Source organism: Micromonospora sp. NPDC092111, assembly GCF_044755745.1.
Lineage (GTDB): Bacteria > Actinomycetota > Actinomycetes > Mycobacteriales > Micromonosporaceae > Micromonospora.
On sequence record NZ_JBIVRQ010000017.1, the window covers coordinates 49,869 to 107,539 of the forward strand.

Sequence of the window (57,671 nt, forward strand, 5' to 3'; positions counted from 1 at the left end):
GGTGTCCCCGCCCCCCACCCTGGCGGGCCCCCCCGGGGGGGGGGGGGGGCCCCCGGGGCGCCGGGGGGGGGGGGGGGGGGCCGCCCCCCCCCCCCCCGACGTGCGTACCCGCCCGGGTTGTCGCAGGGGCGGGGCAGAATCGGGCTCGTGGCGGTGGTGGCGGTGGTGGCGGGGGAGCGGGGCGGCGGGACGCTCCAGGCGCTCGACGCCGCCGGCCGGCCGGTGGGGCTGGCCGAGCCGGTCGGTGACCTGGCGGCGGCCGTCGCCGCCAGGGAGGCCGTCGACCGGCCACGCTGGGTGTGGGCGTCCGGGGCGGCGAGCTACCCGACGCTGCTGCGCGCCGGGGTGCGGCTGGAGCGCTGCCACGACGTCGAGCTGACCGAGGCGCTGTTGCTCGGGCACGCCGGCCGCTGGGGCGAGCCCCGCTCGCTCGCCGCCGGTTACGCCCGGCTCACCGGTGCCGCCGTCCCGCCCGACCCGCCGCCCCGGCCGCCCGCGCCGCCCGGCGACGGCCAGGGCGCCCTCTTCGAGACCCTCCCGGGGCCGCCGGGCCCCGGCCCCGACGCCCTGGCCCGGGTGTACGCCGACCAGCTCGCCCGGATCGCCGCCACCGACCACCCCGGCCGGTTCCGGCTGCTGGTGGCCGCCGAGTCGGCCGGCGCGCTGGTCGCGGTGGAGATGGCCGCCGCCGGGCTGCCCTGGCGGGCCGACGTGCACGACGCGATCCTCGCCGAGCTGCTCGGCGAGGCGTCCCCGGTCGGCGGGCCGCCGCGCCGGCTGGCCGAGCTGGCCGCCCGGATCGCCGACGCGTTCGGCGTCCGCCAGGTGCACGCCGACTCCCCGGCGGAGCTGCTGCGCGCCTTCGCCCGGGCCGGGGTCGAGCTGCCCAACACCCGGGCCTGGGTGCTGCGCGGCGTCGACCACCCGGCGGTGCCGCTGGTCCTGGAATACAAGGAGCTCTACCGGATCTGGACGGCGCACGGCCGGGCCTGGCGGGACGCCTGGGTCCGCGACGGCCGCTTCCAGCCGGAGTACGTCCCCGGCGGGGTGGTCTCCGGCCGGTGGGCCACCCGGGGCGGTGGCGCGTTGCAGATCCCCAAGGTGATCCGGCGGGCGGTGGTGGCCGATCCGGGCTGGCGGCTGGTCGTCGCCGACGCCGGGCAGTTGGAGCCCCGGGTGCTCGCCGCGGTCTCCGGCGACGCCCGGCTCGCCACCGCGGGCGCGGCCGGTGACCTCTACGCCGCGCTGGCCCAGGACGCCTTCGGCGGTGACCGGGCCCGGGCCAAGCTCGCCCTGCTCGGCGCGATGTACGGGCAGACCGGCGGGTCGGCCCTGCCCGCCCTGACGGTGCTCAGGCGCAGCTATCCGACCGCCTTCGGGTACGTCGAGGCGGCGGCCCGTACCGGCGAGGCGGGCGGTCTGGTCCGGTCCTGGCTGGGCCGTACCTGCCCGCCCGGGACGGCAGGTTTCACCGACGGCGACGACGTCCCGCCGGACCCGGACGCCGGGGCCGACCCGCGGTCGCCTCGGGCCCGGGCGGCCCGGTCCCGGGGCCGGTTCACCCGCAACTTCGTCATCCAGGCCACCGCCGCCGAGTGGGCCTCGACGCTGCTCGCCACGCTCCGGGGCGAGCTGGCCGGCATCGGCGGTGAGCTGGTCTTCTTCCAGCACGACGAGGTGATCGTGCACTGTCCGGCAGGCCGGGCGGACGCGGTGGCCGAGGCGGTCACCCGGGCCGGGGAGCGGGCCTCGACGCTGCTGTTCGGGGACACTCCGGTCCGCTTCCCGCTGGACCTGTCCATCGTCGACTGCTATGCCGACGCGGCCTGACCGCGCCGCGCGAAGTCGTCCGGAGCATGTGAAATATCCGATTCGCCCCGACACTCATCCTCCGGGCGCTCGTTGCACCCGGTGTGCGTATCGCAGGAATGATCATCGCGGCGGGCGGGGGACGCCGGCTCGGTGGTCCCGAGGCATTGCTGCGCCGGGGCGACGAGCCACTGGTCAGCCGGATGATCGACACGATGATCGAGGCGGGCTGCGGGCAGATCGTGGTGGTGCTCGGCGCCGCCGCCGACGAGGTCCGGGCGGCGGCCGACCTGACCCGGGCCACCGTGGTGGTCAACCGGGCCTGGGGGACCGGGGTCGGCTCGTCGATCCGGGCCGGCCTGGCCGCGCTGGCCGACGAGCAGGTCGAGGCGGTGGTGGTGGTGCCGGTGGACATGCCGGGCCTGACCCCGGCGGCGGTCCGGCGGGTGGCCGCCCTGCCGTACCCGGACGTGCTGGCCTGCGCCACCTACGACGGGCTGCGCGGCTACCCGATGCTCTTCGGCCGTCGGCACTGGGCCGGCATCGCGACCCTGGCCAGCGCCGACGTCGGCGCCCGGCCGTACCTGCTGGCCCACAAGGACCAGATCGTCGACATCGCCTGCGACTCGGTCGCCGACGGCAGCCGGGTGGACACCCCGGAGCTGATGGCGCTCTACGGCCTCACCGTGCCACCGCAGCGGGTCGGGGTCTGAGGGACCACCCCGGTGGTCCGGGCGGCCCGGATCGCGGGGTGGCCGGTCACCCCTCGATGTTGAACCGGTGCAGCACCGAGGGAGCCACCAGCCCGACCGTCGCGAGCACGGAGAGCACGGTGAGCACGGTGCGCAGCACCACCACCTCGGCCTTGCTGCCGGTGCGCAGCGCGATGCTGTTGGGCAGGCCGACCATCATCCACATCCGGCGCTTGATCGGGATCGGCCAGAGGATCGGCACCCCGGCCTTGGTGATCATGTCGCCGAGGATGTGCACGAAACAACCCACCCCGACCGCCAGCCCGATCATCGGGTAGCCCCGGTCGCCGGGCAGGTTGGCGAAGGTGAACCAGGCGGCGGCGGCCGAGGCGAGGGTGACGATCACCCAGCCGGCCCGCTCCGCCCACTTGTCGAAGAGCCCGCGCAGCGCCAGGCCGATCATGAAGAACAGGATGCCCACCACCGCCCACTTGCCGTACGCCGTGCACAGCGCCGTGGTGCCCCAGCCCACCAGGACGGTGAACGGGATGGTGTGGGTCAGCGTCCGGTGGCCGTTGTTGCGGCGCGGGTCGCGGCTCAGCTTCGTCGCGTAGTAGACCCCGAGCGAGACCTTCTCCATCACCTCGGCGACGAAGAGCGAGAAGACCCCGAAGGTGCGGGCCACCGTCGCGCCGCCCTGGTTGCGGGTCACCTTGCCGGAGAGGTCGAGGTCGGGGAAGAGCGCGCCACCGGCGCAGACCGCGGTGCCGACGGCCAGCGCCAGGGGCGACTGGTGGTAGTCGGCGAACTGCTCCAGCGCCCATGACCCGGTCAGCCACACCGCCGCGCCGGACAGCGCGTGGGACGGTCCCATCATGTCGCTTCGCCCCTCCCCAGGTTCCTTGATCGACAACGCTACGCCACTGTGTCAGAGCCACCGCCGCAAGGGCAATCACCCGGACGGTCCACAGGGGAGGGAAGTCAGGCGGCGGGCCGGAAGCTCTGCCGGATCATCAGGAAGTATGTCGCGTTGACCTGCCAGTCGAACTCGTCTGTCAGCCATGAGACGGTGTACGCCCGCTCCGGCGTGACCCGCACCAGCAGCCGGGCGGTGTGCAGCCGGTTGCCGGCGGCGTTGGTCCACCCGCACTCCCAGAGCGCCCCGCCCCGGAACATGTCCAGCGCCGAGATCTCCACCCGGCGGTAGCCGGCGAGTCGCCCGTCGTCGGTGAGCCGCCGCTCCTCGGCCTTCCAGTGGGCGACCGGGTCGGCCGGGGCGTCACCGGGCGCCACGCTCAGCACCCGGGGGCCACCCGGCTCCCGCAGGCAGGTCACCGCGCCGTCGCGGTAGCGCAGCCAGCCGGCCGGGGCGGCGATCCGGAACCCCGCCGGGTCCGCGTACCAGGTCCAGCCGGCGACCAGGCCGTACCGTTCGCCCGGTGGCGCGGGCGCGGACCGGACCGGGGTGGCGGTGGCCGGGGGCGGTGCCGCGCACGGGAACGCCGCCGGCCGGGCCATCGGGCTGCCGGCGCCACCACCCGGCGCGTGCGGGCGTGGCTCGGCACCGCCCTGGACGGCCAACACCGCCCCGGCCCCGGCGAGCAGCACTCCGGCGCCGGCCAGCGCGACCAGCGCGGTCCGGCGGTGGCGTCGACCGCCCGGGGCGCGAGCCGACGGGCCGGCCCCGGTGGTGGCCCCGGGGTCACCCGGGTCGACCGGCGGCCGGTCCGGTGCCACCGAAACGGACGGGCCCGTCCCGGCCGGCTCCGCCGTCGCGGCCGTGTCGAGCGCCGCGCGCAGCAGCGGCTCCGCCTCGTCGGCGGTGATCCGCCGGGCCGGGTCACGGCGCAGCAGGCCCGCCAGCACCGGACGCAGCGGCCCGGCCCGACGCACCGGGTCGGGCGGCTCGGTGGCCAGCGCGCTGAGCGTCGCCATCGCGCTCGTCCGGGCGTACGGCGACTGCCCCTCGACGGCGGCGTAGAGCGTGGCGCCCAGCGACCACAGGTCGGTACGCGGGTCGGAGACGCCGTCGCGGGCCCGCTCCGGGGCGACGAACTGCGGCGAGCCGAGCACCATGCCGGGCCCGGTCATCGACCCGTCGCCGCCGTCGAAGGTGGCCAGCCCGAAGTCGGTCAGCACCACCCGCCCGTCGTCGGCGACCAGCACGTTGTGCGGCTTGACGTCGCGGTGCAGCACCCCGGCGGCGTGCGCGGCGCGCAGCGCGGCCAGCACCGCCAGCCCGATCCCGGCCACCCGGTGCGGGGGCAGCGGTCCGTCGGCGCTCAGGAGCTGCTGCACCGACCGGGACGGGACGTACTCCATCACGATCCACGGGCTGTCCCCGTCGTGCACCACGTCGTAGAGGCGCACCACGTTCGGATGGTTGAGCCGGGCCGCCGTACGCGCCTCGCGCAGCGTCCGTAGACGTAGCTCCTCGCGTTCGGACTCGGCGAGCCAGCTCGGTGGCACGACCTCCTTGACCGCGACGTCGCGGTGCAGCATCTCGTCGCGGGCCAGCCAGACCCGGCCCATCCCGCCGGTGCCGACCAGGTCGAGCAGCCGGTAGCGCCCGGCGATCACCCGCTGCTGCACCACGTTCTCCCTCGGCTACCCCGCGTACAGGATATCCACCGAGCTGGGCTTTCTCATCCGTAGCGGGGCCGCCACCAGCACAGGTCAGGTGGGCGACACCAGCTCGGTCGACCGTGGCCGGAAGCTCTCCCGGACCACCGCGAGCTGGTCGCGCGCGGCGGCCCAGTCCTCGTCCGCCGTGGACCAACTCAGGACGAAGCCGGCCAGGTCGCGGCCGGGCAGCAGCCGCAGCCCGTGCTCCCGGCCGCCGAACGGGGTGTCCCAGCGGCACTCCCACCGCGCGCCGGCGCCGTTCGTCGCGGCCAGGGCGATCTGGTCGTACCCGGGCAGGGCGCCGGCGGCGAGCTGCTCGCGTTCGTCGGCGCGCAGCCGGTCGACCGGGTCGGTGCCGTCGGCGGCCACCGGTTCGACGCTGAGCGTCCGCCGGCTGGCCGGGTCGCGGAAGCAGACCACCACGCCCTCCTGTGAGCGCAGCCAGCCGACCGGTACGGCGACCCGGTAGCCGGCACCGTCGAACCAGGTCCAGCCGGTCGGCGGCCGGAAGCCGTCGTCCACGGTGGCCGGCCGGCCGGTGACCGCCGCGCCGACCGGCTCCGGGCGCAGGCACGGAAACGGCGGCGGGGCGATCCCGGGTCCGCCGGGACGCGGCCCGGGGCCGCCCGGGTTCGGCCCGGCCGGGGGATTCGGGTGCTCCCACGGTTCGCCACTGGTCAGCACGTCCGCCCGGTCCGGTGTGGTCCCGTCACCGAAGCGGTCGAGCGCCAGCGCGGTGCCCACCCCGACCGTCACCGCCACGGCCAGGGTCACCCCGGCCAGCGCCCACCGGTGTGCCCCGCCGGGCAGCCGGGCCAGCAGCGCGCCCGCCCCCGCCACGGGCCGCCGGGTCCGATCCGGCGCGGCCCCACCGGCCCGCTGGGCCGAACCGGGCGCCGAACTCCCGGGGTGGCCGGGCCGGCGGGTCGCGCCACACTCCGGTCCGGCTCCGCCCGCTCGGGTGTCGCCCGGCCCCGCGCCGTACCCGGATCCCGGCGGGCCGTACGACGTGGGCGGCCGGCGGGCCGGGTCGGGCTGCCCACCCGCGCCGAGCGGGCCCGGCGGGCGTCGACCGGGCGGTCCCCAGTCCCGTTCGGCGTCGGCGTCGGCTCCGGCGGATGGTGACCGGGTGGTCGGGCGTTCGCCCGCGCCGCCGGCCTCCGTCGGCCCGGTGCCGGGTCGGGCAGCGGAGCCGTGGCCCGCCCCGGTGCTCCCGCGCGGCGTGGACCCGGGCACCTCGCCGGCACCCGGCCAGGGCGGCGGCGGGGCGTAGTTCGCCGCCGAGCGGGCGACCGGCAGGATGACCGTGGGCGGTTCCACGGTGGGCACCGGCCGGGTCACCATCTCCAGCCGGCGACCCGCCTCGTCGTGGCCGATCCGTTTTCGGGGGTCGCGGCGGAGCAGCCCCTCCAGCACCGGACGCAGCGGACCGGCGTGCGGGGCCGGGTCCGGCGGGGCGGTGGCCAACGCGGCCAGGGTGGCCATCGCGGTGCTCCGGGCGTACGGGGAACGCCCCTCCACGGCGGCGTGCAGGGTGGCGCCGAGCGACCACAGGTCGGCCTCCACGCTGGACACCCCCTCGGCGGCGCGTTCCGGGGCGACGAACTGCGGCGAGCCGAGCACCATCCCGGGCCGGGTCGTCAGGCCGTCGCCGCCGTCGAAGGTGGCCAGGCCGAAGTCGGTGAGCATCACCCGCCCGTCGTCGGCGACCAGGACGTTCTGCGGCTTCACGTCCCGGTGCAGCACGCCGGCGTGGTGCGCGGCGCGCAGCGCGGCCAGCAGCGCCATCCCGACGTCGGCGGCCCGGACCGGGTCGACCGGGCCGGTGGTGTCCAGCACCGTCTGCAACGACAGCGAGGGGACGTACTCCATCACGATCCACGGCCGGTCCTCGACCTGCACCACGTCGTAGATCCGGACCACGTTCGGGTGGTTGAGCCGGGCCGCGGTGCGCGCCTCGCGCAGCGTCCGCAGCCGCAACTCGTCCCGCTCGGCGTCGGCCAGCCAGCCGGGCGGGACCACCTCCTTGACCGCGACCTCGCGGTGCAGCACCTCGTCGCGGGCCAGCCAGACCCGACCCATCCCGCCCCGGCCCACCAACTCCAACAGGCGGTACCGGCCGGCGATCACTACCTGCTGCACCGTTCTCCTCACCATCGGCCGACGTACACCGTAGCCAATGGATCGGGGCAGACCTATCGGTTGTCGGGTCCCGGTCCGCTCAGCAGGCCGCGCCGTCCAGCGCCAGCAGGTTTCCCTCCGGGATGACGATCCGGTTACGGCCGCCGGTCAGCAGGGTGGCCGCCCGGCGGGCCTGGAAACCACCGTGTTCCCGGCGGGCGGCGGCGTAGCTGCCCGCGGTGCGCGCGGCGATGGCCGGCCAGCCGTACCGCTCGGCGACCATGGTGCGGGCCCGGCGGGCCACCCGGCGGGCGAAGACCTCGTCGCCGATGAGCTGGTCGACCGCCCCGGCCAGGGCGTCCGGGTCGCTGTGCGGGAAGGTCACCCCGGTCACGCCCGGCTCGACGATCTCGGCCAGCCCGCCGGTGCTCGCCACCGCGAGCGGCGCCCCGGCGGCGGCGGCCTCCAGGGCGATCATGCCGAACGGCTCGTAGAGGCTGGGGACGACGGTCGCGTCGGTGGCGGCGAGCACCGCCGGGAGCTGGGTGGAGTCCATGAAGCCGGCGAACCGGACGGTGTCCGCGACATGCAGCCGGCGCGCCCGGTCGACCAGTTCCTCCCGGTACGGGCCGTCCCCGGCGATCACCACCCGCAGCCCCCGGTGCCGGTCCCGCAGGTACGGCACCGCGTCCACCAGGTGCTGGACGCCCTTCTCGTAGACCAGTCGGCCGGCGTACCCGATCAGCGGCCCGTCCGCGGCGAACCGGGCCCGGGCCGAGGCGACCGCCCGGGGGCGGGCGTGCCAGGCCCGCTCGTCCACCCCGTTGGGCACCACGTCGACCCGGGCGGCCGGTACGTCGAACAGCCGACTCACCTGCTCGCGCATGTAGCCGGAGCAGGCGATCACCCGGGCCGAGGCGTTGCTGATCCAGTGTTCGACGCCGTGGATGGTGCGGTTCATCTCCTCGGGCAGCCAGCCCTGGTGCCGGCCGGCCTCGGTGGCGTGGATGGTGGTGACCAGCGGCAGGTCGAGGTGCTCGGCCAGGGTGACCGCGGTGTGCCCGACCAGCCAGTCGTGGGCGTGGATCACGTCGTAGCGGCCGGTGTCGACGGCCCGCAGGGCGGTCCGGGTGAGGGTGTGGTTGAACGCCATCGTCCAGGCCAGCAGGGACCCGGTGGCCAGCGGGAAGGTCACCGGGTCCTCGGGCGCGCGTAGCACCCGGACGCCGTCGGCGTACTCCTCCAGCGGCGCGCCCTCGGCGTGCCTTGTGACCACGGTGACCTCGTGCCCGGCGGCGGCCAGGGCCGTCGACAGCGCGTGCACGTGCCGGCCGAGGCCGCCCACCAGCACCGGCGGGTACTCCCAGGAGAGCATCAGCACCCGCTGGTGCCGGGCGGGGTGGATGTCGATCACGTCGGCGTCAGGTGACATGCGGCCCCCTTCGGGTGGTGTCCTGGGCGCGCGCCGGTGGGACACCGTCAGGGTGCCTTCGTCGTGCCCGGGGTCGGGGCCCATCCTGCCCAGCGGTGGCTAACCGGCGGAGACGTCGTCGTTGCCGGTGTGTAACGCGTGCCTAGCGGAGCCGGTGGGCGCGCAGCAGCTCGGCCACCGACCACGCCTGGAACGGGCAGCCGGTGGCGGCGTGCGGCGCGGCCCCGTCCGCCGTCTCACTCACCGATCCCAGGCCGTACTCCCGCAGATGGCCGGTGAGGCCGACCAGAAGATCGTCCGTGGGTAGGCCGGCCTTCCGGTACGCCTCGACGAACGGGCCGACCAGCCACGGCCAGACCGTGCCCTGGTGGTACGCGCCGTCCCGTTCCGCCGGGCCGCCCCGGTGCCGGGGCGCGAACTCCGGCGAGTCGGGGGCGAGACTGCGCGGGCCCAGCGGGGTGAGCAGCCCGGCGGCCAGCCGGCGCAGCGCCGCCGGGTCCGGCTCCAGCGGGGCGAACGGCAGCGACCAGGCCAGTAGCTGGTTCGGCCGGAGCAGGTCGTCGTCGTGCTGCGCCGCCCCGCCCAGCGGGTACGCCGGGGCCGGTGCGTCCACCACGTCGTGCAGCCAACCCGTCGGGGTGGGGAACCGTGCGCGGAACGACTCCCGGGCCCGGTCGTGCAGCCGCCACAGCTCGTCCGCCCGCTGACCGGCCAGCTCGGTCAACTCGGCCAGCCCGGCCAGGCCGTTGATCCAGAGCGCGTTGACCTCCACCGGCTTGCCGGTGCGCGGGGTCACCGGCACCCCGTACACCCGGGCGTCCATCCAGGTCAGCGCGGTGCCCGGGGTGCCGCCCTGGGTGACCAGCCCGTCGGCCGGGTCGACCACGATGCCGTACCGGGTGCCGGCCAGGTGCGCCTCGACCACCCGGTGCAGCGCGGGCAGCAGCTCGTCGCCCAGGTCGGTGTCGCCGGTGACGGTGACGTGCCGGCTCACCGCGTGCAGGAACCACAGCGTCGCGTCGACCGTGTTGTACTCCACCCGGCCGGTGTCGGCGGTGTTCGCCAGCATCCCCTCCGACAGCGTCGCCGCGTACGACCGCAGCAGCTCCCGCCCCTCGTCGGCCCGACCGGTGCAGAGGAACAACCCCTCGTACGAGGTCATCGTGTCCCGTGACCAGGCGCCGAACCACGGGTAGCCGGCCACCACGTCCGGCCCCGTGGCGGTCCGCACCACGAACGCGTCCGCGGCCAGGGCCAGGGTCGCCGCCACCGGGTCGGCCGGCTTCGCCGCCGCCACCACCGCCCGATGCCGCCGTCGGGCCGCCGCCACCACCTGGGGTGCCGGCGGCGGCTCCTCGGCCAGGTCGCCGGCCCAGGCCAGCACGGAGACGGTGTCCCCGGGCCGGTCCAGCGCCCCGGAGAACCGCCCGGCGTACCAGAGGTCGTCCTCCGGGTACAGCCCGCGTGCGGCCTCCTCCCGGTGGTGCACGCCCAGCCACCACTGCCCCTCCGGCGTCCAGTCCGGGCCGGCGAGCCGGAACGCGCCCTCGACCACCGCGCCGCCGTCCACCGGCTCCACCCGGGGCACCGGGCCGTCGGCCCGCCGCTCGCCGTGCGCGTCCCGCCAGGTGCAGGCGGCCGACAGGTCCAGCCGGACCGGGCCGCCGGCCACCAGCCGGTGCACCACGGCCACGGCGCTGCGGCCGTACGTCATGGCCAGCTCCCGCTCGACCACCACGTCGCCGATCCGCCACCGCCAGCGCGGCAGCCCGTCGACCAGGTCGAAGCGCTCCAGCAGCTCGTAGCCGCGCGGGTCGACCACCCCCGAGGACCACTCGTGCGCGCCGAGGCGGACCCGGGCCCCCGAGGGCAGGATCACCGCCGGGTCCAGGCTGACCAGTCCCACCCGGCGGGACGCCGGAGTCTCCCCGGCGACCACCAGCAGCCCGTGGTAGCGGCGGGTCCGCAGCCCGCTGACCGTGCCCGTGGCGTACCCGCCGAGCCCGTCGGTGACCAGCCACTCCCGGGTCGCCCCGTCGGCCGGTTCGCCACAGACCCGGGGGCCGAAACCGATGTCGATCAACTAGTTTCCTCCTGTGGCGGCGAGGTGTAACACGCCACGACGACAATGGCCGCTGTGGTGAAGTACCCAGGCGGCGTCGAAGATGTTCGTGTGTTCACCGACAGTTCGCCCTCCGACGCACCGTCCCCCGACGCCGAGCGGCTCCGGCTCGCCCAGGCAGACGCCGGGGAGCAGGACTGGCGCGCATGGGGTCCCTATCTGTCCGAGCGGGCGTGGGGGACGGTGCGGGAGGACTACAGCGAGCACGGTACGGCCTGGGACTACTTCCCCCACGACCACGCGCGGTCCAGAGCCTACCGGTGGAACGAGGACGGCATGGCGGGCGTCTGCGACGACCGGCAGACGTTCTGCTTCGCCCTGGCGTTGTGGAACGGCGTGGACCCGATCCTCAAGGAGCGGATGTTCGGCCTCGGCGGTGACGGCGGCAACCACGGTGAGGACGTCAAGGAGTACTGGTGGTACGAGGACTCCACCCCCACCCACTCCTGGATGCGCTGGCGCTACCACTACCCCCAGGCCCCCTTCCCGTACGACGAACTGGTCGCCGTGAACGCCCTGCGCGGTCGGGACGAGACCGAGTACGAGCTGGTCGACACCGGCATCTTCGACGACGACCGGTACTGGGCGGTGACCGTCGACTACGCCAAGGCGTCCCCGTCCGACCTGTGCGTCGTGGTCACCGTCGCCAACCGGGGCGACGAGGCGGCCACCCTGCACGTGCTACCCACCCTGTGGTTCCGCAACACCTGGGCCTGGGGGCTGCCCGGCGCCGACCGGGTGCCCCGGCTGGTGGGGGAGGACGCCCGGCTGGTCGGCGAGCACTGGGTGCTCGGGCAGATCCGGCTGGAGGGCGACGGTGAGCCGACCCCGCTGCTGTGCGACAACGACACCAACGCCGAGCGGCTCTGGGGGCTGCCGGGCCGGTCGCCGTACCCGAAGGACGGCATCAACGACCACGTGGTGGCCGGCGCGGACACCGTCAACCCGGCGGGCGAGGGGACCAAGGGCGCGCTGCACTACGTCCTGGACGTGCCGGCCGGCGGGCAGCGGCAGATCCGGCTGCGGTTGACCGGGACCGCCCCGCCGCCCGGCGGGACCACCCCACCGCCGGCGGACCTCGGCGACGGCTTCGACGCGGTGGTCTGGGCCCGGCGGGCCGAGGCGAACCGCTTCTTCGCCGGGGTGATCCCCGGTGCGGCCAGCGCCGACGAGGCCCTGGTGGCCCGCCAGGCCATCGCCGGGCTGATGTGGGGCAAGCAGTTCTACCACTTCGACGTCAAGCGGTGGCTGGACGGCGATCCGGGCTCCACCCCGCCCCCGGCCGGTCGCCGGCACGGGCGCAACAGCGCCTGGTGGCACATGAACAGCTTCGACGTGATCTCCATGCCGGACCCCTGGGAGTACCCCTGGTACGCGGCCTGGGACCTGGCCTTCCACTGCGTCACCATCGCCCGGGTCGATCCGGGCTTCGCCAAGGACCAGCTCCTGCTCCTGCTCCGCGAGTGGTACCTGCATCCCAACGGGCAGATCCCCGCGTACGAGTGGGCGTTCGGGGACGTGAACCCGCCGGTGCACGCCTGGGCGGCGTTGAAGGTGTTCGAGATCGACGGCGGCCGGGACCACGAGTTCCTGGCCCGGGTGATGCACAAGCTGCTGCTCAACTTCACCTGGTGGGTCAACCGGAAGGACACCGGCGGCAACAACGTGTTCGAGGGCGGCTTCCTCGGGCTGGACAACGTCGGCCCGTTCGACCGTTCGGCCGCGTTGCCGGTGGCCGGGACGCTGGAGCAGTCCGACGGCACCGGCTGGATGGCGATGTACGCGCTCAACCTGCTGGACATGGCGATCGTGCTGGCCGAGCACGACCGGGCGTACGTCGACACCGCCACGAAGTTCTTCGAACACTTCGCGTACATCGCCGCCGCCGGATACTCCCAGGGCCTCTGGGACGAGGAGGACGCCTTCTTCTACGACGTGCTGCGGCTGGCCGACGGCAGTCAGGTGCCGCTGAAGGTGCGTTCGGTGGTCGGGCTGCTGCCGTTGGCCGCCACCACCCGGCTCACCGCGCGGACCCTGCAACGCCTGCCCGAGCTGGGCGCCCGGCTGCGCTGGTTCCTCACCCACCGCCCCGAGTACGCCGACGTGATCGGCGCCCGCCGGCTCGGCCCGGACGGCCGCCAGCAGCGGCTGCTGTCCATGGTCGGCCCCGAGCAGGTGGTCCGGCTGCTCGCCCGGATGCTCGACCCCGACGAGTTCCTCTCCGACTACGGCCTGCGTACGCTGAGCCGCGCCCACCTGGACAAGCCGTTCGCGGTGACCCTCGGCGGGCAGGAGTTCTGCGTCGGCTACGAGCCGGCCGAGTCCACCAGTGGGCTGTTCGGCGGCAACTCCAACTGGCGTGGCCCGATCTGGATGCCGACGAACTTCCTGCTGATCAGCGCGCTACGGGACTACGCCGCGTTCTTCGGCGACGACCTCCAGGTGGAGTACCCGACCCGCTCGGGACGCAAGTGCACCCTGGACGAGATCGCCGACGACCTGTCCGCCCGGCTGATCGCGCTGTTCACCCGGGACGACTGGGGCCGCCGGCCGATCTACGGGGCCTGCCAGCTCTTCCAGACCCATCCCGACTGGCGGGACCTGATCGCCTTCCCCGAGTACTTCCACGGCGACAACGGCGCCGGGCTCGGGGCCTGGCACCAGACCGGCTGGACGGCCCTGGTGGCCGACCTGATCCTCACCCTGCGCCGGGAAAACCCGGATGTGCCGGGCGGGTCGGGGCAGTAGCGTGTCCGGGGCTGCCGCCCGCCGGGCGGCCGACCGGGGAGGGAACCGATGGCACCGGCCGGGACCGCGACGACGCTCGTCTTCGACGCCGACGACACGCTCTGGGAGAACAACTTCCTCTTCGAGCGGGTGATCGACGACTTCCTCGACTGGCTCGACCACCCGACGCTCGACCGGGTCCAGATCCGGGCCGTCCTGGACGACATCGAGCGGGCCAACGCGGTGTCGCACGGCTACGGCAGCAAGGTCTTCCTGCGCAGCCTCGGCGAGTGCCTGGAGCGGCTGCGCGAGCGGCCGGTCACCGAGCGGGAGCGGGTGGAGATCGACGAGCTGGCGGCGGCGCTGCTGGGCCACCAGGTCGAGCTGATGCCCGGGGTCGCCGACACCCTGGACGCCCTGGCCGGCCGGTACGACCTGCTGCTGCTGACCAAGGGCGACCGCGAGGAGCAGCAGCGCAAGCTGGACGTCTGTGGCCTGCTGCACCACTTCGACGCCGCGCACATCGTGGCCGAGAAGGACGTCACGACCTACCGCTGGCTGGCCCGGGAGCACGGCTTCGCCCCGGCCGACGCCTGGATGATCGGCAACTCCCCGAAGTCGGACATCCTGCCCGCCCGGGCGGCCGGGATGCGGGCGGTGTTCATCCCCAACGAGAACACCTGGGTCCTGGAGGAGGACGACCTCGACCCGACCGACGCCGGGGTGGTCCGGCTGGCCGCCTTCCCCGACCTGCTTCAGCACTTCTGAGCTGCGCGGAGCCGGTAACGTCCGGTTGGTGCCGCTGACGTTCCCCTCCCACCTGGCGCCGGTGCTGCCGCTGAAGCTGTGGCGGCCGAACTGGTTCGACGGGGTCGCGCTCTGCACCGGCGCGGTGGCGCCGGACGTCGCCTACCTGCTCACCGGCAGCCGGTTCGAGTTGGGTGCGCGGGTGCACACCCTGGGCGGGGTGCTCTGGTGGTGCCTGCCGGTGGCGCTGGTCTACGCCTGGGTCGTCCGGCGGGTGGTGGCCGGGATCGCCGTGCACCTGCCCGGCCGGCGGCTCTTCGGCTGGCCCGACCACGCGGCGCTGGGCGCCGTCCGGCACCCCTGGCAGGTCACCGTCTGCTCGGCGCTGATCGGCGCGGTCAGCCACGTCGTGCTGGACCGGGTGACCCACACCGACCGGTGGCTCCGCGCCCTGGGGGTGGACTTCCAGGCCGCCACCGGGATGTACTGGTGGTTCTTCGCCGACGTGGTGAGCAGCGCGGTCGGCGGTGCCGTCGTGTGCGGCCTGGCGGTCCGGGCCGCGCGCCGTGGGCTGATCTTCACCGGCGTACGGCCACCCGCGCCGCCGGCCCGCCCGACGGTGTTCTGGGTGGTGGCCGTGTCGGCCACCGCGCTGGGGTTGCCGGTGCTGCCGGTGCTGCCCGCCGCGACGGTGCCCGGGGCGGCCGGGGTGCGGCTGCTGCACCTGGCGGCGCTGGCGCTGATCGCCGGCGCGTGGGTGGCCGGGACGCTGCCCGCCGGGCGTCCCGTCGCGCCCCCGAGCCCGCACCTCGACGAGAAACAGCGTCAGCCCCACTGACCGCGTTACGCGGGCATGCCGCACTTCCATCCTGGTGTGAATCACATTTCCGGAAGCGTCGCCATGCTTGCCCGGCAACGCCGGGAATGCCTAACGTTGGCGCGCGTTCTCGGCCCTTCGGGGTGGGCGGGAACGCGCCGAAGTCCGGTGCTGGGCACCGTGGAGCTGAGTGCAGGCGGGCTGGTTCGCCGTGTCGAGCCCGGCGTGGGCGGTGTGCCACGACCGCCGTGCTCGTGCCGGCGGACACCGCTGCCAGGCCGGACGGCTGGCGGTCAGGGCCGGGGAGTTGCGGACCCGGTCCTGACCCGGCTCCGGGCCCGGCCGGCACGCCGACGGCACCGCCGAGTAGCGTCCGGCGCAATTCCGTCGGCCCCTCGGCAATTCGCCGCGTCCACCGGTCGGTTTCTGTCACACCGGCCACTGAACACATCGCAGGCTGCCTGTTCGCGCACATTTTCGGGGCGACTCCCGAGCCGTGGTCCGGGCCCTGGAACTGGGGGTGTCCCGGTGGAGTGCCGGGGCGCGATCGTCCCGCGAATGGCCGCGACCGTCGCGGGCCCGGAACCGCACCGCTCAGGACACCCCGCCGCGGACGATCGCCACCGCCACCCGGCAGAACTCGTCCATGTCGGGCTGGAAACCGGCGGCGATGTCCGGGTGCAGCCCGGAGCGGGTCTCGTCGAGCAGCCGCTGGCAGACCTGTTCGATCGGCTCGCCCGCGTAGCTGGCGCGGATCCGGTCGGTGGCCGCCTGTAGGGCCGAGGTCAGCTGATCCTCCAGTGGGCCGCGCAGCTTCTGCTGCACCGGATCCAGCCCCCTCGGGTCGAGCGTGACATGTGGCTCCGACATCGGCGCTCCCTTCGTCGGCGTCCGCGGTACCCCACCACGGACGTCGGTCAAACCACGGCCGGCACGGCGGCCACCCGGACCTGGTACGAGAAGTCCTCCGCCGGTTCCTCCAGGTACGACAGCCGGCGGATCTGCCGGTCGTCGGTGAAGAGCGCGACATCCACCAGGACACCGAGGTGGGCGAGCCCGATGTTGGCCACCCGCTTCTTGTCCTGGAGCACCGCGCACACCCCGCCGAGCAGGGTGCTGGCGTCCGACGTGCGGTGCCCGGGTGGACATCGCAGGGTCAGGTCGACCTCGATCGGCCCGCCCAACGGCGTCCAGCCGGTGCGTTGGGCGGCGACGCAGGCCGCCTGTAGCAGGGCGCGGACCCTCGTCGCCTGCCGATGGCCGGCGGCGAAGATGGACAGCGCCTCGGTCTTGACCGGTGGCAGGCCGCTCACCTCGAACGTCAGGGCGAGAGCGCGGGTGTCCTGCACCACGGAGCACCTCCTCGTTAGGGACGATCCTGCCCAACCGGTGGACCGGCAGAGGGGAGTTCCCGCGAGAACCAACCGATCGGGCGGGCTGATGTCGGCCGGAGGCGTATCGACTACGACGGCGACGCGCTGGCTGGGGAAGCGCCTCAAACGCTAGTGCACGCGGCGGACCCTGGATAGCCCGCCGCGTCCACTGGCTGGGACGACCGCCGTCAGCCCACGGGACGTGGGGCGAAGGCGCAGAACTCGTTGCCCTCCGGGTCGGCCAGCACCCACCAGCCGATGTCGGCGTCAGGCTCACGCAGCAGGGTCGCCCCGGCGGAGATCAACGCGGTGGCGTCCGGACCGGTCAGGTCGACGTCCCAGTGCACCCGGTTCTTCACCCGCTTGCGCTCCGGCACCGGGTCGAAGATCCAGTCGTCCCAGGGGAAACCGGCGGCACCGACCACCGAGGCGTGGCCCTCGTCGGACGTCTCGACGGTGCCGCCGACCACCCCGGCCCACCAGCGAGCCTGGGCCAGCGGGTCGGCGCTGTCGACCACCAGTTCGAACGGGCCCGGACGGGTGCCCTCGCCGGGCGCGAAGACGCAGAACTGGTTGCCCTCCGGGTCGGCCAGCACCCACCAGTCGACCTCCGCGTCCGGCTCCCGGACCAGCCGCGCCCCGGCGGCCAGCAGCGCCGTCGGCTCGTCGTCGGCCAGCCGCAGGTCGAGGTGGACCCGGGTCTTGCCGACCCGAGGCTCAGGCACCTGGTTGACCCAGATCGACTCCGGCCCGGCCCCGCCCGGCCCCCGGTCGACCCGCCGGTCCTCGGCCCCGGCGTCGGCCACCGATCCGTCGAGGACGTGGGCCCAGAAACCGGCCAGCGAGCGGGGGTCGGCGGCGTCCATGCAGAGATCCTTGAAGCGCGCGATCATCCGGCCATCATGCCGTCCGGCCCCGACACCCGCCGACCCGAACCCCGCCCGCTCCGCTGCGGGCGTGGGTCAGCGGCGTCCGCGCTTGACCTCGTGGAAGCTCGGCATCCGCAGCAGCGGCAGCAGCGAGTCCCAGATGGTGAGGGCGTCGTCGAGGCCGGGCACCTCGGTCAGGATCGGCCCGTGGACGCCGCGCTCGGCGTCCGGCACCATCAGCACCGGTGCGCCGATGTCCGGGCCCGCCGAGGCGTACGCCAGCGCGTGCGACTCGCGTACCGCCTCGTCCCAGCGGTCGTCGTCCAGCGCCGACGCCGCGTCACGGACACCGGCCGCCGCGACGGCGGCGTCCACCAGCTCGTCCGACAGCGGGTTGCCGGCGTCGTGGGTGCGCGCGCCCAACTCGGTGTAGAACCGGCCGGCGTCCTCGCCGCGGCCCTGCGCGCGCAGCGCCTCGACCAGCCGCAACGCCCGGCCGGAGGCGGCCATCGCCGCGGCGAACTCCGGTGGGACCCGGCCCTCGTTGAGGATCCCCAGGCTGAACGCCCGCCACTCGACGGTCAGCTTGCGGGCCTCGGCCACCGTCACCAGCCAGCGCGACGCGCGCCAGGTCCACGGGCAGGCGGGATCGAAGAAGAAGGTGGCGTCCACCGATCGAGCGTACGCCGGCACCGGGCCGGGCGCCCGACCGAGGCCGGACAGTGCTCCGCCGCAGGCCGCACCGGCTGGCCGAACAGCGCTCCACCGGCCTGGCCGCCGGCATCATCGGTGACCCCGCCACACGCCGGCCTTGGCCATGAGCTACCCCGGATCGTGGCTCCTTGCCCGGGTTATGGCTCTTGTTGAGGGATTGTGGCTCCGTGCCCCGGGTCGTGGCTCCACACCGAGTCGCCCACTCGGGACAGCCCCTCGATGCGAATATGCCGGTCAGGCATATTGGTATCCCGGCGTGACGGCGAAGGGCGAGCAGTTTCGGTGAGGAGGCCGGGCGGGTCGGTCCGCAGTAGCACCACAACGAAGAAGACCCCTCAGCGTCGCGCAGGGGGCCTTCTTGGTCAGGTTCAGTGCTGCTTGGCGTAACCGACGAACGCCTTCCAGGTCTTCGGTCCGAAGGACAGAACCGGTCCGGTCGGGTCCTTGCTGTCGCGGACGGCCACCACACCAGGCAGGTTGTCTGCCACCTCGACGCAGTCGCCGCCACCGGTCCCGCTGCGGGTGGATTTCCTCCACTTGGCGCTACTGAGGTCCATGTTCGCTCTCGACTTTCTTCATCAGGTCGATGGACTGCTGGCGGGGCAGCGCCTCGTTGCGGACGCTTTCCCACCTCGCCAGAAGCGTAGCCACATCATCCTGCGCATCGATGACAGCCCCGCCAAGCTGATTCTCAAGATGGCCCACCCAGCCACCATCGGCACCCATGGCCAACGCCAGCGGACCGGACAGTCCCACATGCATGCCAGCGCCGGTCGGGATGATGAGGACGTGCACGTTGGGCAGTTCGGCCGCCTTCAAGAGGTGCGCGAGCTGTTCCCGCATGATCGGGTGACGGTGACGCAGGACGACTTCGTCGATCACGACGATCATCTGCGGCGGGCTGTCCGCGGTGAGGATCGCTTGCCGTTCGAGGCGGGACTGCGCCTGCCGTTCCACCTCATCCTCCGATCGGAGGTCATCGAACCGGAACACCCGTCGGGCATAGGCTGAGGTCTGGAGCAAGCCGGGAACCAGGGTCGGGTTGTAGTACCGGAGTTGCCGAGCGTTGCGCTCGGCTTCCAACCACGGCAGGAACCAGGTGGGCTGGCCTTCCTTCTCCATCATCCTGAGCAGGGCGACCAGCAGGCCGCCGGAGTCGAGCACTTCGTCGGCTCGGGCGAGGAAGTGCCGGTCGAACGGGCGGCTACCGGTCTCCACGCTGGACACCATCGACGCCGAGTAATGCATCTGCTTGCCGAAATCCTCCTGGTTCAGCCCGGCGGACAGGCGCAGCCGGCGAAGCTGAGCCCGGATCAGGTCAGCGGTTTGCTCCTCCACAGTCCCTCCACAATTGCCCTACGAGACTTACTCGGGATTTCAGCCACCGTGGGGCAGCTTCGAGGGTGCGCCACGACCAGGCTGGATGCCTTCCGACAGTAGCGATCTACTCACAAGACTGTCACCTAGGCGGAGCCGCTCCACACCGAGGAGGGCTGGGGAGGACTCCGCCCACGGGTCGCTCCTGTTCCCCTGCCCCTTGCAGGAGCGGCCCCTTCCAGTCTCTGAGGAGGTCGATGTGTTGAGCCCGATCAAGTGGTGGAGAACCCCCAGGACCCCGCCATACCGGGCGGTCGGGACCGCTCCTGCACCCTGGGCTCGGCAGCCGACGACCCTGTACGAGACGGTGGATCGGTGGGACTGCGAGGAGTGCGGCAAGCCCTGGCCCTGCCCGACCTTCCAGGAGATCCCGCCGCCGGGCCTCCAGACGGCCACGCTGATCCACCTCCTGCTGCTCATGGCCGGCGCAGCGATCCGCGACCTGGCGGCGCGACCGGACAGCCCACCCCCGTACGTCGTGCTGAAGCGCTTCGCCTGGTTCATGGACCTGGACGACCGGCACGCGCAGCACGCGTCGCGGTGGCTGTGATGGTGGTTCGACCGCCTGTCCCGCACGTCGCCATGCGCCCGTTGTGGCGGTGCCGGAGCTGCGGCAGGGAGTGGCCCTGCCAGCCGGCCAAGCTCTCCCTGCTTACCGAGTACCGGGAGAACCGGACGGCCCTGCTCATCTACCTCGGCACCCTGATGAACGAGGCGATGCACCAGCTCACGCAGCTCCACCCTGATCACCCGCCGGCCCGGATGACCGAGCGCTTCCTCTCCTGGGCGAAGGCGCGGGGATGACCTCACCCACACCCGAGCGAGGAGGGCTCCGGCGCCGGTGGCGGCAACCACCGGTGCCGGGGTCCTCCTCACCCACCCGGATGCCGGTGCTGACCCAGAGCGCGGCTGCCTCGCTCCGCCTCGATGGAGATCGACGACCCGGGCGGGTGATTCCGCCCACGCCCCGACGTGGTGTGGGCCGAATGGCAGTCAGGTTTCGAGACTTCGCAGGTCGGGCAGTGTAGCCGCACGAAACGTCCGGGCGGGCGGATTTCCGCATTTCACCAGCCCGGAGTCGTCTCGTCGTGCACCGGGGCACGGGTGCCCTCCCCGGTTTCGCCGAAGAGAGGGGGAGGGCGATGACGGACCCCGGAACGGCCCGACACCGGCGGCGGCCGGCTGTCCGGGTCGGGGCGGCGGTCGCCGCGCTGGCGCTGGTCGCGCCGCTGGCCGCCTGCGGCTCCGACGACGGTGGTGGCGGCCCGCCGACGATCAACCTGTACTACCCGCCGGAGCAGAACCTGCAGAAGGTGGTCGAAGACTGCAACGCCCGGGCCCAGGGCCGGTACGAGATCGCCTACCGGATCCTGCCCCGGCAGGCCGACGACCAGCGGGTGCAGTTGGTCCGCCGGCTGGCCGCCGAGGACAGCGGGATGGACGTGCTCGGCCTCGACGTCACCTGGACCCAGGAGTTCGCCAGCGCGGACTGGATCCGCGAGTGGACCGGCCAGGACCGGACCGACACCGAACAGGGCACCCTCGCCGGCCCGCTGGACACCGCCCGGTACGAGGGCAAGCTCTACGCGGCGCCGAAGAACACCAACGTCCAACTGCTCTGGTACCGCAACGACCTGGTGCCGAAGGCCCCGGCGAGCTGGGACGACATGATCTCGGTGGCCCGGGACCTGAAGGCGCAGGGCAAGCCGTACCAGGTGCTCACCATGGGAGCGCAGTACGAGGGCCTGGTCGTCCTCTACAACACCCTCGCCGAGAGCGCCGGCGGCAGGATCCTCAGCGACGACGGCAAGAAGGCCGTGATGGACGACGGCACCGTGAAGGCCCTCGACCAGCTCAAGCGCTTCGCCACGTCGGGCGTGACGTCACCGTCGTTCAGCAACGCCACCGAGGATCCGGTACGCCTGGACTTCCAGTCCGGCAACGGCGCGTTCCAGGTCAACTGGCCCTTCGTCTACCCGGCGTTGCAGGAGGCCGACCCGGAGCTGGCCAAGAAGGTCACCTGGGCCCGGGTGCCCGGAATCGACGCGAACACCCCCAGCAAGGTCACCATCGGTGGGGTCAACCTGGCGGTCAGCGCCTACTCCACGCACCCGACCGAGTCGTTCGAGGCGGCGAAGTGCCTCCGCGACGCCAAGAACCAGAAGTTCTCCGCGATCAACGACGGGGTGCCGCCGACCATCGAGGCGGTCTACGACGACCCGGAGATGGACGAGGCGTACCCGATGAAGGAGACCATCCTGGAGGAGCTGAAGGAGCCGGCGGTGCGTCCACTGACCCCGGCGTACCAGAGCATCTCCACGGTGATGTCGGCGATCCTGTCGCCGCCGTCGGCGATCCGGCCGGAGCAGACCGCGAACGAGCTGCGCGACGCGATCTCCGACGCCCTCCAGTCGAAGGGGGTCCTGCCGTGAGCCGGCGCAGCCCGTTGAGCGAGAACAAGAAGGCCGAACGGCGGCTCGGGTGGCTGCTCTGCGCCCCGGCCGCGCTGGTCATGGTGCTGGTCACCGCGTACCCGATCGGCTATTCGGTCTGGTTGTCGTTGCAGCGCTTCGACCTGCGCTTTCCCGACGAGCGGAAGTTCATCGGGCTGGAGAACTACGTCACCGTGCTGAGCAACGAGTTCTGGTGGACCGCGTTCGGGGTGACCATGCTGATCACGGTGGTCACCGTCGCGGTGGAGCTGGTGCTCGGCATGGGGCTGGCCCTGGTCATGCACCGCACGCTGGTCGGCCGGGGCATCGTCCGGACCGCCGCGCTGATCCCGTACGGCATCGTCACGGTGGTCGCCGCCTTCTCCTGGCGGTACGCCTGGACGCCCGGCACCGGCTACCTGGCCAACCTCTTCGACGGCAGCGCGCCGCTGACCGAGCGGGCCAGCTCGCTGGCGATCATCATGCTGGCCGAGATCTGGAAGACCACCCCGTTCATGGCGTTGCTGCTGATGGCCGGGCTGGCGCTGGTCCCCGAGGACCTGCTCAAGGCGGCCTCCACCGACGGGGCGACGGCGTGGCAGCGGTTCACCAAGGTGATGCTGCCGGTGATGAAGCCGGCGATCCTGGTCGCGCTGCTGTTCCGCACCCTGGACGCGTTCCGGGTCTTCGACAACATCTTCGTGCTCACCAACGGCGGCAACGAGACCTCGTCGGTGTCGATGCTCGCCTACAACAACCTGATCCGGGGGCTCAACCTCGGCATCGGCTCCACGATGTCCGTGCTGATCTTCATCACGGTGGCGATCATCGCGTTCGTCTTCGTGAAGCTGTTCGGCACCGCTGCCCCGGGCAGCGACGACGGGGAGAGGCGCTGACATGGCCGAGACCACCACCCGGGCGAAGCTGCGCTGGGGCCTGATCGACGTCATCGTCGTCGTCGTCGCCCTGGTCCCGGTCCTCTGGATCGCCTCGCTGTCGTTCAAGACCCCGGCCACCCTCACCGACGGCAGGTTCTGGCCGAGGGAGTGGACGCTGGACAACTACCGGACGATCTTCGACACCGACCAGTTCGTCCGGGCCCTGGTCAACTCGATCGGCATCGCCCTGATCGCCACGCTGATCGCGGTGGTGCTCGGTGCGATGGCCGCGTACGCGATCTCCCGGCTGGACTTCCCCGGCAAGCGGCTGCTGGTCGGGGTGTCCCTGCTGATCGCGATGTTCCCGCAGGTGTCGCTGGTGTCCCCGCTGTTCGAGATCGAGCGGCAGCTCGGCCTCTTCGACACCTGGCCGGGGCTGATCCTGCCGTACATCACCTTCGCGCTGCCGCTGGCGATCTACACGCTGTCGGCCTTCTTCAAGCAGATCCCGTGGGACCTGGAGAAGGCGGCGAAGATGGACGGCGCGACCCAGGGCCAGGCGTTCCGGCGGGTCATCGCCCCGCTGGCCGCGCCGGGGCTGTTCACCACGGCGATCCTGGTCTTCATCTTCTGCTGGAACGACTTCCTGTTCGCCATCACGCTCACCTCCACCGAGCGGGCCCGCACGGTGCCGGTGGCGCTGTCGTTCTTCACCGGCGAGTCGCAGTTCGAGGATCCCACCGGGGCGATCTGCGCCGCCGCCGTGGTGATCACCATTCCGATCATCCTGTTCGTGCTCTTCTTCCAGCGCCGCATCGTCTCCGGTCTGACCTCCGGCGCAGTCAAGGGATAGGTGGTGTAGTCATGGCCGACATCGTGCTGGACAAGGTGAGCAAGCGGTTCCCGGACGGGACCGTGGCGGTGCAGGACGTCGACCTGGAGATCGCCGACGGCGAGTTCGTCATCCTGGTCGGCCCGTCGGGCTGCGGGAAGTCCACCACCCTCAACATGATCGCCGGGTTGGAGGACATCAGCTCCGGCGAGCTGCGCATCGCCGGGCAGCGGGTCAACGACAAGGCCCCGCGCGACCGGGACATCGCGATGGTGTTCCAGTCGTACGCGCTCTACCCGAACATGACCGTCCGGGAGAACATGGCGTTCCCGCTGCGGCTGGCCAAGCTCGACAAGGAGACGATCAACGCCAAGGTCGACGAGGCGGCCAAGGTGCTGGAGCTGACCCCGCTGCTGGACCGCAGGCCGGCCAACCTCTCCGGCGGCCAGCGGCAGCGGGTGGCGATGGGCCGGGCCATCGTCCGGCAGCCGAAGGCGTTCCTGATGGACGAGCCGCTGTCCAACCTGGACGCCAAGCTGCGGGTGCAGATGCGGACGGTGGTGTCCCGGTTGCAGAAGCAGCTCGGCACCACGACGGTGTACGTGACCCACGACCAGACCGAGGCGATGACCCTCGGTGACCGGGTGGTGATCATGCGGGGCGGCGCGGTGCAGCAGGTCGGCCCGCCCCAGGAGCTGTACGACCACCCGCGTAACCTCTTCGTCGCCGGGTTCATCGGCTCGCCGTCGATGAACTTCCTGCCCGCCGCCGTGGAGGACGGGAAGCTGCGGACCGCGCTGGGCGACGTGCCGATCGGCGAGCGGATCCGCCGCGAGCTGAACGGGGCCGACGCGCCGCGCGAGCTGATCCTCGGCATCCGCCCGGAGCACTTCGAGGACGCCGAGCTGATCGACGACGAGACCCGCCGGCGGGGCCTGGAGTTCGCCGCACCGGTCGAGATCGTCGAGTCGATGGGCTCCGACAAGTACGTCTACTTCACCGTGGAGGGGCAGCGGGCCAACGCCGCCGAACTGGAGGAGTTGGCGGCCGACGCCGGAGCCGACTTCAGCGGCGGCGGTGCCAACCTGGTGACCCGGCTGTCGGCCGAGTCGCCGGTGCGGGAGGGGGAGGACCGGCGGGTCTGGTTCAACCTGGAGAAGATCCACCTGTTCGACCCGTCGACCGGGCGAAACCTGACCCTGCACGAGGGCCGCTCGGCCGGCGCGCTCGCCGACTGACCCGGACGCCGGACCGGCCTGACCCGACCTGCCTCACCACCCGTGGCGGCAGGCCGGCGGAGGCGAGGAAGCCGAAGGTCGTCTTCGCCCCGGCGGCCAGGCTGCCGTGAGGGCGGGGGCGGGGGACCGGCGAATCCCGTGGGGGCGGGGCTACCAGGCGGTGTGCAGCGGCAGGCCGAGGAACCGGGCGTAACCCGCCAACGCCGACTCGACCCGGCGGCGCACCGTGACGCCCAACGGGACCAGGGGCTGCACCGTCACGGTGACCCCGGCCCTGCCGGTCCGCCGCTTCCAGGTGCCGACCACCCGCCCGCCACGTACCACGGTGGCCTGGAAGACGCCGTTGCCGCCGGGGATCACCGCCGCCAGGTGGGCCGGGTCGAGCATCAGGGTGCGGTCCTTGAAGCCCAGCAGGTACTCGTCGAACCCGGGCAGCACGTGCACGTCGTCCACCGGGAGGCGGGGCGCGTCGAGCAGGGCCGGGTCGAGGTACGCCGCCACCCCGTCGACCCGTACCCCGGTCAGCTCCCCGGCGGCGACCGCGACCGCGACGGCCCGCTCCGCGTCGGCGGCCGTCAGCCCCGTCCAGCCGACGAAGTCCCGCCGGGTGGTCGGCCCGTGGCTGCGAAAGTAGCGCCGGGCCAGGATGCCCAGCGCCTCGTCCCGCTCCGGCCGGTGCGGGTCGGGGGCCCACTCGTCGAGCAGGGCGAAGGTCTGTTCGGTGCCCACGTGCGGGGCGACGCAGGTGACGCCCCGCTGACTGGCGTACCAGAGCAGGTGGTAGCCGCGCTGGTTGGCGGTGTCGACGCCGGCCGAGGCCAGGGTGGCCAGACACGCGGCGCGGGTCAGCCGGCCGCCACCGGCCAGGGCCGCGCCGAGCACGTCGGCGGCCCGGTCGGCCTCGGCCTGGGTGAGCCCGAGGACCGCCCGGCGGCGCTCCGCCCCGGCCAGCGCGCGGACGCCGGTCAGCTCCAGCATCCAGCGGGCGTCCCGGGACGGCACCAGGTGCACGGTGCCCCGCATCGGCCAGGTGCGCAGCGCCTCCCGCCGCTCCAGGGCGGCCCGCACGTCGGCCTCGGTGCACCCGGGCAGCCGCAGCCCCAGTGACCACAGCCCGCTCGCCGCGTCCTGGGCCTGCATCGCCCCGAACCACTCCACCACCCCGGCGACGCCGGTGCGCCGGCCGCGCGGGTGCTCGCGCAGCAACAGGGCGGTCATCCGCAACGTCAGCGCCTCGGCACCGGTCAGCTCCACCACGCCGGCCAGCATATGGACGCCCACCGACAGCGGGTGCTCGGCGCGGACCGCCCCGCCGTGAACCCTGAGCCGAAGCAGGCGAGTCCCGAGCGGCCGCCCGGTCAGCCCAGCCGGCGGTACATCACCAGCAGGTCGACCAGGCCGAGGTGCGGGTGGCGGAAACCCTCCGGCACCCGGCCGACCACGTCGAAGCCGAGCGACCGCCACAGCGCCACCGCGCGGGTGTTGCTGGCCACCACCGCGTTGAACTGCATCGCCCGGTAGCCCTCGGCCCGGGCCAGGTCCAGCACGTACGCCCCGAGTGCCCGGCCGACCCCCCGGCCGGCGGCGGCCGGGGCGACCATGAAGCCGGCGTTGGCCACGTGGTCGCCCGGCCCCTCCTGGTTGGGGACCAGCTTCGCCGACCCGAGGACCGTCCCGTCCGGGTCCACCGCGACCACCGTCCGGCCGGGCGGCCCGACCAGCCACCGTCGCCGGGCGTCGTCCTCGGTGACGTCACGGGGCCAGGTGTACGTCTCCCCGGCGTCGACGATCTCCCGCAGGAACGGCCAGATGCCCGGCCAGTCCGCGGCGGTGGCGGTGCGCAGCTCCATGTCCGGATCATGCCACGGAGAAACGTTTGCCCGGCCACCCCTCGGGTAGTCGCCGGAGCTGACCCGAATCGAGGAGGAATGTGACGATGGACGGCCAGGTCAAGGCAGCGGTGATCTACTACAGCGCGACCGGCATCACCTACCAGATGGCGCAGGCGGCCAGCGAGGCGGCCGGCGAGGCGGGCGCCGAGGTACGCCTGCGCAAGGTGCGGGAGCTGGCACCGGACGAGGCGATCCGCTCCAACGCGGGCTGGCAGGCGCACCGCCTGGAGACCCAGGACGTGATGGAGGTCGAGATCGACGACCTGTCCTGGGCCGACGTGGTGATCTTCGGATCGCCCACCCGGTACGGCATGATCGCCGCCCAGCTCAAGCAGTTCATCGACACCACCGGACCGCTGTGGGCCAACGGCGCCCTGGCGAACAAGGTCTACAGCGGCTTCACCTCCACCGCCACCTCGCACGGCGGCCAGGAGTCGACCCTGCTCTCGCTGTTCACGATCTTCTACCACTGGGGTGGCATCGTGGTCACCCCCGGCTACACCGACCCGAGCCAGTTCGTCGCCGGCAACCCGTACGGCGCCTCGCACACCAGCAACAACGGGGAGATCGCCCCGGACCACGTGGTGCTCGCGGCCACCGCGCTGACCGCGAAGCGGGCGGTGCAGATCGGCGGCGCGGTCAAGCGCGGCCTCGCCGGCTGACCGGCCGACGACCGGTGGCCGGCCGGCGGGCTCCCGCCCGCCGGGGCCACCGGTCGCCGCTGCCGCTACCCCCGGCCGGGCGTGCCGGGCGCGGCCAGCGCCGGATGGGCGAGCAGATGCCCGAGCAGGTCGGCCAGGACCGCCATGCCGTCCCGGCTGAGCACCGACTCCGGGTGGAACTGCACCCCGGCGAAGCCCGCCCCGCGCAGCGCGTGCACCGACCCGTCACCCGGGTCGCGGGACAGCTCCACCGGCCCGTACGGCGAACCGACCCGGTCGCTGGCCGCCCGCGCCGTGAACGTCGAGTAGAAGCCGACCCGGCGGGGCACCCCGAAGACCGGCACCTGGCGTTGCAGGCCCTGGTAGGGCGCATCCCGCCGGTGCGGCGGCAACCCCAGCAACCCGGCGAGCAACTGGTGGCCGAGGCAGACGGCCAGGGTGGGCCGGCCGGCGTCGAGCCGACCGGTCAGCAGCCCCCGCAGCACCGCCATCTTCGGGTCGTCGACCGCCCCCGGGTCACCCGGGCCGGGGCCGACCACCACCAGGTCGTACCCGTCCTGCGGGCCGGGCGCGTGCCACGGCCGGACGTCCACCAGCAGGCCCAGCGCGCCGAGTTGGTGGGCGAGCATCCCGGTGAAGGTGTCCTCCCCGTCCACCACCAGCACCCGGCGGCCGGTCAGCCCCGGCAGCGCCGTCGCCCCGGGGAGCCGCTGGTCCAGCCAGAACCGGGCCAGCGGGGCGTTACGCGCGGCGAGTACCGCCCGCACCTCCGGGTCGTCGGCGAGCCGTACCGGCGGGTGCGGGCCGGTGGCCGGCGCCTGTGGACCGAGCCCCAACGCGGCGAGCACCCCGGCCGCCTTGGCGTGCGTCTCGGCGACCTCGCCGGCCGCCGTGGAGTGTCGCACCAGGGTCGCCCCGACCGACACCCGTAGCTGGCCGGTGGGGGAGATCTCCGCCGTCCGGATCAGGATCGGGGCGTCCAACGTCTGCCGGCCCTCGGCGTCCCGGCCGAGCAGGGCCAGCACCCCCGAGTAGTAGCGCCGGCCGGTGCGCTCGTGCCGGGCGATCACCCGGCAGGCGTTCTGCATCGGGCTGCCGGTCACCGTCGGGGCGAACATGGTCTCCCGCAGCACCTCCCGCACGTCCTTCGAGCCCCGCCCGGCCAGCAGGTACTCGGTGTGCGCCAGGTGCGCCATCTCCTTCAGGTACGGCCCGACCACCTGGCCGCCGTGCGTCGCCACGGTGGCCATCATCTTCAGCTCCTCGTCGAGGACCATGTACAACTCCTCGACCTCCTTGGGGTCGCGCAGGAAACGCAGCAGGGCGTCCCGGTCGGCCGCCGCACCGGAGTGCCGGAACGTGCCGCTGATCGGGTTCATCATGACCAGGCCGTCGTCGACGCTGACGTGCCGTTCGGGGCTCGCGCCGACCAGGATCCGGGTGCCGGTGTGCACCAGGAACGTCCAGTACGCGCCCCGCTCGTGGACCAGCAGCCGACGCAGTGCGGCCAGCGCCGCGCCCAGTGGCGACCCCTGCACGGTGGCCCGCAGGGTGCGGTGCACGACGAAGTTGGCGCCCTCACCCCGGCCGATCTCCTCGGCCAGCACCCGCTCGACGGTGCGGGCGTACGCGGCGTCGTCGACGTCGAAGGCGGCGTCCGTGGTCACCACCGGCGCGTCCGGCAGCGCGGCGAGCACGTCGGCCAGCGGCAACTCGGCGTGCGCGTCGACCGCCAGGTACTCCAGCGGGGTCCCGTCGTCGACGCAGTCGAAGCCGCGTTCGGTGATCTGCCGGTACGGCACCAGCGCCAACGTCGCCGGCCCCGGTCCGGCGTCGGGCAGCGGCAGGTCGGCGAGGCGGTCGGCGACGCGTACCGGTCCGGTGTAGAGCGCGACGTGGTCGGCCCCCTCGCGGCGGACGAGGGCGAACGGGCCGGGGTCGACGCCGTCGGCGACGGCGGCGAGCAGGTGGTGCGGGCGGGTCATCGGGGTCTCCTCCTGGGCCGGGCCGCCTGGTCGTCGGGCGGCCCCGGGAGCCGGGGAGAGACCGGCGGCCGCCTCGTCGGGCGGCCGCGTGGAAAGCTACGCGCGGGGGGTGGCCGCCGGGTCGGCGGGCCACCAGCAGGTCGGGTGCGCGGGCATGCCGACACCATACGTGGCCCGCGTCCGGCGGGAAAGCCGTTCCCACCACGGGGGCTCGTGCCGGCCGCCGATCATGGGTTGGCCGGCCGGGCCGCCGGGTACCGTGACCCGCGATGGACATTCTCGCTCTCGACCTGGGCACCTCCTCGGTACGCGGGCTCGTGCTGGACGCCGACGCCGAGCCGCTGCCCGGAGCGCTGGCACGGCGCAAGGTGCACCTGGCCGTCACCGACGACGGCGCCGGCACCCTGGACGCCGCCGGCTACCTCGCCTGCCTGGCCGAGTGCCTGGACGACCTGGCCGCCGCCGGTCACCTGCGGGACGTGGCGCTGGTCGCGATCTCCGCGCAGTGGCACTCGGTGGTGCCCCTGGACCGCGCCGGTGATCCGCTCGGGCCGGTGCTGACCTGGCTGGACACCCGGCCCACCCCGCCGTCCGGGGCGGCCGGCCCGGCTGACCCCGACGAGTTCCACCGCCGTACCGGGACCTGGTGGCACCGCTGCTACTGGTCGGTGCGGCTGCCCTGGCTGCGGGACCGGGTCGCCGGGGTGGCCCGCTTCGCCGGCCTGGTCGAGTACGTCCTCGGCCAACTGCTCGACACCGCGCCGATGTCGGTGTCGATGGCCTCCGGCACCGGCCTGCTGGACCTGCGCACCCTGGACTGGGACGCCGAGGCGCTCGCGTTGGCCGGGGTCCGGCCGGGGGAGCTGCCGGAGCTGGCCCCGACGCGCTGGCGCGGCACGCTCCGCCCCGAGCACGCCCGCCGGTGGCCCCAGCTCGCCACCGCCGCCTGGGCCGCCCCGGTCGGCGACGGGGCCGCCTCCAACGTCGGCTCCGGCTGTGTCGACCCGCGCCGGGCGGCGGTGACGGTGGGCACCTCCGCCGCGGTGCGGCTGGTCCAGCGGGCCCCGGCCGGCGTGGACCTGCCGCCGCTGCCCGAGCGGCTGTGGCGCTACCGGGTGGACCACGAGTACGTGGTGACCGGGGCGGCGTACTCGTGCGGGGGGAACCTCTTCGCCTGGGCGCACCGGACGCTGCGGCTGCCCGAGGGCGCCGACCTGGACGCGGCGCTGGCCCGGGTGCCGCCGGACGGCGGGGTCGGGGCCAACCCGCGCCTGGGCGGGGACCGGCCGCCCGGCCTGGCCCCGGCCGGCTCCGGTGAGCTGCGCGGGCTCAGCTTCTCCAGCACCGGCGTGGAGATCCTCGCCGGACTGATGACCGGGCTGTGCCGGATGGTCGCCGACGACCTCGTGGTGCTGGAGTCCGGTGTCGACGCCCCGGTCGAGGTGGTGCTCGGCGGGGGAGCGGTGACCGCCTCCCCGTGGTGGCGTGCGGCGTTCGCCGGCGCGCTCGCGCCCCGGCCGGTCCGGCACCGCGACGAGCCGGAGATCGGTGCCATCGGCGCCGCGCTGGTGGCCCTGGGGCGGATAGCTCAGGCGGATGAGCTCGCCGGCACCAACCGTACGGAGGAGGACCCCTCGCCGACCTCGCCCGCCGGTTCCGGCAGGTCCGTCCGTCCGGATGCGCCGTCGGCCCGTTGACACAGCTCCCGGGACTGGTTGGATGGATTCCGCTCCCCGTCGCCGGGAGCGGCGGGGGACCGAGGAGGCAAGACGTGGGCGCAGGGCCCGACCCGACACCGGGTGCCGAGTCGCCCCTCGGCCGGAACCGGTTCGACGAGCGGGTCGTGCCGCACCGGCGGCGGTCCCCGTTGCGGCTGCGGGACTGGCGGATGCGCACCAAACTCGTCACCGTCCTGGTCATCCCGTCGGTGGCCTTCCTGGTGCTGGCCGGGGTGCAGACCGCCGGGCTGGTCGGGCGGACCACCGCGTTGAGCGACTTCGCCCAGCAGGTCGGCATCGGCCGGCAGATCACCACCCTGGTGGACCGGCTCCAGCAGGAACGTGACCGCAGCGCCGGCGAGCTGGCCGCGCTGCGCCGCTCCGGGAACTCCGCCGACCGGGACGCGGCGGTGGCCGCCCTCAAGCCGTTGCAGGCCGCCAGCGACGCGGCCTTCGCGGAGCTGCGCGAGGCCGCCGAGCCGCTGGCCGACTCCGACGCCGCCTGGCAGGTCGCCTACGCCGAGGCGACGGAGGCGTACGACCAGGTGGTCTACATCCGGGCGGCGGTGCCGCCGGCGGTGCTGAGCAGCGACACCATCCTCGGCAACTACCACCGGGCGGTGGAGACGCTGCTCAGCCTCCTGGCCGAGCCGAGCCCCGGGCCGGACCGTCCCGAGCTGACCGAGGCGGTGCTGCGTTACGTCCAGCTCGCCCGGGTCAAGGAGCTGTCCTCGCGGATCCGGGCTCAGCTCTACGCGGCCGGCCGCGCCGGCCGGTACGACCTGGACGACCAGGTGACCCTCACCGACCTGCGGTCCCAGCAGTTGTCCGCGCTGGGCGCGTTCCGGGTGGCGGCCACCAACGGCCAGATCGAGGCGTACGACCGGACCTCGCGCGACGAGGCTTTCGTCAACGCCACCCGGCTGGAGGAGAAGAGCCTCGCCACCGGCGGCACCGCCCGGCCGGAGGTGCTGCCCGCTCCACAGTGGTGGGCGGCCAGCGAGCAGCGGCAGGGGCTGCTGCGGCAGTTGGAGACCCGGGTGCTGGACGACGCGGTGACCCGGGCCGACGAGGTGAGCGGCGCGCAGCTACGGACCACCCTGCTGGTGGTCGGCGGCATCGTGGTGGTGCTCGCCCTGGCCGTGCTGCTGGCCGCGCTGATCGGCCGGTACATCGCCAACTCGATGCAGCTCCTGCGCGGCCAGGCCCTGCGGATCGCCCAGATCGAGCTGCCGCAGGCCCTGGACCGGCTCCGTTCGGTCGGCGGTGGGGTGCCGGCGATCGACGTGCCGCCCGCCGTGGTGCGGTCGCTCGACGAGATCGGCGAGCTGGCCGAGGCGTTCGTCGCGGTGCACCGCAGCGCGGTCAGCGTGGCGGTGGAGCAGGCGGAGACCCGGCGCACCGTCAACGCGATGTTCGTCAACCTGGCCCGGCGCAGCCAGGTGCTGGTGGAGCGGCAGCTCGAACTGCTGGACGACCTGGAGCGGGAGGAGGCCGACCCGGACCAGTTGGAGAACCTGTTCAAGCTGGACCACCTGGCCGCCCGGATGCGCCGTAACGACGAGAGCCTGCTGGTGCTCGCCGGCACCGAGTCCACCCGGCGGTGGAACCGGCCGGTGGGGCTGGGCGCGGTGCTGCTCGCCGCCAGCGCCGAGATCGAGCAGTACCAGCGGGTCCGGCACGACGTGGCGGCTGACCTGTACGTCGTCGGGCACGCCATCGGCGAGCTGGTGCACCTGCTGGCCGAGCTGCTGGAGAACGCCACCGCCTTCTCCCGTCCGGACACCCTGGTCCGGGTGACCGCGTGGGCCGAGGACGGTGGGGCGGTGGTGGAGCTCGTCGACCAGGGGCTCGGCATGAGCCCGGCCGCGTTGGAGCAGGCCAACGGGGTGCTCGCCGCCCCGCCGGCGGCGGACGTGGCGGCGGTCGAACGGATGGGACTGTTCGTGGTCAGCCACCTCGCCGCCCGGCACGGCGTCCGGGTGCGGCTGGCCGGCGGGGCGCAGGGGCTGGTCGCCCGGATCGTGCTGCCGCCCACCCTGCTCGCCCCGGCCCCGGCGCGGGAGCTGGATCCGGCGATGTCGCCGCGGATGCTCACCACCGCGGTCGCCGGGGCGACCCGGCCGGTTGAGGTGCCGCGCCAGCCCGGCCCGGCCCGGCCGGCCGAGCTGCCGGTGGCCGGTCGCCGTCCGGACCAGACTCCGCCGGCCGGGGCACGTCCGGTGCCGGTCCGTGCCGAGGACGTGCTGTCGCCGGCCGCCGGCCCGCCGGCGGACGGTGGCGGCGGCTGGTGGTCCCGGCACGGTCCGGCGTCGTCCGCGCCGGTGTCGACGGGGGAGACCACCCCGGCGCCGCCGGCCACCCCGGTGACCGGGGGCACCAACGCGCGGGGCCTGCCGGTGCGGGTGCCGATGGCACAGTTGACCTCGGTGACCGAGCCGGCCCGGCCGCAGCCGTCGCAGGTGCGGGACGACCCGGACCCGGCGGCGGTGGGCGGCATGCTGTCCCGCCTCTACAGCGGGGTGCGCCGGGCGGAGGCCGAGGACACCACGGAGATAATCTTGCCGCCGGCGGGTGTGCGTAGCGAAGGGGAACGACAGTGACGACGTTGAGCCAGGAGGCACGGGATCTGAGCTGGCTGGTCACCGCGTTCGCGGAGCGGGTGCCCGGGGTGTCCCACGCGGTGGTGGTCTCCTCGGACGGGCTGCTGGTGGCGATCTCGGCGCATCTGCCCCGGGACCACGCGGACAAGCTTGCCGCGGTAACCTCGGGGCTGATGAGCATCACCGCGGGCGCGGCCCAGATGTTCGACGGCGACGTCGTCAAGCAGACGGTGGTGGAGATGGGCCGCGGCTACTTCCTGGTCATGCAGATCCGCGACGGTTCGATCCTGGCCACCCTGGCCGCCGGGGACGCGGACATCGGCGTGGTCGGTTACGAGATGGCCCGGTTGGCCAAGCAGGCCGGCGAGATGCTGACCCCGGCGCTGCGCGCCGAGTTGCAGCAGGCCCTGCCCCGCTGACCGGCGGCGGCCGGGCCGGGCGGGCAGCCGCCCACCGGCGCCGGGCCGGACCGCCCCCACGCGGTCCGGCCGTGCCGGCCCGGTCCCCGGCGTACGGCCTACAGGCCGTTGTCCCGGATCACCTGGCGGTACCAGTGGGCGCTGGCCTTCGGGATGCGGCGCTGGGTCGGGTAGTCCACGTAGACCAGTCCCCAGCGCTGGTCGTACCCCTCGGCCCACTCGAAGTTGTCCAGCAGCGACCACACGTGGTAGCTCTCCAGCGGCACGCCGTCGGCGATGGCCCGGTGGGCGGCGGTGAAGTGGTCGCGCAGGAAGGCGATCCGGCCGGCGTCGTCGACGGTGCCGTCCGGGCCGAGGGTGTCCGGGCAGGGCAGCCCGTTCTCGGTGACGGTGATCGGGACCGGCCCGTAGTCGCGGGTGACCCGGGTCAGGATGTCGTACATGCCCTGCGGGTAGATCTGCTGCCAGTCCGCCTCGGAGGTGGGCCAGCGGGTGACGGTGTTCCGGTCGCCGGTCAGGTAGAGCGGGGTGTAGTACTGCACCGCGAGCAGGTCCACCGGGGTGGCGATGGTGGCCAGGTCGCCGTCGCGGATGGCGCGCACCATCCGGCTGTCCGGGCCGAGGTGGGCCAGGACGTCGGCGGGGTAGGCGCCGGTGAAGATCGGGTCGAGGTAGAGCCGGTTCTCGTACCCGTCGTGCAGCTTCGCGGCTGCGGCGGCGGCGGGGCTGTCGTCGGCCGGGTAGCAGGGGTGCAGGTTGAGCGCCGGGCCGATCCGGGTGTCGTGCCCGGTGGCGCGTAGCGCGCGGACGGCCAGGCCGTGGGCGAGCTGGAGGTGGTGGGCGACCAGGTAGGCGGCGTCCGGGTCCTGCCGGCCGGGGGCGTGGTGGCCCCAGAGGTAGCCGTTCTGCACCACGGTCTTCGGCTCGTTGACGGTCAGCCAGACCGGCACCCGGTCGCCGAGGCCACGGAAGACCGCGTCGGCGTAGTCGGCGAACCGGTGGACGGTGTCCCGGTTCTCCCACCCGCCGGCGTCCTGCAACGCCTGCGGCAGGTCCCAGTGGAAGAGGGTGACCATCGGGGCGATGCCGCGTTCGTGCAGCCCGTCGACCAGCCGCTTGTAGAAGTCGAGGCCGCGCTGGTTGGGCTTGCCGGTGCCGTCGGCCTGGATCCGGGGCCAGGACACGGAGAACCGGTAGCTGCCCAGCCCGAGGTCGCGCATCAGGTCCAGGTCGTCGGCCCAGCGGTGGTAGTGGTCGGCGGCCACGTCGCCGGTGTCGCCGTTGCGGGTGCGTCCGGGGGTGTGGCTGAAGGTGTCCCAGACCGATTCGCCCCGGCCGTCCTCCTTGGCGGCGCCCTCGATCTGGTACGCGGAGGTGGCGGCGCCCCAGCCGAAGTCGCGCGGGAAGCGCAGCCGGTCCGGGGCGGGCCCGGCCGTCGGGTCGCCACCCGGCGGCGAGTCGCAGCCGGCGGTCAGGACGCCGGTGGCCGCGGCCAGGCCGGCGCCGCCCGCGGCGGCGGACAGCCCGGCGCCGGCGGTGGCGGTCGCGGAGAGCGCGGCGTCGCGCAGCAGGCGCCGTCGGGTGAGTATCGACATGGGTTTTTCTCCTCAGGGTGCGGGCCACCCCGACGGCCGGGAGCGCTCCCAGCGCGGGCATGCGACGGCCCGGCCGCCTCGGGGGCGGACCGCCAGCCTAGAGGGCCACGCGCGGGCGGCCGGGATGGGGAAGTGGGAGTGTGACGGGCGCCGTCGAGGACGGTCGGCCCGCCTGCCGGGAGCAGATAGCGATCGAGGCCGGCCGGGCGGCGCGTACGCCTGTCCCGTCGGCCTCTTTTCCCGTCGTGTACGGGGGTTTAGTGTGGGGACGGGGGAGGGCAACCCCCGTCCCCACCTCTGTTGCACACACGCACGCTCGAATTGGCGTCCGGCCGTGCGTGTCGCGCGGGAGCCGGGCCACGCGAGTGGCTCTGGTTCCACCTCCCTCCGTGCTGGTGGGCTGGTGGCTGGCGACGGTGTCCGGGCTGGCCCGTCGTCAGCCGTTCGGGGCTGAACCCCGTGGTCGGGCGACCACGGTCGATCTTCTTTGTTGCATCTCCGTCGATGGAAGCGCTCCCATCGGCGATGCTGCGACTGTAACGCCCGTCACGGCTTTGTGAAAGCCCCTAAACGAGATCGAAACATGGATCTGGGTTTCGGTCGGGTGGTTGTTGTGGGAGCGCTTCCATGGCACACTGTCGATTCAACGCAGCGGAGCCAGCTCGCGCGAGCGTGGGTCGCCGAGGGCATCCGGGTCTCCCGGACGGCACCCAGGGAACGGCACGGCGCTTCCTTCCCAGGTCGTACCCCGTCCCCGCCCGGCCCCACCGGCCGGACCGACCACCATCCCGGCGCCTCCGTCCCCCCGCGCACCCCTGTTCCCGCGCGTGGAGGTGCCTCCGCCGGGGCCCGCAGCCCCGGCCCGGTCCGAGGAGACACCGCGCACATGAGACTCATGGCAAGACGTCGCCGCACGGCGATGCTCGCCGCCACCGCACTCGCCATCGGCGGGGTGGGCCTGCCGGCCAGCGCGGCCCAGGCCGCGCCGGCCTGCGACGTGGTCTACGCCACCAACGACTGGGGCAGCGGCTTCACCGGCAACGTCACCATCAAGAACCTGGGCGACGCGGTCAGTAGCTGGACGCTCAAGTTCACCTTCCCGAACAGCAGCCAGCGGGTCACCCAGGGCTGGTCGGCCAAGTGGAGCCAGACCGGCAGCGAGGTGACCGCGACCAACGAGAGCTACAACGGCAGCCTCGGCACCGGCGCCTCCACCACCATCGGCTTCAACGGCTCCTACTCGGGCAGCAACCCTAAGCCCACCGCCTTCACCCTCAACGGCACCCCCTGCAACGGCACCCCGGCCAACCAGCCGCCGACGGTCTCCCTCGGCGTGCCGACCGGGCCCTTCCAGGCCCCGGCGGACGTGCCGCTGACCGCCACCGCCAGCGACCCGGACGGGACGATCAGCAAGGTCGAGTTCTACCGCAACGGCCTGCTGGTCAACACCGACACCACCGCGCCGTACGGCTACACCCTGACCGCCCTGCCGGCCGGCAGCTACACCGTCCAGGCCAAGGCGTACGACAACGCCAACGGGGTGGCGGTCGCCGAGAAGACGTTCACGGTCAACCCGGCCTCCGGCCCGGTGCTGGTGGCCACCCCGTCGGCGGTGAGCGTCAACGAGGGCGGCACCGCCACCTTCAACCTCAAGCTCAGCGCCGCGCCGACGGGCAACGTGCCGGTGACCCTCACCCGTACCGGTGACACCGACATCACGGTCTCGCCGGCCTCCGTCACGCTGACCCCGAGCAACTGGAGCACCGGGGTCACCATCACGGTCGCCGCGGCGGAGGACGCCGACACCGTCGGCGGCACCGCCACCATCACCGCCTCCGGCACCGGTCTCGCCCCGCTGGCGGTCACCGTCACCGAGATCGACAACGACACCCCCGGCGGCGACAACGCGTACATCAAGAAGTTCCTCGACCAGTACGGCAAGATCAAGAACTCGGGCTACTTCAGCCCCGAGGGCGTGCCGTACCACTCGGTCGAGACGCTGATCGTCGAGGCGCCCGACCACGGCCACGAGACCACCTCCGAGGCGTTCAGCTTCTGGCTGTGGCTGGAGGCCCAGTACGGCCGGGTGACCCAGAACTGGGCGCCGTTCAACAACGCCTGGACGGTGATGGAGAAGTACATCATCCCGTCGCACGCCGACCAGGCCACCGCCGGCGCCGCGGGCACCCCGCAGTACGCCGCGGAGTACAACCTGCCCAGCCAGTACCCCTCCCAGCTCCAGCCGTCCGTCTCGGTCGGCCAGGACCCGCTGCGCTCGGAGCTGCAGTCCACCTACGGCACCGGCGACATCTACGGCATGCACTGGCTGCTGGACGTCGACAACACCTACGGCTTCGGCCGCTGCGGTGACGGCACCACCCGGCCGGCGTACATCAACACCTTCCAGCGGGGCACCCAGGAGTCGGTCTGGGAGACCGTGCCCCAGCCGTCCTGCGACACCTTCAAGCACGGCGGTCAGTACGGCTACCTCGACCTGTTCGTCAAGGAGGGCAGCGCCCCGGCCAAGCAGTGGAAGTACACCAACGCGCCGGACGCCGACGCCCGTGCCGTTCAGGCCGCGTACTGGGCCCTGACCTGGGCCAAGGCGCAGGGCAAGCAGGCCGACGTGGCGGCCACCGTGGCCAAGGCCGCCAAGATGGGCGACTACCTGCGGTACGCCATGTTCGACAAGTACTTCAAGAAGATCGGCAACTGTGTCGGGGCCAGCACCTGCGCCGCCGGCAGCGGCAAGGACTCGGCGCACTACCTGCTGTCCTGGTACTACGCCTGGGGTGGCGCGTACGAGGCCAACCAGAACTGGTCCTGGCGGATCGGCTCCAGCCACAACCACTTCGGCTACCAGAACCCGTTCGCGGCCTGGGCGCTGACCAACGTGGCCGAGCTCAAGCCGCAGTCCCCGACCGCCGTCGCGGACTGGCAGAAGAGCCTCGACCGGCAGTTGGAGTTCTACACCTGGCTCCAGTCCGCCGAGGGCGGCATCGCCGGCGGCGCCACCAACAGCTGGGACGGCAACTACGGCCAGCCCCCGGCCGGCACCTCCACCTTCTACGGCATGTTCTACGACGTCGACCCGGTCTACAACGACCCGCCGTCGAACCAGTGGTTCGGCATGCAGGCCTGGTCGATGCAGCGGATCGCCGAGCTGTACCTGCAGACCGGCAACGCGAAGGCCAAGGCGCTGCTCGACAAGTGGGTGCCGTGGGCGATCGCCAACACCACGGTGGGCACCAACTGGTCGATCCCGTCGGACATGAAGTGGACCGGCCAGCCCACCGTCTGGGACCCGATCAACCCGCAGCCGAACAGCAACCTGCACGTCGAGGTGACGGTGAAGGGCCAGGACGTCGGCGTCGCCGCCGCCTACGCCCGGACCCTGATCGCGTACGCCGCCAAGTCGGGCAACGCGTCGGCGAAGAACACCGCCAAGGGCCTGCTCGACGCGCTCTCGGCGGCGGCCGACACCAAGGGCGTCTCGATGCCGGAGAAGCGCGGCGACTACAAGCGCTTCGACGACGTCTACAACGCCGCCGACGGCCAGGGGCTCTACATCCCGTCCGGCTGGACCGGCAAGATGCCCAACGGCGACGCCATCGCCCCCGGCAAGAGCTTCCTGGACATCCGGTCGTTCTACAAGAACGACCCGGACTGGCCGAAGGTCGACGCGTACCTCAAGGGCGGCGCCGAGCCGACCTTCAACTACCACCGGTTCTGGGCCCAGGCCGACGTCGCCATGGCGTACGCCGACTACGGCAACCTGTTCCCGAACGGGTGAGTTGACCCTTCCGGGTGGGTGGCGCGGCGCCGCCCACCCGGAGGCCGACCGGGCCCGGGGGAGCGGACAGCCCGGTCGGTGGGGCGGCCTGATTCCCACGGTCAGGCCGGGGGTGGGTCGGCCGTCCGGCCGACGCAGCGGACGGCCGGCCCACCCCACCGTCCACCGTCCGCGTCCAAGCGCGGCAGCCACGAAAAAAGTGCCCGTCGTGGGATCACACGACGCCACATGACGGAGTACCGTGTTGCTCGGAGAGGCCGCTCCCCCCGTGGCGGCCTCTCCATTCACGTTCCCGGCGTCAGTCCCGCTCCGGCGGCGGCCCCGTCCTCCGCCGGCACCACCGGGTGCCGCAGCCCCGGATGACCGGCCGGCAGCGACCGGCGGATCACCACCCAGCTCACCGTCAGCGCCGCCGCCACCAGCGGCCAGGTCAGCGCCACCCGGGCCACGGTCAACGCGAGCACCTGACCGCCCAGCCAGAGCGGCAGGAAGACCACCACCCGCAGGACGTACGTCGCCGCCCACATCCAGCTACCCCGGCGGTACGCCCGCAGCAGCGCCGGATCGCGCCGCCACCGCCCCCGCTGCCGCAGCGCCACCCCGACGACCACCCCGAGCAGCGGCCGGCGCACCACGATGCTCACCACCCAGACCAGCGCACTGGCCAGGTTGGAGAAGACCTGCACCGCGAAGAAGTCGACCGCCCGGCCGGTGCGCAACGCCACCAGCGCGGCCACACAGACCGCGAGCAGCCCGACCAGCACCGCCCGCGGCCGGTCCCCCCGCCGCCACCGCCACAGCGCCACCGCCGCACCGGCCAGCGCGGCCGCCGCCACCCCGCCGACCACCGAGCGGCCCGTCGCCAGCCAGCCGACGGTGAACGCCACCGGAGGCAGCGTCGCGTCCACCGCGCCACCGCGCCCGCCGAGCAGGTCCGCCAACGACTCCGGCCGATCCGTCGCCGGTCGCCGCTGCCTGGTGCTGTCGGTCACCGTCACCTCCGTGGTCCGGATGCCAACGTATCCGGGACCCGCCGGTGGCCCCGCGAGCGACGTGCCGGGCTTGCCGCTACGGTGTGCGGGTGCGAGCGACGGCAAGGGGTTGGACCGCGGTCTGGTTGGTCGTGCTGGCGTTGGCCCAGACGGCCGCCTTCCTGCTGGTGTGGCGCTTCGCCGTGCACACCGGCACCGGGCAGTGGCTCGACACGGTCGCGCTGACCGGCAACCGGATCGGGCAGGACCGCATCGACGGGCTGGTCAACCGGGTCCTCAACGCCATGTCGGTGGTCTCCCTGCTGGCCGCCACCGTGGTGATCTTCTTCATCGCCCTGATCCGGGGTCGCAAGGCGCTCGCCATCTCGGCCACCCTGCTGATCGCCGGCGCCAACGTCACCACCCAGGTGCTCAAGTACGTCATCGACCGGCCGGCGCTCGGCATCGACCCGCAACGCGACGCGGTCGGCAACAGCCTGCCCAGTGGGCACACCACCATCGCGGCCTCGGTGGCGCTGGCGCTGATCCTGGTGCTGCCGGCCAAGGTGCGCGTACCCGGGGCGTTCCTCGGTGTCGCGTACGCGGCCGTCGCCGGGGTGGCCACCCTCTCCGCCGGCTGGCACCGGCCCAGCGACGCGGTGGCCGCCTTCCTGGTCGCCGGCGTCTGGGCGGCGCTGGCCGGACTGCTGCTGCTGATCTTCCAGCACGAACAGGCGCAGGTCTCCCCGGACGACGCCCACCGGGTGGCGGCCACGGTGCTCGGCGTCGGCGGGCTGCTCGCCGTCCTCGGCTCCGGGCTGGCCCTGTCCGGGCTGCTCGACCAGCAACAGGTGCCGGTCGACGAACTGGGCCGCCGCCCGCTCTTCATCGGGTACGCCGGCAGCGCCGCCGGCATCGCCGGCACGATGGGTGTGGTGGCGGCGCTGGTGCTGCTCTCCGTGCACCGCCTGGTGCCCCGCTGGAAGGGCTAACGCCGGTAGGTCCCGACCATCGTCCCGCTGGCCAGCTCGCGGCCGGCGAGGGCCGCGTGCACGTCCGCCGCCTGCGGCGCGTCGGCCAGGTCCAGCGGGCGTTCCAGCGCGTACAGCCGGAAGAAGTACCGGTGCGCCTCCTCACCCTGCGGCGGGTGCGGCCCGCCCCAGCCGGCGGTGCCGAAGCCGTTGGCCCACACCCGGCCGCCGTCGGGCACCGCGCCCTCGGACACCCCGTCGGTGGCCGGGGAGATCCCGGTGACCAGCCAGTGCAGGAACGGGCTACGGCCGGCGTCCGGGTCCTCCACCAGCAGGAGCAGCTCGGTCGCCGACGCCGGCACGTCGGACCACTGCAACGGTGGCGACACGTTGCCGCCGTCCCGGGCGAAGCGCCCCGGCAGCAGGTCGTGGTCGGTGAACGCGGTGCTGCGCAGCATCATGCCGGCCATCTCGGACCGCCCCCTCTCGTCGGCCCGGCGCGGGTACCCGGGCCGACGCCGACGAAACCGGGTGAGAGGCTACGACCCCACCCACTGCACGGAGGTACGGCGAGATGGAGGCGGTACGCGCCGCGTTCCGGGACGAGTGCGCCCGGCTGGACGCAGTCCTGCGGACGCTGACCGGCGCGGACCTCGACCGGCCCACCCCCTGCCCACCCTGGGCGGTACGGGACCTCGTCGCCCATGTCCGCACCGGCGCCGGCCGCCTGGTCGACATGCTGGCCGCGCCCCCGCCGCCCCGGGCCGAGGTGGACGCCGCCGGCTACTTCGGCACGGCGAAGTTCACCCCGGAGGTCGACGCGGCCCGGATCGACAGCGCCCGCCAGGCGGCCCGGCACCTCGCCGACCCGGGGCGAGCCGGCGCACGGACCGGCCCACACCACGCCGGGCCGGACGACGCCCGTCAGCCGGCCGGACCGGCGGTCACCGCGGCCGCCTTCACCACCGCCTGGCGGGCCACCGACGCGGCGGTGGCGGCGCACTCCGCCGGCCGGCTCGTCCGCACCCGGCACGGCGACCCGATGACACTGCACGAGTTCCTGGTCACCCGGGTGGTGGAGGTCGGTGTGCACGGGCTGGACCTGGCGGTGGCGCTGCGCCGCGAGCCCTGGCTCACCCCCACCGCCGCCCGGGTGATCGCCGACCTGCTCACCGGTGCCCGACCGGTCCCGGTCGGGCTCGGCTGGGACCGGCTCACCCTGATCCGCAGGGCCACCGGCCGCGCCCCGCTCACCGACCGGGAACGGGAGGTCGTGGCAGCGGCCGGCTTCCGCTGGCTGTCCTTCGGCGGTTGAGCCGGGACCCGGGCGTTGCCGTCCCGCCCCCACCGGCCGGTGGCCGGGCGGGGCTCACGATCGGGTGACCGCCTCGGCGCGGTTCCACCGGCGGGTCGGGTCGGTCCCCGCCACCCGGTCACGGCCGGTGGCCGACTGGCGGGGCGGTGTCAGGGGGCGGGGAGCGGGGGGACGACGCCGCGCAGGTGGGCCAGCACGACCGGGTCGATCCGGCCCGGCACCAGCCGCTCCTCCAGGTTCTCCACGCCGGCCCAGGAGGCGAGCGCCTCGTCCAGGCCGGCACCGTCGACCGGGTGACCGGCGGCGGCGAGCAGGCCGGCGACCTCACCGGCGAGCGGGCCGGCGAGGTCCAGCAGGGTCGCCGGGTCGGGCCTGCCGAAGAGCAGGGTGTGCATGTCGAGCAGCCGGCCCAACTCGGTGACCGGGTCGGGATGGTCGTCCACCCGCAGGTCGACGAGGTTGTCGCCGGTGCCGGCGTACCCACCGCGCCGCTGGACCACCAGCAGGCCCGCGCTCTGCCGACCCCGCCGGTCGCCGCCGGCCCGGTCGCCCGCGTGCAGCGCGGCGAGCAGCCGCTGCGGGAACGGCAGCGCCGTGCCGCCCAACCAGGCGTCGCGGACCGCGTCGATGACCTGCGGGCCGGCGAGGATGTTGCCCTGGGCCGCCCAGCCGTCCCCGGCCTGGCCGCCGGCCCACTCGTGGCAACGCGGGCCGGTCCAGGTGGCGCCGACGCCGCTGACACCCACCACGCCGAGCTGGCGGTCGTCCCGTCCCGGGTCGGCCGCGACCAGCCCGGCCAGCACGTCCGGGGCGGCGACGCCGCTGCGCAGCAGGGCCAGCCCCTGCGGGCCGTAGCCGAGGTTGACGTGCGCTTGGGTGGCGACCGCCCCCACCTCCGCCTCGGCGGCCGGCACCAGGGCGCCCGCGGCGAGGAACTTGCTGGCCACCGCGACACCGTGCAGCCGGCCGTCGGCGGACCGGGCGACGAGGGAGAAGGTCACCCGTGGAGGTTAGCGCCGACCGTCGAGCGGGAGAAGTGGCACCACGGCGCGCGCCCGGCCCGCCATCGGGGCGCCGCGGCGGCCCGTGCCGGGGCGGGGCGGCCCCTGCCGGGGCGGGGCGTGCCGTGCGGCGGCCAGCCCCGGCCGTCCCGCCGGTGGGTGACGCGACAGGCCGCCGTCCGGGCGGCTGGTCTCCTCCCGGTCCGGCAACCCGCCCTTGTTCCGGTGCGGGCGAGCGGGCACCATCGATCGGATGACGAACCGATGGGGCTTCACGGTACCGCTGGGTGGGGTCCCGCTCGCCGAGCACGCCGCCGTCTACGCGGCCCTCGACCGGGCCGGCTTCACCGACGTCTGGTCGTCCGAGGTGAACGGCACCGACGCGTTCACCCCGCTCGCCCTGGCCGCCGCCTGGCAGCCCGCACTGCGGCTGGGCACCGCGATCACCCCGACCTTCACCCGGGGCCCCGGGCTGCTGGCGATGAGCGCGGCGGCGCTGGCCGAGGCCGCCCCGGGCCGGTTCGCGCTGGGCATCGGCGCCTCCTCCCCGGTCGTGGTGGGGGACTGGAACGGGGTGCCGTTCACCGAACCGTTCCGGCGTACCCGGGACATGCTGCGGTTCCTCAGGCCGGCGCTGCGCGGCGAGACGGTCGACGGGGCGTTCGACACCTTCAGCGTCCGCCGGTTCACCCTGGAACGACCGCCGGCCACCCCGCCGCCGGTGCTGCTCGCCGCGCTGCGCCCGGGGATGCTGCGGCTCGCCGCCGCCGAGGCCGACGGGGTGATCCTCAACTGGCTGGCCGCCGACGACGTACCCAGGGTCCGCGCCGAGCTGGCCGGGCGCGGCGGCCCCGACTTCGACGTGGTCGCCCGGATCTTCGTCTGCCCCACCGAGGACGCCGACTACGCCCGCACCCTCGGCCGCCGGTTGATCACCAGCTACCTCACCGTCCCCGCGTACGCGGAGTTCCACCGCTGGCTGGGACGGGAGGCGACACTCGGCCCGGTGTGGTCGGCGTGGGCGGCCGGCGACCGACGGGCCGCCGCCGCGGCCGTCCCGGACGAGGTGGTCGACGCGCTCATCCTGCACGGCTCGCCCGCGCACTGCCGCGACCAGGCCCGCCGCTACACCGACGCGGGGGTGGACGTGCCGGTGCTCGCGCTGCTGCCCACCCCGGAGCTGGCCACCGGCGGGGCCGCCACGCTGGGCGAGCTGATCGCCGGCCTGGGCAGGACGGAACGGAGCTGAGATGAACCTGACCGACCGGGTGGTGGTGATCACCGGGGGAGCGGGCGGCATCGGCTCGGCGCTGGGCCGCCGCTTCGCCACCGAGGGCGCTGCCGCCGTCGTCCTCGCCGACCTGGACGCCACCGCCACCACCGCGGCGGCCGAAGCCATCGGCCCGGTCGCCCGGGGCGTCGCCGTCGACGCCGCCGACGAGAGTCAGGTCCGCGAACTGGTGGCCGACACCGAGCGACGGTACGGCCGGATCGACCTGTTCTGCGCCAACGCGGGCGTGGCCACCGGCGTCGGCATCGAGGCGGCCGACGCCGACTGGGACCGCGCCTGGCGGGTCAACGTGCTCGCCCACGTGTACGCCGCCCGGGCGGCGCTGCCCGGGATGCTGGACCGGGGCGGTGGCTACCTGATGCACACCTGCTCGGCCGCCGGGGTGCTGACCGCGGTCGGCGACGCCCCGTACACCGCCACCAAGCACGCGGCGGTCGGGCTGGCCGAGTGGCTGGCCATCACCTACCGCGACCAGGGCATCCGGGTCAGCGCACTCTGCCCGCAGGGGGTGGACACCCCGATGCTCGCCGACGGGCTGGCCACCGGCCACCTGGCCGCCCAGGTGATCGCCGCCTCCGGCCCGGTGCTCACCCCCGACCAGGTCGCCGACGCGGCAGTCGCCGGGCTGGCCGAGGAGCGCTTCCTCATCCTGCCGCACCCCGAGGTCGCCGGGTACGCGATGCGCCGTGCTCAGGACCCGGACGGCTGGCAGGCCGGGCTGCGTAAGCTCGTCCGCCGGCTGCGCGCCGGAGCCGGTCGGTCGACGCCGCCCGCACCGCCCCCGGCGCGGTAGGCGCGGTACGCCAGGAATCGTCGCCGGACACCCGGGCGACGGACCCGGTACGGCGGCAGCCGTCAGCGACGCCGGCACCACGGGTCGGGACGCACCGACCGGCCGGGCCGGGCAGCGCGCATCCCGGGCGGGACAGGTCCAGCACCGAGCCGGACGCCAGGCAGGGCCGTGACCTGCTGACCGTAATGGGCGCCCTGGCGCACCGTCACCTGACCGGACGCGTCGACCTCAGACGGGTTGTTCTCCGTGCAGCTTTCCCCCCCTGGTCGTTACTCGTGCTGTGCAGCCCGACCACGGTCCGTCCGTCCGGCGCGATCAGTGGCGACCCCGAGGTGCCGTGCCCTGGCGTACAGGCACCGGTGTAGCGGAGCGCGTTCTCCTGTGCTCGTACCCGCCGCCCCGCTCGGCGCGGGGCAGGAGCAGCCCGTCGAGCCACTGACCGGCGGGCGTCCACAGGAACGCCGCGCAGGTCAGCACGAGGGCGACGAGGGAGCAGAGCGCCGCCTTGACCAGCGGGCCGGGGCGCACGGAGTGCGGCCGGCGCGGCGGGGCCGACATCGGGAGGCGTTCGACCCGGGAGCATCGCCATTCAGGGAACACATGGGCCATGGTCGCCGTGCCATGTCCGGACACCGTCCGCGGCAGGTCTTCGTTATGTCACAGGTCCCGGGGCCGCTGGGGAGACGCGGCGGGCGGCACCGGGCCAGCCTGTGGCCGGACTGGCAATGCTCGCACGGCGCAGTGGATTCCCGCCGACTGCCGTAACCGTGGCGCACCAGGGAACGAGGCCCTGCGCCCACGCCTCGTCACCCGCCGGCGAACGCCTGGTACGTCATGAGGACGACCCCGGAGGCGAAGGGTTCGGCGGACACCAGTTCCAGTCGTGCGGGTGGTTGACCACCGTCGAACAGCGCCTTGCCTTGGCGCAGGAACAGGGGGTGCACCAGAAGGTGGATCTCGTCGATGAGCTTTAGGTCAACAAGGGATCGGATCAGGGTGAGACTGCCGTAGACCACGATGTCCCCGCCGGACCCGCGCTTGAGTGCGGCGATCTCGTCGGGGTCGACGTGGTGCAGTGTCCGGGTGTTCTGCCAGGCTGCGGTGTTCCCCGAGGCAGATACGACGATCTTTTCCAGGGCGTCGAGTCGTTGGGCATAACCTCGGACGGCGTCTGGTTCGTCGGGGTTTCGGGCGGCCAGCGGCCAGTAGCCGGCGAAGTCGGCGTGCGTGATCCGGCCCAGCATCAGGCTGCCGGCGTCCTCCACCAGCTTCCGCTCGTATCTCTGAAGCTGGTCGTCGACGAGCAGCCAGTCCATCTCGTCGTCCGGGCCAGCGACGAATCCGTCGAGGGTGATCCACATCGACACGACAATCTTGCGCATCTTCGTCCTCCGTCATGGTGCGTTGATCTTCGGCGCCCCGGGTCGGTCCACCAGGTAGATCCACGGCTGTTGGTTCTTGACCGCCCCTGGACACGGCCCGGACGGGTCCAGGGGTCCGGCCCGGAGACCGCTCCTGGAAGTCGACCGCCCCGACCCACGTCGGGCGCAGGCCGATCCGGACCATCCGCGAGCGGCGTGCTCAGGCAGGACGGCACCGACCTCCGTCAGGGTGACCCGCCCGCGCAGCATGAGCACCTCGGGAAGCCTGCCGCGGTGTCGACGCAGATCGCCACGTCCGGATCGCCTTGCGGCGGGCTCGCCGCTTCGATGTCGGGCAGGCTCATGCGAGCAAGGTAGAGGGTTAACTCCTACAAAACAAGTGCCACTCCTGAGTTAGGAGTTAGGTAGTCTGGAGACCATGAGCGGCGTGCGTAGCTACGGGGATCCGTGCGGTGTCGCCCGTGGGCTGGACATCATCGGTGAACGCTGGGCGCTACTGGTGGTACGCGATCTCCTGCTCGGCCCCAGGCGCTTCAACGACCTTCTCGGCGGCCTACCCGGAGTGAGCCCGAACGTGCTGAGCCAGCGGCTCCGCCAACTGACTGAGCACGGCGTCGTGCAGCGGCGGGACCTGGGGCCGCCGACGCGGGTCCACCTCTACGAGCTCACCGAATGGGGCCGCGTCCTGGAGCCCGTCCTCCTGCAGTTCGGCCGCTGGGGAAGCCAGTCCCCGCAGCTACCCCAGGGTGCCCTCGGCGTCGACTCCCTGCTGCTCAGCATCAAGGCAGCCTTCGATCCGGCGCGCGCCACCGACCTTCGCGGCGTCTATGAGTTCCACATCGACGCCGACACGTATCTCGCCGAGGTCGCCGACAACTCGGTGCAGATCCGTCGCGGCAAAGCGCCGGAACCCGACGCGTCGCTCGCCACCGACATCGACACCCTCCGGGCCGTCTGCGGCCACCAGATCACCATGGCAGCGGCACTGGACTCGGGCGCGCTGCTCCTGAACGGTGACACGGACGCCAAGCGGCGCCTCACCGACCTTCTCCTGGCCCCGTTCACACCCGCACCCCCACCCGCCACTGTCGTCCCGCCCGGCGAGGCCCGCTGGGCACGCACACCGCGCTCCTGGTGATCAGGACGACAAGAGCCGTGTAACGGGAGACTGTCACGCACGATTCTGTGGGAGCCCGGGGGTGAAATCCCCCTGGGCGACTCGACCTGGGTCGACGCGGGGGAGCGTGATGGTGAATGTCGTTCCGACGCCGACCTCACTCGCGACCGTGATGGTGCCCTGGTGATCGGTGACGATCTGCCGGGCGATGGCGAGGCCGAGGCCACTGCCCCCGGTACGGCGGCTCCGTGCGGCGTCGGCCCGCCAGAACCGGTCGAACACATGTGGCAGCGCGTCCGCTGGGATTCCCGAACCGCTGTCGACGACCCGGACGACCGCCTGCGTCTCGGTGCGGCTCGCGACCAGTCGGACGCTGCCACCCGCCGCGGTCGCCCGTACTGCGTTGGTGACGAGATTGCCCACCACCTGGCGGAGCCGGTCGGGATCGGCGTACACCGCAACCGGCCCGGCCGCCACGCGCAACGACACCCCGGCCGACTCCGCCCTGGCGTGGTGGGCGGTGCCGCAGGTCTCCAGGAGTTCGGCCAGATCCACCGTGACCCGGTGGTACGCCAGTTTGCCGGCCTCAGCCAGGGCCAGGTCCTGCAGGTCGTCAACGATGCGCTGTTGCAGCATCGCCTCGTCGTGGAGTGACGCGAACAGGTCCTGGTCCGGCGTGATCACGCCGTCGGAGAGCGCCTCGAGATAGCCGCGCAGGTTGGCCAGCGGGGTGCGCAGTTCATGGGCGACGTCGGCGACCAGCCGGCGTTGCCGCTCCTCCCCGCGCTGCAGGGAGTCGGCCATCCGGTTGAACGACCGTGTGGGCGGCTCCGGAGGCGGCGAGCGGATATCCGCACCGCTGGCCCACGTCTTCTTCAACGGTTCTTCACAGCCGCCTGCCTACTGTGCCTGTCGTATCAGTCAGGAGCCGGACATGATCTTCGAACCAGCACCCCCAGGATGCCGCGACGAGCAACAGCGGCGGGCGGCCCGGCGGCGGATCCGGGAGACGCTCGCGGTGCGCCGGGCCGCCGCGGTCGGCGGGCAAGGGGCCGCCGAGCCGCCGGTTGAACCGCCCGTCGAGCCCGGGGCGCCCGGGTGACGCCGGGTAAGCGTGGTCGGGCGTGGGGACCGTTGTGATCAACGAGAAGGTCCATCTGGCCGAGGCCGTGATCGATCTTGCGGCGATCGCGGAGAACATCCGGACGGTCGCGGCGATCGCACGTACGGGGTTGATGGCGGTGGTGAAGGCCGACGGGTTCGGGCACGGCGTGCTGCCGGTGGCGCGGGCCGCGTTGGGCGCCGGCGCCGCCTGGCTGGGCGTGACCTCGGCGACGGAGGCGGTGGCGCTACGATCGGCGGGCATCGACGCGCCCGTCCTGAGCTGGCTGCACCGGCCGGACGAGGACTACACCCGCCTGATCGCCGCGGACGTCGACATCGCGGTGTCGACCCTGACCCACCTGCGCGCGATCGTCACCGCGGCCACCGATCTAGGTGGTCACCGACCGCGAGGCATGGGCGTTCCCGGTACGCCGCGAGCCCGAGCACCGCCCCCCTCGTCGACGCCCTGCGCTGCGACTACCTGCCGGCCGGCACCGGAAAGGATCTGCTGGGTCTGCCCGGCAGCGGCAGATCCGGACGTTCGATGAAGACCCCGCTATCAGGGAGTGACTCGTTCCCTGCCGGTGGGTCGCCGCCGGGTCGCCGACGCGCTGTGCCAGCATCGCCTCGTGCGCAACGAGCAACGCCTACGAACACGGACGTATGAGTCACGGGCCTTCGCGGAACGCGTACAGCTCGTCATGAGCCTGACCTCGCGCCTCAACGTGCTGCCGTTTGACGACCTCGACGCGCGCAGGGCGGTGCTGACCGAGATCTTTGGTAAACCGATCCCTGACTCTCTGTCCATCCTGCCCCCGTTCTATTGCGACTACGGGCTCGGAGCATCGTTCGGAGAGCGCGTATTCATCAATCAGGGATGCTTCTTCCTCGACTACGGAGGCATCACCATCGGTGACCGCGTCCTGATCGGCCCCCGAGTGACGCTGAGCACGGCCGGACACCCGGTCGAGGTCGACGAGCGGTACGACTTCATCACGCACGCGCCCATCGTCATCGAGGATGATGTGTGGATCGGCGCCGCAGCCACGATCACCCCTGGAGTGACAATCGGTCGCGGCTCGGTCGTCGGCGCGGGCACCGTAGTCGCGAAGGACGTGCCGCCACTGAGTGTGGTGACGGCAACAAGCGTTGTCGAGCGAAAGCGTCTCAAGCCGACGTCCGCTGCAAACACCTGAGACCTGCGGCTCACCCACGTACATCGACAGTTCCGGGCACCCGGGTGGTGATCCCCCAGCCTGGCCCGGTCAGCCGTGGGTCGGGGCCGGGTGCCCCGACGGCAGTGGCACCGGCACCGACGCCACCGCCTGCCGCAGCACCTCGACGGCGGTCACCCCGCGCATCCGCGCGTCGGAGGTGAGCAGCAGCCGGTGCGCGAAGACCGGCTCGGCGAGCGCCTTCAGGTCCTCCGGCATGATCCAGCCCCGCCCGTCGATCAGCGCGTACGCGCACGCCGCCCGGGTCAGCGCGATCACCCCCCGAGGGCTCACCCCGACCCGTACCTGCGGATGGGTGCGGGTGGCGGTGGCCAGCCGGACCGCGTACCCGTAGAGCGGCTCGGCGATGTGCACCCGGCGGGCCATCCGGACCATCTCCCCGACGGTGGCCGTGTCGGTGACCGGGTTGAGCGAGTCGGGGGAGCGCACCGCCGCCCCGCGCAACACCTCCACCTCGACCGCCTCGTCGGGGTAACCCACCGACAGCTTCACCAGGAAGCGGTCGAGCTGCGCCTCGGGCAGCCGGTAGGTGCCGTCCATCTCCACCGGGTTCTGGGTGGCCACCACCAGGAACGGTTGCGGCACCGGGTGCCGGACCCCGTCCACCGTGACCGTCCGCTCCTCCATCACCTCCAGCAACGCCGACTGGGTCTTCGGGGAGGCCCGGTTGATCTCGTCGGCGATGACGATGTTGGCGAACACCGGACCGGGGTGGAACTCGAAGGAGTGGGTGGCCTGGTTGAAGATGGTCACCCCGGACACGTCCGACGGGAGCAGGTCCGGGGTGAACTGGATCCGTCGCCACTGGCCCCGTACGGTGGCGGCGACCGCCCGGGCCAGGGTGGTCTTGCCGACCCCCGGCACATCCTCCAGCAGCACGTGACCCTGGGCGAAGAGCGCGGTCAACGCCAGCCGCACCACCTGGGGCTTGCCCAGCACGACCGCGTTGACGTTCTCCGCCAGCCGGGCGGCCAGCGCGGCGAAGCCCTGGACCTCCGGCTGGGTGAGCGGTTCGTGGCTGCTGTTCACGGCGCAGGGGTGCTCCTCGGCTGCGGTGGCGCGGGTCAGCAGACGGGCAGTACGGCGACGTCTCCACCACCGGTCGGCGCCCTCTCCCCTGAGCCGGGGACATCATATGGGCCGTCCCGGGACGAGGGAACCCGAAGTGTTCCGCATTGGACACACAGCGTGCCGGCTGGTAAGCCCCGGTCAGCCGCTCGGCGACGGGCGCACCCGGTCGGTGCATACCTGGCCGGAGGTGGCGAAGGCGTCCGTGGAGTAGACCGCCAGGACCGTGAAGCAGTAGTCCACCTCGGCGTTCAGCCCGTTGACCGTGTAGCTGGTCTGTCCCGGGTCGACGGTGGCCATCACCCCGAGGGCGTGACCGGTGCGTCCACCCGCGACCATGAACGACACCGTTCCGTTACTCGGGTCGGACCAGCTTATCGTGATGGTGGCGGCGTCGTCGCGCAGCTTCACGTCCGCCGGTGGCGCACCGGTCGCCGCCGGAGCGGCGGCACCCGACGACGGTCCCGGCCCGGCCGCGTCCCGGCCCAGCGTCACCACGCCGACCGCGCCCGCCGCCGCCACCAGCACCACCCCCGCCGCCACCACGGCCATCGTCCGGCCCCGCCCCCGCGACCCGGTGTCCACCGGGTACGACGGCGTCAACTCCGGGTACCCCGTCCCCTCCACCGGCGGGGGCGGCACGTCGACGGGGGCGGCACGGCGTTCGGTCGTGGCGGGTGCTGCCAGCGCGGTGACCAGCGTGTCCCCGTCCCACTCGGGCCGCGCCGCCGGGTCACCGGGCCGGGCGTCGCCCCGGCCAGCCGGGTCGGGGCCGGCCGTGGTGTCGTGCCCACCACCGGTGCCGGTGCTGCCCGGCGGCCCGCCGTCGACGGCGGTGGGTGTGCTGTCGGGCCACCCCGGGGCATCGGTCGCCGCGCTACGGCGGACGCCGGGGTCCGGAGTGGTCGCCGGCGTCGTGTCGTGCCGACCCGGAGCGCTCGCGCCCCAACGGCCAGTGTCGAGCGGTACCGACACGCCGGCCGACGGCTGATGCGGTGCCGGTGCCGGTGCCGCGCCGGCCGGCTGCGGCGGTCCGCTCGCTGGCGGTGCGCTCGCTGGCGCTCCGCTTACTGGCGGTGCGCTGACCGGTGCTCCGCCCGCTGGCGGCGCGCTGACAAGCGGCTGCGGCACGTCGGCTGCCGGCGAGTCGGCCGGGCCGGACTGCGCCGACGCCGACAGCCCGCTCACCGGATACGAAGGGGTGTCCGCCGGTGGCCGTCCCGGGGCAGGCCGACCCCGCCCGGTCAGGTCGTTCGCCGGTGGTCCGCTGGTCGGATCCAGGTGCGTAGCCGCCGGCGGTCCGCTGACCGGATCCGAAGGCATCGCTGCCGAGGGTGCGCCACCCAGGTACGGCGGATTCCCCGCCGGCGGCCCACTCACCGGAGGCAGCGGCGTTACCGCCGGCGGCCCGCTGACGGGATAGGGCGCTGTCGGAGGTCGGTGCACCAGGGGGGTCGGGGCGGATGGGCTGACCGGCGGAGTCGGCGGTGTCGGCGCGGCGGGCGGGGCGCCGGGTGCCGGGCGCGGGTTGGGCCGGGTCAGCACGGGTGGCGCGCTGACCGGGTACGCCGGGATGTCCGCCGACGGCTGCCTCGGCGTCACCGGCACGGGCGGCCCGTCCGCGGCGTCGGCCGGCGGGACCGTACCGGCGGCCGACGCCGTACCGGTGGGTGGCACGCCGACCGGCGGCTGGCCCGGCGCGGTGGTGCGTGCGGTCTCCTCGCCGAGCAGCGGCCCGATCTGCCGGACCTGGACCGTCGGTCGGTCCCAGCCCTTGACCCGCTCGGGATCGGCGGCACGAGCCGGGTCGCCCGGGGCGGCACCGCTGTGGGCGGCGGCGGGAGTCGGTACGCCGCCAGGGGTGGCCTCGTGGTGGTCGGCGGCGGGAGGCGGTGGGCCGCCCGGTTCGGCCTCGGGGCTGGACCACCCGGGGTGCGTGGCCGGCTGGCCGTAACCGGGCTGCCCCGGGTGTGGTGGGGCGGGCGGCGACTGGCGGTACGGCGGCAACGGCGCGCCCGTGGCGGCCGGCGGGGTCGACACAGGTGGGGCCGACGGCGGACCCGGTGGTGCCGAGTGCTGCCGGGGCGGGGCCGACACCGGCGGGGCCGGAGGAGTGGGCACCTGTCGGGGCGGCCCGGGCGGGGTCGACACCTGCCGGGGCGGCAACGGTGCCTGGGCCGTGGGGGGTATGGGCTGCTGCGCGGGCGGAGCCTGGCCGGGATAGGGCCGCGGGGTACCCGACCCGTGAGTGGTGGGGTTCCCGTACATCTGCCGGGGCAGCGGCACCCGCGGCTCGGCCGGCAGCGCGGTACGCGGCGCGGTGGGCCCCTGACGCGGCACCGGGGGCGTCGGGGACGGGTGCCCCGACGGCGGCACCGGTGGCGCGGGAACGGTGGACGCCGGCCGGGATGGCGTCGGCGGAGACGCCCAGGGCGCCTCGGCTGGCCCGGTGCGGGGTGCGGACGGCTGCGCCGGGTACCCCGGACGGGTCGGCGTCGGTGGGGCGTACCCCGGATGGGGCGGTGGGGCAACCGGTGGTGCGAAGGTCTGCTGCGGTGCCGACCCCGCCTGACCGGGCAGCGGCGCGGTGGGTGCTGGCCCCGGCTGCCCCGCCGAGCCGGCGAGGTACTGGCGGGCGGCGCGTACGGCGGGGTGGTGCTCACCGAGCACCGCCGGCCCGGCAGTGGCGACCCGGGTGTAGTTGCGGCGAGCCTCGTGCCGGTTGCCCAACTCCTCGGCGACTCCGGCGAGGTCGAAGGCGAGGGCCAGCATCAGCGGGTCGGCTGGGTTCCACCGGCGCTCGCCTGCGGCGTACGCCTCCTCCAGCACCCGGCGGGCGGCGGCCGGGTCGTCGGCCTCCCGGTGCAACCGGGCGAGCAGATGCGCGGTGCCCATGATCTCCGGGTGGTCCTCACCGTACGCCGGGCGGGCCGAGGCGATCGTGTCGGCGAGCAGCCGTCGGGCCGCCGAGAAATCACCGGCGGCGCGCAGGGCGAGGGCCCGGTGCTGGACTGCGGCGAGGGGTGAAGGCGCGGACACGGAAGCAATGCTGCCGGTTGACCGTGCCCTGACGCTACCCACGTGCCGCTGACTCCACCCGGCCAAGCCCACTGACCTGCGGCGATCTGGTAATTGCGGGCCGCCCGGGCGGCGATGTGCATGATCCATCCGGGCCGTGTACAGTAATGCCCCGTGCGGCCCACCAGGGCGGCTGACCGGGATGAGAGTCACCGGCGCCGACAGGGTAGGCTGAACGAGTAGGTCCGGGTGGCGGAATGGCAGACGCGCTAGCTTGAGGTGCTAGTGCCCGTATAGGGCGTGGGGGTTCAAGTCCCCCCTCGGACACACTTTTACAGCATCCCTGCTGTCTACGACGTATTGGTGGTCAAGCACGCTTGACCACACCAATCTTATCTTCGAGTCGACGTCGGCCGGTCCCGCTTCGGGCGGGGGTGGTCGGCGTGGCTGACGTTGTGGTCGCTCCCGTCGTCCCGCCGGTCGTGCTGGCGGGCCCGGGTAAGCCGGGTGGTCGGTCTGACGGAGGTCTTCGTCGTCGGCCGTTGCCGCTTGCGGATCTTCCGACCCCTCGTGTCGGCACCCTGGTCTATGGGGTGGCGGCGCTCGATGCCAGTGGTCGGATCGCCGACAGTGGGGTCGTTCGGGCGCTCGGTTGGGTGCCGGGCACCCGGCTGCACATCCATGAGGGTGCCGGTCTGGTGGTGGTCCGTGCGGATCGGCAGGGTGTGTTCACGGTGACCGGTCAGGGTCATCTCCGTCTGCCGGCGGCGGTGCGGCAGTGGTGTGGGTTGACGGCGGGTGACCGGGTGCTGCTGGCGGCGAGCCCTGTTGACCGGTTGTTGGTGGTGCATCCTCCGGCGGCCGTGGACGCGATGGTTGTTCCGGTTCACGCTGCTGTCCTGGGTGGTGGTCGGCCGTGACCGGTGGTGCGGTGGGGCGGGCGGAGTTGGACGCGGCCCGGTTGTTGTTGGCGCGGATGGGGATCTCGCCGGCTGATCTGGTGGAGGCGGCGTCGGTGCGGCCGGTGGCGCCGACGTTCGCGGAGTATGTGCCGGTGGTGTCGGCGGCGGTGACTGCGGGTACGCGGCGGGCGTATGGGTCGTATTGGAAGCGGGTGGTGGAGCACTGGGGGTCGCGGCGGTTGGATGAGCCGAGTCCGTCGGAGATCGAGTGGTTGGCGGAGTACGTCAGGACGCATGTGGTGGCGCGTCGCAATGCGCGTGGTGGGCGGAGTGCGGCGGAGGGGACTCGTGGGTTGCCGTCCGTGGATCACGGATCCATAACCATTGCTGCTCGAGTTTGAGGTGCGGACGGCTCTGTATGCCATCTGGAAGTCGGCAACTGTGAGTGATTGTTGCAGTTCGTTGCGTTGCAATGGTGTTCTGCTGCGGCTCGTGATGCCGACCTCGATTCGATCATGGTGTGGAGCGGTGGGGTCACCAGGGTGCTCCCATGTGGTTACTGTGCCGCTTGCCTGATCAACGATTCACGGGGGTAGCTGCTTTGATGCGTCCTGCGCGCGTTCTCGTTCGGTCCTCCGACACATCTATGAACGCCATGTGCAGGCGCAAGGGTCGACCAGGCGCGCGGTTCGGCACCGCCTTGGCGATCGCGGTCGTTGTCGCTGGCACGGTGGCCTTGTGGGCCAGCGGTGGGCCGACGCCGGCTGTGGCTGCTGCTCCCGACTGTGGGAGTGCCGTTGCGACCGAAGCGAAGGCATTGAGTGCCGCTGCTGTCTGTGGTCAGGCGGTCGTGGTTGATGCCTCGCGGACTCCGTACACGCAGGTCGTGGCGCAGCCGGATGGGCACCTCCAGTTCGAATCTGCGGTTGTGCCGCAACGTACTCGGCGTGCTGACGGCGCGTGGGCAGACGTCGATCTAACCCTTCAGCAGGGCGAAGACGGACTGTTGCGCCCGACAGCGTCCGTGGCCGATGTCGCGTTCTCCGGCGGTGGTGACGTGCCTATGGTGACTTTGACGCGGTCCGGTCAGGAGTTCCAGCTGTCCTGGTCGGGGTCTTTGCCCCACCCGGCGGTGAGCGGTGACTCTGCCACCTACCGGGATGTCCTGCCGGAGGTGGACCTGGTTCTTCGCGCCACGCATACCGGTTTCACCCACGTGCTGGTGGTGCGTTCGGCGGACGCGGCTGCGGACTCGGCGTTGCGGGACCTCACGTTGCAGGTTGGCGGTGACGTCGAGTTGAGCCGAGTCGAGGACGGTTCGTTGCGGGCCGTGGCGGGAACGACGCTGGTGGCCGAAGCAGAGCCGGCAGTGATGTGGGACTCGTCGGCCGCGTCACTTCCGGTGTCGCAGAGTCAGGCCAGGCAGGTGTCAGATGCGAAGGCAGCCGGCGACAGCGCTCGGACCGCGAAGGTGGCGACTCAGGTTGCCGAGGATGGCGGGCTTCGGCTGGTGCCGGACACGGCCCTGCTCGACTCGCCGGGCACGGTCTTCCCTGTCTACATCGACCCGGCCTGGTCGGTGAGCCGATCGAAGTGGGCCTACGCGACGAGTGACGGCTGCACCAACACCGACTACACCTACGCCCGGGTGGGATACAGCCCGGATGGGCCCTGCGTCGGCTCGCGGTTCCGGTCGTACTTCGAGTTTCCGACGATCAGCGGCTCGGTCTCGCTGAAGGGCAGGCACATCGAGTCGGCGTACGTGCAGATGAAGCTCTTCCACTCGTGGTCGTGCACGGACACCTCGGCGCACATGTACTTGACGCCGGTGATCAACGCGACCATGAAGGCATCGTTCTCGGCGATGAAACTGAAGACGTGGTTGGACAGCGTGGCCGGGCATGCCAACAAGGGCGCCGGCTGTTCGGACTCACCGCAGGCCGACATGTACATGAACTTCAACGGCGCGACGGTCACCAGCCAGACTCAGGCGGCAGCGACCGGCGGGTGGCCCACAATGACCGTTGGTTT

48 protein-coding genes and 1 tRNA gene (1 of these 49 only partly in view) are annotated in these 57,671 nt (G+C 73.3%); 26 read left to right on the forward strand and 23 right to left on the reverse strand.

What is annotated here, in order from left to right:
* The first annotated feature begins 117 nt into the window (after nt 1–117).
* Nucleotides 118–1,830, forward strand: coding sequence for a bifunctional 3'-5' exonuclease/DNA polymerase (locus ACIQG9_RS25490; RefSeq protein WP_400407038.1), 1,713 nt, complete (start codon nt 118–120; stop codon nt 1,828–1,830).
* 98 nt (nt 1,831–1,928) lie between these two features.
* Nucleotides 1,929–2,522, forward strand: a complete 594-nt coding sequence (locus ACIQG9_RS25495) for an NTP transferase domain-containing protein (protein ID WP_400407155.1) — start codon at nt 1,929–1,931, stop codon at nt 2,520–2,522.
* Nucleotides 2,523–2,568: 46 nt separating this feature from the next.
* On the opposite strand, the gene ACIQG9_RS25500 is transcribed toward ACIQG9_RS25495, so the two are convergent.
* The 5 genes from ACIQG9_RS25500 to ACIQG9_RS25520 form a co-directional block, all read right to left on the reverse strand.
* A complete protein-coding gene (locus tag ACIQG9_RS25500; protein WP_400407041.1) occupies nt 2,569–3,378 on the reverse strand; it encodes a metal-dependent hydrolase in 810 nt (269 codons plus the stop codon).
* Nucleotides 3,379–3,482: 104 nt separating this feature from the next.
* Nucleotides 3,483–5,093, reverse strand: coding sequence for a protein kinase (locus tag ACIQG9_RS25505; RefSeq protein ID WP_400407043.1), 1,611 nt, complete (start codon nt 5,091–5,093; stop codon nt 3,483–3,485).
* 84 nt (nt 5,094–5,177) lie between these two features.
* On the reverse strand, nt 5,178–7,268 hold the full coding sequence (locus ACIQG9_RS25510) for a protein kinase (protein ID WP_400407046.1): 2,091 nt from the start codon (nt 7,266–7,268) through the stop codon (nt 5,178–5,180).
* A 79-nt stretch (nt 7,269–7,347) separates the two neighbouring features.
* A complete protein-coding gene (locus tag ACIQG9_RS25515; RefSeq protein ID WP_400407049.1) occupies nt 7,348–8,679 on the reverse strand; it encodes a glycosyltransferase family 4 protein in 1,332 nt (443 codons plus the stop codon).
* 142 nt (nt 8,680–8,821) lie between these two features.
* Nucleotides 8,822–10,762 (reverse strand): amylo-alpha-1,6-glucosidase, encoded by a 1,941-nt coding sequence (locus ACIQG9_RS25520; protein ID WP_400407052.1) that lies wholly within the window; start codon nt 10,760–10,762, stop codon nt 8,822–8,824.
* Between the two features lie 45 nt (nt 10,763–10,807).
* Between ACIQG9_RS25520 and ACIQG9_RS25525 the strand changes: the two genes are divergently transcribed.
* From ACIQG9_RS25525 to ACIQG9_RS25535, 3 genes are read left to right on the forward strand one after another with little or no spacing between them, the layout of a single operon-like run.
* Complete coding sequence (locus ACIQG9_RS25525; protein WP_400407055.1) at nt 10,808–13,549, forward strand: MGH1-like glycoside hydrolase domain-containing protein; 2,742 nt, start codon at nt 10,808–10,810, stop codon at nt 13,547–13,549.
* Nucleotides 13,550–13,597: 48 nt separating this feature from the next.
* Nucleotides 13,598–14,296: an HAD family hydrolase gene (locus ACIQG9_RS25530; RefSeq protein WP_400407057.1), complete on the forward strand. Its 699-nt coding sequence runs from the start codon at nt 13,598–13,600 to the stop codon at nt 14,294–14,296.
* A 28-nt stretch (nt 14,297–14,324) separates the two neighbouring features.
* Entirely contained in the window at nt 14,325–15,113 is a 789-nt protein-coding gene (locus ACIQG9_RS25535; RefSeq protein WP_400407060.1) for a DUF4184 family protein, read from the forward strand.
* A gap of 573 nt (nt 15,114–15,686) precedes the next feature.
* Here the strand turns inward: ACIQG9_RS25535 and ACIQG9_RS25540 are convergent.
* The 6 genes from ACIQG9_RS25540 to ACIQG9_RS25565 all read right to left on the reverse strand — a co-directional run bounded on the left by ACIQG9_RS25540 (nt 15,687) and on the right by ACIQG9_RS25565 (nt 19,386).
* The gene (locus ACIQG9_RS25540) at nt 15,687–15,962 is read right to left on the reverse strand and encodes a hypothetical protein (RefSeq protein WP_400407062.1); all 276 of its coding nucleotides are present in this window, start codon (nt 15,960–15,962) and stop codon (nt 15,687–15,689) included.
* 47 nt (nt 15,963–16,009) lie between these two features.
* Nucleotides 16,010–16,441, reverse strand: a complete 432-nt coding sequence (locus tag ACIQG9_RS25545) for a hypothetical protein (RefSeq protein WP_400407158.1) — start codon at nt 16,439–16,441, stop codon at nt 16,010–16,012.
* Nucleotides 16,442–16,653: 212 nt separating this feature from the next.
* The gene (locus tag ACIQG9_RS25550; RefSeq protein ID WP_400407065.1) at nt 16,654–17,358 is read right to left on the reverse strand and encodes a VOC family protein; all 705 of its coding nucleotides are present in this window, start codon (nt 17,356–17,358) and stop codon (nt 16,654–16,656) included.
* A gap of 69 nt (nt 17,359–17,427) precedes the next feature.
* Entirely contained in the window at nt 17,428–18,006 is a 579-nt protein-coding gene (locus ACIQG9_RS25555) for a DsbA family protein (protein ID WP_400407068.1), read from the reverse strand.
* Nucleotides 18,007–18,416: 410 nt separating this feature from the next.
* Entirely contained in the window at nt 18,417–18,605 is a 189-nt protein-coding gene (locus ACIQG9_RS25560) for a DUF397 domain-containing protein (protein WP_400407071.1), read from the reverse strand.
* Entirely contained in the window at nt 18,592–19,386 is a 795-nt protein-coding gene (locus tag ACIQG9_RS25565) for a helix-turn-helix domain-containing protein (RefSeq protein WP_400407073.1), read from the reverse strand. The genes ACIQG9_RS25560 and ACIQG9_RS25565 overlap by 14 nt, the downstream gene beginning before the upstream one ends.
* 346 nt (nt 19,387–19,732) lie before the next feature.
* On the opposite strand from ACIQG9_RS25565, the gene ACIQG9_RS25570 reads away from it, so the two are divergent.
* The 6 genes from ACIQG9_RS25570 to ACIQG9_RS25595 all read left to right on the forward strand — a co-directional run bounded on the left by ACIQG9_RS25570 (nt 19,733) and on the right by ACIQG9_RS25595 (nt 24,805).
* On the forward strand, nt 19,733–19,975 hold the full coding sequence (locus tag ACIQG9_RS25570; RefSeq protein WP_400407076.1) for a hypothetical protein: 243 nt from the start codon (nt 19,733–19,735) through the stop codon (nt 19,973–19,975).
* Nucleotides 19,975–20,229, forward strand: coding sequence for a flavin reductase (locus tag ACIQG9_RS25575; RefSeq protein ID WP_400407077.1), 255 nt, complete (start codon nt 19,975–19,977; stop codon nt 20,227–20,229). The genes ACIQG9_RS25570 and ACIQG9_RS25575 overlap by 1 nt, the downstream gene beginning before the upstream one ends.
* Nucleotides 20,230–20,567: 338 nt before the next feature.
* Nucleotides 20,568–21,857, forward strand: coding sequence for an ABC transporter substrate-binding protein (locus ACIQG9_RS25580; RefSeq protein WP_400407080.1), 1,290 nt, complete (start codon nt 20,568–20,570; stop codon nt 21,855–21,857).
* Nucleotides 21,854–22,753: a carbohydrate ABC transporter permease gene (locus tag ACIQG9_RS25585; RefSeq protein WP_400407082.1), complete on the forward strand. Its 900-nt coding sequence runs from the start codon at nt 21,854–21,856 to the stop codon at nt 22,751–22,753. The genes ACIQG9_RS25580 and ACIQG9_RS25585 overlap by 4 nt, the downstream gene beginning before the upstream one ends.
* A gap of 1 nt (nt 22,754) precedes the next feature.
* Nucleotides 22,755–23,588 (forward strand): carbohydrate ABC transporter permease, encoded by an 834-nt coding sequence (locus ACIQG9_RS25590; protein ID WP_400407085.1) that lies wholly within the window; start codon nt 22,755–22,757, stop codon nt 23,586–23,588.
* Between the two features lie 11 nt (nt 23,589–23,599).
* The gene (locus ACIQG9_RS25595) at nt 23,600–24,805 is read left to right on the forward strand and encodes an ABC transporter ATP-binding protein (protein WP_400407088.1); all 1,206 of its coding nucleotides are present in this window, start codon (nt 23,600–23,602) and stop codon (nt 24,803–24,805) included.
* Nucleotides 24,806–24,955: 150 nt separating this feature from the next.
* On the opposite strand, the gene ACIQG9_RS25600 is transcribed toward ACIQG9_RS25595, so the two are convergent.
* Nucleotides 24,956–26,023 carry a winged helix DNA-binding domain-containing protein gene (locus ACIQG9_RS25600; RefSeq protein WP_400407161.1) on the reverse strand — a complete coding sequence of 356 codons (1,068 nt, stop codon included), beginning with the start codon at nt 26,021–26,023 and terminating at the stop codon, nt 24,956–24,958.
* Nucleotides 26,024–26,163: 140 nt separating this feature from the next.
* Entirely contained in the window at nt 26,164–26,655 is a 492-nt protein-coding gene (locus ACIQG9_RS25605) for a GNAT family N-acetyltransferase (RefSeq protein ID WP_400407091.1), read from the reverse strand.
* An 86-nt stretch (nt 26,656–26,741) separates the two neighbouring features.
* Here ACIQG9_RS25605 and wrbA point away from each other — a divergent pair, with 86 nt between their 5' ends.
* The gene (gene wrbA / locus ACIQG9_RS25610; protein ID WP_400407093.1) at nt 26,742–27,359 is read left to right on the forward strand and encodes an NAD(P)H:quinone oxidoreductase; all 618 of its coding nucleotides are present in this window, start codon (nt 26,742–26,744) and stop codon (nt 27,357–27,359) included.
* Between the two features lie 65 nt (nt 27,360–27,424).
* Here the strand turns inward: wrbA and ACIQG9_RS25615 are convergent, their stop codons facing one another.
* Nucleotides 27,425–29,344, reverse strand: coding sequence for an anthranilate synthase family protein (locus tag ACIQG9_RS25615; RefSeq protein ID WP_400407095.1), 1,920 nt, complete (start codon nt 29,342–29,344; stop codon nt 27,425–27,427).
* Nucleotides 29,345–29,613: 269 nt separating this feature from the next.
* On the opposite strand from ACIQG9_RS25615, the gene ACIQG9_RS25620 reads away from it, so the two are divergent.
* The 3 genes from ACIQG9_RS25620 (at nt 29,614) to ACIQG9_RS25630 (ending at nt 34,084) form a co-directional block, all read left to right on the forward strand.
* Nucleotides 29,614–31,041: an FGGY family carbohydrate kinase gene (locus ACIQG9_RS25620; RefSeq protein ID WP_400407097.1), complete on the forward strand. Its 1,428-nt coding sequence runs from the start codon at nt 29,614–29,616 to the stop codon at nt 31,039–31,041.
* 74 nt (nt 31,042–31,115) lie between these two features.
* Entirely contained in the window at nt 31,116–33,665 is a 2,550-nt protein-coding gene (locus ACIQG9_RS25625) for a nitrate- and nitrite sensing domain-containing protein (protein WP_400407098.1), read from the forward strand.
* A 5-nt stretch (nt 33,666–33,670) separates the two neighbouring features.
* Nucleotides 33,671–34,084, forward strand: a complete 414-nt coding sequence (locus ACIQG9_RS25630; protein WP_400407100.1) for a roadblock/LC7 domain-containing protein — start codon at nt 33,671–33,673, stop codon at nt 34,082–34,084.
* A gap of 98 nt (nt 34,085–34,182) precedes the next feature.
* Here the strand turns inward: ACIQG9_RS25630 and ACIQG9_RS25635 are convergent, their stop codons facing one another.
* Entirely contained in the window at nt 34,183–35,679 is a 1,497-nt protein-coding gene (locus ACIQG9_RS25635) for a GH1 family beta-glucosidase (protein WP_400407102.1), read from the reverse strand.
* A gap of 895 nt (nt 35,680–36,574) precedes the next feature.
* Between ACIQG9_RS25635 and ACIQG9_RS25640 the strand changes: the two genes are divergently transcribed.
* Complete coding sequence (locus ACIQG9_RS25640; RefSeq protein WP_400407164.1) at nt 36,575–39,472, forward strand: glycoside hydrolase family 48 protein; 2,898 nt, start codon at nt 36,575–36,577, stop codon at nt 39,470–39,472.
* A gap of 284 nt (nt 39,473–39,756) precedes the next feature.
* Here the strand turns inward: ACIQG9_RS25640 and ACIQG9_RS25645 are convergent, their stop codons facing one another.
* Complete coding sequence (locus tag ACIQG9_RS25645) at nt 39,757–40,464, reverse strand: DUF3159 domain-containing protein (RefSeq protein WP_400407104.1); 708 nt, start codon at nt 40,462–40,464, stop codon at nt 39,757–39,759.
* A gap of 83 nt (nt 40,465–40,547) precedes the next feature.
* Here ACIQG9_RS25645 and ACIQG9_RS25650 point away from each other — a divergent pair, with 83 nt between their 5' ends.
* Nucleotides 40,548–41,435 (forward strand): phosphatase PAP2 family protein, encoded by an 888-nt coding sequence (locus ACIQG9_RS25650; RefSeq protein ID WP_400407106.1) that lies wholly within the window; start codon nt 40,548–40,550, stop codon nt 41,433–41,435.
* On the opposite strand, the gene ACIQG9_RS25655 is transcribed toward ACIQG9_RS25650, so the two are convergent.
* A complete protein-coding gene (locus tag ACIQG9_RS25655; protein ID WP_400407108.1) occupies nt 41,432–41,875 on the reverse strand; it encodes a YbhB/YbcL family Raf kinase inhibitor-like protein in 444 nt (147 codons plus the stop codon). The two genes, ACIQG9_RS25650 and ACIQG9_RS25655, sit on opposite strands and share 4 nt — an antisense overlap.
* 113 nt (nt 41,876–41,988) lie before the next feature.
* Between ACIQG9_RS25655 and ACIQG9_RS25660 the strand changes: the two genes are divergently transcribed.
* Nucleotides 41,989–42,729 (forward strand): maleylpyruvate isomerase N-terminal domain-containing protein, encoded by a 741-nt coding sequence (locus tag ACIQG9_RS25660; protein WP_400407110.1) that lies wholly within the window; start codon nt 41,989–41,991, stop codon nt 42,727–42,729.
* 149 nt (nt 42,730–42,878) lie between these two features.
* Here ACIQG9_RS25660 and ACIQG9_RS25665 read toward each other — a convergent pair whose 3' ends face one another.
* The gene (locus ACIQG9_RS25665) at nt 42,879–43,730 is read right to left on the reverse strand and encodes a DUF1028 domain-containing protein (RefSeq protein ID WP_400407112.1); all 852 of its coding nucleotides are present in this window, start codon (nt 43,728–43,730) and stop codon (nt 42,879–42,881) included.
* A gap of 253 nt (nt 43,731–43,983) precedes the next feature.
* On the opposite strand from ACIQG9_RS25665, the gene ACIQG9_RS25670 reads away from it, so the two are divergent.
* Both ACIQG9_RS25670 and ACIQG9_RS25675 read left to right on the forward strand, forming a co-directional pair.
* On the forward strand, nt 43,984–44,979 hold the full coding sequence (locus tag ACIQG9_RS25670; RefSeq protein ID WP_400407115.1) for an LLM class F420-dependent oxidoreductase: 996 nt from the start codon (nt 43,984–43,986) through the stop codon (nt 44,977–44,979).
* A gap of 1 nt (nt 44,980) precedes the next feature.
* Nucleotides 44,981–45,814: an SDR family oxidoreductase gene (locus tag ACIQG9_RS25675; protein ID WP_400407116.1), complete on the forward strand. Its 834-nt coding sequence runs from the start codon at nt 44,981–44,983 to the stop codon at nt 45,812–45,814.
* Nucleotides 45,815–46,129: 315 nt separating this feature from the next.
* Here the strand turns inward: ACIQG9_RS25675 and ACIQG9_RS25680 are convergent, their stop codons facing one another.
* A complete protein-coding gene (locus ACIQG9_RS25680; RefSeq protein WP_400407119.1) occupies nt 46,130–46,372 on the reverse strand; it encodes a hypothetical protein in 243 nt (80 codons plus the stop codon).
* Nucleotides 46,373–46,620: 248 nt separating this feature from the next.
* The gene (locus ACIQG9_RS25685) at nt 46,621–47,196 is read right to left on the reverse strand and encodes a dihydrofolate reductase family protein (protein ID WP_400407121.1); all 576 of its coding nucleotides are present in this window, start codon (nt 47,194–47,196) and stop codon (nt 46,621–46,623) included.
* 418 nt (nt 47,197–47,614) lie between these two features.
* Between ACIQG9_RS25685 and ACIQG9_RS25690 the strand changes: the two genes are divergently transcribed.
* Nucleotides 47,615–48,334, forward strand: a complete 720-nt coding sequence (locus ACIQG9_RS25690) for a winged helix-turn-helix transcriptional regulator (protein ID WP_400407124.1) — start codon at nt 47,615–47,617, stop codon at nt 48,332–48,334.
* A gap of 33 nt (nt 48,335–48,367) precedes the next feature.
* On the opposite strand, the gene ACIQG9_RS25695 is transcribed toward ACIQG9_RS25690, so the two are convergent.
* The gene (locus ACIQG9_RS25695) at nt 48,368–49,192 is read right to left on the reverse strand and encodes a sensor histidine kinase (RefSeq protein WP_400407127.1); all 825 of its coding nucleotides are present in this window, start codon (nt 49,190–49,192) and stop codon (nt 48,368–48,370) included.
* Nucleotides 49,193–49,449: 257 nt separating this feature from the next.
* On the opposite strand from ACIQG9_RS25695, the gene ACIQG9_RS25700 reads away from it, so the two are divergent.
* Nucleotides 49,450–49,965 carry an alanine racemase gene (locus ACIQG9_RS25700; RefSeq protein ID WP_400407129.1) on the forward strand — a complete coding sequence of 172 codons (516 nt, stop codon included), beginning with the start codon at nt 49,450–49,452 and terminating at the stop codon, nt 49,963–49,965.
* A gap of 81 nt (nt 49,966–50,046) precedes the next feature.
* Entirely contained in the window at nt 50,047–50,613 is a 567-nt protein-coding gene (locus tag ACIQG9_RS25705) for a sugar O-acetyltransferase (RefSeq protein WP_400407132.1), read from the forward strand.
* A 69-nt stretch (nt 50,614–50,682) separates the two neighbouring features.
* Here ACIQG9_RS25705 and ACIQG9_RS25710 read toward each other — a convergent pair whose 3' ends face one another.
* Both ACIQG9_RS25710 and ACIQG9_RS25715 read right to left on the reverse strand, forming a co-directional pair.
* Nucleotides 50,683–51,681, reverse strand: a complete 999-nt coding sequence (locus ACIQG9_RS25710; protein WP_400407134.1) for an AAA family ATPase — start codon at nt 51,679–51,681, stop codon at nt 50,683–50,685.
* A 180-nt stretch (nt 51,682–51,861) separates the two neighbouring features.
* Nucleotides 51,862–54,759, reverse strand: coding sequence for a tetratricopeptide repeat protein (locus tag ACIQG9_RS25715; RefSeq protein ID WP_400407136.1), 2,898 nt, complete (start codon nt 54,757–54,759; stop codon nt 51,862–51,864).
* Between the two features lie 222 nt (nt 54,760–54,981).
* On the opposite strand from ACIQG9_RS25715, the gene ACIQG9_RS25720 reads away from it, so the two are divergent.
* The 3 genes from ACIQG9_RS25720 to ACIQG9_RS25730 all read left to right on the forward strand — a co-directional run.
* Nucleotides 54,982–55,065, forward strand: a tRNA-Leu gene (locus ACIQG9_RS25720).
* A gap of 116 nt (nt 55,066–55,181) precedes the next feature.
* Entirely contained in the window at nt 55,182–55,658 is a 477-nt protein-coding gene (locus ACIQG9_RS25725) for a hypothetical protein (protein WP_400407139.1), read from the forward strand.
* Nucleotides 55,659–56,526: 868 nt separating this feature from the next.
* A protein-coding gene (locus ACIQG9_RS25730) for a LamG-like jellyroll fold domain-containing protein (protein WP_400407141.1) crosses the window boundary here: on the forward strand, nt 56,527–57,671 show its beginning. Its footprint extends 3,082 nt past the window's final position; 1,145 of the gene's 4,227 nt are visible here — the first part of the coding sequence; the start codon lies at nt 56,527–56,529; the stop codon falls past the right edge of the window.

What these genes read in the sequence shown, in the direction of transcription:
- ACIQG9_RS25575 (WP_400407077.1), top strand. Translation starts at nt 19,975, where the DNA reads ATGGTGGTTCGACCGCCTGTCCCGCACGTCGCCATGCGCCCGTTGTGG.
- ACIQG9_RS25515 (WP_400407049.1), bottom strand. Translation starts at nt 8,679, where the DNA reads ATGTCACCTGACGCCGACGTGATCGACATCCACCCCGCCCGGCACCAG.
- ACIQG9_RS25655 (WP_400407108.1), bottom strand. Translation starts at nt 41,875, where the DNA reads ATGATGCTGCGCAGCACCGCGTTCACCGACCACGACCTGCTGCCGGGG.
- ACIQG9_RS25580 (WP_400407080.1), top strand. Translation starts at nt 20,568, where the DNA reads ATGACGGACCCCGGAACGGCCCGACACCGGCGGCGGCCGGCTGTCCGG.
- ACIQG9_RS25690 (WP_400407124.1), top strand. Translation starts at nt 47,615, where the DNA reads ATGAGCGGCGTGCGTAGCTACGGGGATCCGTGCGGTGTCGCCCGTGGG.
- ACIQG9_RS25540 (WP_400407062.1), bottom strand. Translation starts at nt 15,962, where the DNA reads ATGTCGGAGCCACATGTCACGCTCGACCCGAGGGGGCTGGATCCGGTG.
- ACIQG9_RS25680 (WP_400407119.1), bottom strand. Translation starts at nt 46,372, where the DNA reads ATGTCGGCCCCGCCGCGCCGGCCGCACTCCGTGCGCCCCGGCCCGCTG.
- ACIQG9_RS25640 (WP_400407164.1), top strand. Translation starts at nt 36,575, where the DNA reads ATGGCAAGACGTCGCCGCACGGCGATGCTCGCCGCCACCGCACTCGCC.
- ACIQG9_RS25600 (WP_400407161.1), bottom strand. Translation starts at nt 26,023, where the DNA reads ATGACCGCCCTGTTGCTGCGCGAGCACCCGCGCGGCCGGCGCACCGGC.
- ACIQG9_RS25635 (WP_400407102.1), bottom strand. Translation starts at nt 35,679, where the DNA reads ATGTCGATACTCACCCGACGGCGCCTGCTGCGCGACGCCGCGCTCTCC.
- ACIQG9_RS25620 (WP_400407097.1), top strand. Translation starts at nt 29,614, where the DNA reads ATGGACATTCTCGCTCTCGACCTGGGCACCTCCTCGGTACGCGGGCTC.
- ACIQG9_RS25590 (WP_400407085.1), top strand. Translation starts at nt 22,755, where the DNA reads ATGGCCGAGACCACCACCCGGGCGAAGCTGCGCTGGGGCCTGATCGAC.
- ACIQG9_RS25670 (WP_400407115.1), top strand. Translation starts at nt 43,984, where the DNA reads ATGACGAACCGATGGGGCTTCACGGTACCGCTGGGTGGGGTCCCGCTC.
- ACIQG9_RS25595 (WP_400407088.1), top strand. Translation starts at nt 23,600, where the DNA reads ATGGCCGACATCGTGCTGGACAAGGTGAGCAAGCGGTTCCCGGACGGG.
- ACIQG9_RS25525 (WP_400407055.1), top strand. Translation starts at nt 10,808, where the DNA reads ATGGCCGCTGTGGTGAAGTACCCAGGCGGCGTCGAAGATGTTCGTGTG.
- ACIQG9_RS25660 (WP_400407110.1), top strand. Translation starts at nt 41,989, where the DNA reads ATGGAGGCGGTACGCGCCGCGTTCCGGGACGAGTGCGCCCGGCTGGAC.
- wrbA (WP_400407093.1), top strand. Translation starts at nt 26,742, where the DNA reads ATGGACGGCCAGGTCAAGGCAGCGGTGATCTACTACAGCGCGACCGGC.
- ACIQG9_RS25615 (WP_400407095.1), bottom strand. Translation starts at nt 29,344, where the DNA reads ATGACCCGCCCGCACCACCTGCTCGCCGCCGTCGCCGACGGCGTCGAC.
- ACIQG9_RS25500 (WP_400407041.1), bottom strand. Translation starts at nt 3,378, where the DNA reads ATGATGGGACCGTCCCACGCGCTGTCCGGCGCGGCGGTGTGGCTGACC.
- ACIQG9_RS25605 (WP_400407091.1), bottom strand. Translation starts at nt 26,655, where the DNA reads ATGGAGCTGCGCACCGCCACCGCCGCGGACTGGCCGGGCATCTGGCCG.
- ACIQG9_RS25675 (WP_400407116.1), top strand. Translation starts at nt 44,981, where the DNA reads ATGAACCTGACCGACCGGGTGGTGGTGATCACCGGGGGAGCGGGCGGC.
- ACIQG9_RS25495 (WP_400407155.1), top strand. Translation starts at nt 1,929, where the DNA reads ATGATCATCGCGGCGGGCGGGGGACGCCGGCTCGGTGGTCCCGAGGCA.
- ACIQG9_RS25550 (WP_400407065.1), bottom strand. Translation starts at nt 17,358, where the DNA reads ATGATCGCGCGCTTCAAGGATCTCTGCATGGACGCCGCCGACCCCCGC.
- ACIQG9_RS25530 (WP_400407057.1), top strand. Translation starts at nt 13,598, where the DNA reads ATGGCACCGGCCGGGACCGCGACGACGCTCGTCTTCGACGCCGACGAC.
- ACIQG9_RS25685 (WP_400407121.1), bottom strand. Translation starts at nt 47,196, where the DNA reads ATGCGCAAGATTGTCGTGTCGATGTGGATCACCCTCGACGGATTCGTC.
- ACIQG9_RS25560 (WP_400407071.1), bottom strand. Translation starts at nt 18,605, where the DNA reads ATGGACCTCAGTAGCGCCAAGTGGAGGAAATCCACCCGCAGCGGGACC.